The following is a 56146-nucleotide window of genomic DNA, read 5'->3' on the forward strand; positions in this document are numbered from 1 at the left end:
GATGCGACTCAGCTCGATCGCGAGCCGGTCGAGCTCGACGATCGTGCGCGGCCCCACTTTCGGCAGGGTTGTGCCGGGGACGAGATGGGGGCGGTCGGCGAGAAGCAGCTTCCCGATCGCGGACGCGTGCAGGTGCCGGGTCAACGACGACTCGCCCAGCAGCTCGTGGTCCGGGTCGCGATCCACCAGCCGGATCCGGTCCCGTTCGTAGGAGGCCAGATACACCCCGTGCCGCACCTGGGCGCGCAGATCCTCGAGCACCTCGGCCACCGGCCACGTCTCCACGTGCGGTGTTGCCGCCAGCTCCTGCGTCCGTCGGCCGAGCGCGAAACCCGACAGGTCGTGCACCCGCACCAGATAGCCGTCGGCGACGAGGAGGTTGAGCAGCCGGTACGCGGTCGCCGGCGGGATGCGGGTGAGCCGGGCCAGATCCTTGGCCGTCGCGCCCGAACCCAGCTGAGCTACCGCCTCGAGCAGGGCCAGCGCACGCTGCACGGCCGTCGGCTCCCGGCCGGTGACCTCGCGCGCCACCGTCAGAGATCCCGATGCGGGCCGCGGTCGGCACGCACCAGGGTCATCGCGCCGAGCCGGTCGGGTGCGAAGACCCCGGCGCCCGGCAGCACGTCCGCGGATTCCGCGCTGTCGAACACCCCGATCGCCGTCGCAGCGCGTGGCGTCCGCCGCCGGAGCAGGAGGTACCACAGGGGTCCCGCGGCGAGCAGCAGCAGGGGGACGGCCACCACGGCGGGATCGACCGCGACGATGCCGGAGCCGACGACGCAGCCGAGCAGCAGCGCGCCGCCCGCGGCCGCAGCACCACCGACGAGGGTCGAGCCGCGGGTCTGCTCGCCGATTCTGGTCAGGAAGCGCAGGGAGGCGACGGCCACCAGGACGTACGCGACGAGCACCGCGACGCGTACCGCGTGCTGAAGCCCCGCGACGAGATGCGGAGCCCCGGCCTTGGCGACGGCGATCGTGAGCGCCACCAGCCCGGCCGCGGCGACGGCACGGTACGGCGTGCGGTACATCCGGTGCACCGCGGCCAGGGGCCGGGGGAGCACCCGCTCGATCCCCATCGTGTACCCCAGTCGCGAAACCGCGTTGACCGATGCCATCGAGGACGCCAGCCACGAGCAGGTCAATCCGAGATGCAGCGCCACGACGACGGCGACCGGCACGCCGGAGTCGGTGCCGTGGCGATACGCGTCGATCACCGTCCCGCCGCGGCCACCCCAGACCGCCAGGGCCGCGAGGACGCAGAGCGCCCCGCAGATCACCGGTGTCCAGAGCACGGTGCGGGTGACCGTCACCAACGGTCGCCGGGCCTCGGGTGCCAGGAAGGTGGCGCTCTCGAATCCGGCGAGCGCGAACACGGCGGTGAGCGCCAGGACCACGAGTTCGCCGGCGCCGCCGCCGGGGGGTTCCGCGACCGGTGTGGGCACGGCCGGCACGAGGAACAGCGTGAGGATGAACGCGAGCGAGCACGCCTCCACCAGCAGGATCGCGTGGACCGCGAATCTGATCCCGCGGACCACGCACGCGCCGATCACGCAGGCCAGCACGAGATACAACGGCAGTGCGGGAACGGAGACGCCGGCCCCGTGGGCGACTGCCAGGATCGACTGCCCCCCGTGGTAGAGGGTGAGCCCGGCACTGCCGAGGTACTTCACCGCCAGCGCGGCACCACCGCCGAGCGCGGCGCGCGGGCCGAGTCCCTGCGCGACGAACGTGTACGGGCCGCCGGCGGCGGCGAGGCGGCGGGTGAAGGCCGCGAAGCATCCGGCCACCGCGCCCAGCAGGACCGTCGTCGCCGCCACGGTGAGCAGGCCTGCGAGCATCGACTGCCCGGCCACGATCGCGGTCGTCAGGACGACCATCGACGCGGCGGGCGCCGTGGTGGCGACCGACTGCGCGAGGACCTCGATGCCGGACAGCCGGCGCCGGCCGAGGGCTCGTAGCGGCGACAAGGCCGGTCGTTCCGGCTCACGCGCCGTGAAGGACTGCGTGATCGCGTCGGAGAGTGCGGACATGGCACGCGAAGCTATCGGCCCGGTGTTTCCGGTCTGTTTCCGGGGGAAGTCGAACGGGCGCACCGGGATCGAGAATTCGGGTCCGCGGCGGACCGTCGTTCTCGAGCGCCGGTCCGCAAGACGTTGCGCGTGCGAGACATCCCCGCATCCCGCTCTTCCCACCATAGGTGCCGAGCCGATCGGGACGGTCGGTGTTGCACGATGGGAGCAGTCACTGTGGCAGTTACACGTAGGTCTTTCATGAAAGGACTCGGCGTCACGGGCGGCGCCGGCCTGATGTACGGCGCGATGTCCACGATCGGCCTCGCGCCCGCAACGGCGTCGACGCCGGCTTTCCGGGCGCCGGCGCGCAGCGACCTGATCGGCCGGGTGGACGGGCATCATTCGGTCGTCGTCCTCGGCGGCGGCCCGGCCGGATTGTGCGCCGCCTACGAATTGGGGAAGGCCGGGTACGACGTCACGGTGCTGGAGGCTCGGCGTCGGCCCGGTGGCCGGGTCTGGTCCGTGCGCGCCGGAACGGAGGAGACGGACCTGAACGGCGAGAAGCAGGTCTGCACCTTCGCCGACGGGCACTACTTCAACCTCGGTGCCACCCGCATCCCGCAGAGCCACGTGACGATGGACTACTGCCGCGAACTGGGGGTGGAACTGCAGGCGTTCGGCAACCAGAACGCCAACACCTTCGTGCACTACTCGAGCGACACGGCGTTGTCCGACCGGTCCATCACGTATCGGGCGGCGAAGGCCGACACGTACGGGTACATGTCGGAGCTGTTGCAGAAGGCGGCCTCCCGCGGCGCACTCGACGACGTGCTCACCCAGGCCGACAAGGACGCGCTGTCCGAGTTCCTCAGCGACTTCGGCGACCTGTCCGGCGACGGACGATACGTCGGGTCGACCCGACGCGGGTACACCTCCGAGCCCGGCGCCGGTCTGGACTTCGGCACGCACGAGCCGCCCTTCGCGATGACGGACGTGATCCGCGGCGGCATCGGCCGCAACTTCAGCTTCGACTTCGGCTACGACCAGGCGATGATGATGTTCACCCCGGTCGGGGGCATGGACCGCATCTACTACGCGTTCGAGGACCGCATCGGTACCGACAGGATCGAATACGGGTCGGAGGTGACGGCCCTGCAGAACACGACCGAGGGGGTGCGGGTGGAATACACCCGCGACGGTGCGCCGCGGGTGGTGGACGCCGACTTCGCGATCTGCACCATCCCGCCGCACCTGGTGACGCGGCTGAACCACAACCTGCCCGCCGACGTCGTGCACGCACTCGGCGCGGCCGAGCCCAGCTCGTCGGGCAAGCTCGGCATCGAGTACACGCGCCGCTGGTGGGAACTCGAGGACCGGATCTACGGCGGTGCCAGCAACACCGACAAGGACATCTCCCAGATCATGTTCCCCTACGACCACTACAACTCGGACCGCGGCGTGGTCGTCGGCTACTACTCCTCGGGCAAGAGGCACCTCGGTTTCGAATCGCTCACGCACAAGCAGAGATTGGCCAAGGCGATCGCGGAGGGGGCAGAGATCCACGGCGACAAGTACACCCGCGACATTGCCTCGTCGTTCTCGGGCAGCTGGCGCCGCACCCGGTACTCGGAGTCGGCCTGGGCATCGTGGCAGGGTGCCGGGGGTTCCCACGGGGGAGAGGCAACCCCCGAATACACCCTGCTGCTCGACCCGGTGCAGAACGTCTACTTCGCCGGCGACCACCTGTCCAACGCGATCGCCTGGCAACACGGTGCGTTCACCTCCGCACGCGCCGTGGTCACGTCGCTGCACGAGCGTGTCGCCGCATCCTGACATCCCCATCCCGGACAAGGAGAGATCCATGAACAAGCGTGCCGCCCGAACCGTTCTCGCGGCCCTGGTCCTGCCCGTCGTCGGCGCCTCGACCGTGGCGTGCTCGTCCACGGACGCGGAGGCCGGCTCGGCACCGCCCGTGCTCGTGCAGTCGGTGCTGCCGGTCGGGGAGGCCAACCCGATGATCGCCGAGGGCGTGGGCATCGGCGCCGACGCCGCCGTGTACAAGACCAGCGGAATCGGGCCGTCGGCCGCGAACACCGCCGCGCCGCAGGGGTCCCCGGAGTCCTACATCGACACCGCGACCTTCGCGGGCGGTGTCCTCCCGGCCGGGGTGACGGTCACCGAGGCGCAGGGCATCAATGTGCTCCGCAAGATCCGCGACAATCTCGAGGCTCAGGGGCTCGGTCTGGCGGACGTGACCACGATGCGGGTCTTCCTCGACAACGCCCCGGGGACGGATCGCGCCGACTACGCCGGATGGAACCGGGCGTACCGCCAGTTCTTCGCGAACACCAACCTCGAGACCGGCGACACCGAGCTGGTGCCGATGGGGACCGCCGAGCCCGCCGCGCCGCTCGAACGCAACCCGGCTCGCCCGAGCCGATTCGCGCTGGAGGTGGCGAGTCTGCCGGTGGCCGGGTGGCTCGTCGAAGTGGAGGTCGACGCCGTCTTCCCCGAGGGGAAGGGACCCCGCTGATGGGAGCACTCAGTCCCGCCCACTGGGCGATCATTGCCCTCGTGGTGCTGGTGTTGTTCGGATCCAAGCGGCTGCCCGAGGCCGCACGGGGCCTCGGGCGGTCGATGCGAATCCTGAAGACGGAAGTGGGTGAGTTGCATACGGACACCGGCGACGCGCCACGGGAGCTGTGAACGCGTGGGCCTGCGCCGCGGCGCAGGCCCACGGGCCGCGTCCGCCGGGCGATGGGTCGAAGTTCCCATCCCGGGGCGGGCCGAATGGGCAATCCTTCCGATGCCGGTCACCGTCGGTGCTCCTAACGTCCTCTGCGACGGCAGATTCGGACTCGGTCAGGAGCGGTCATGAGCGCACACGTCGGCGTCGGACCCGGTACGCGGCTGGTTCGGGGACGTGCCGCCGCACTCGCCGGGATCGTCGCGCCCCTCCTCTTCACCGTGGTGGTGCTGGCGCAGCAGGCAGCCCGGCGGGACGAGTACAGCCCGACCGCGGAAACGATCAGTGCGCTCGAAGCCGGCCCGAACGGCTGGATCCAGCAGTTCAACTTCGTCGTGTTCGGACTCCTGCTGCTGATCTTCACCGTCGCCGTGCACCGGGGACCGGCGGCCGACCGGACGGGCGCCCTCGGCCCGGTGCTGATCGGTCTCGCCGGCGTCGGCGCACTGCTCGCGGCGGTGTTCCCGCTGCGGGAGGACGCAGCGGGGGTCACCTACGACCCGGGCTACCACTTCGTCTCGGGCTTCACGTTCTTCTCGTGCATCGCGCTCGGCCTGGTCGTGACGTCGCGCCGTCTCGCACGCGACGGGCGGTTCCCGGCGCTGTCGCGCTACGTGCTCGGTGCGGGACTCGTCGCCGCGGCCGGCGTGCCGCTCATGGTCGTGCTGGTGCTGCCCGACGACGCGCCCCTGCACGATGTCGCGGGTCTCGTGCAGCGGGGCATTCTCTGGTTGGTCGTCTTCCCCGCGCTCGTCGCGCTGGGCCTTCGCCTGCGCGCCGGGGGTGCGCCCACCGGGCAGGCCGGCGCCCGCTGAGCGAGGCGGGCGCCTCCGCGCTGTTAGAGGCGGGCGCCTCCGTGCCGATCGAGGCGGCGCCTCCGTGCTGATAGAGGCGGCGCCTCGGCGAGTCAGTTCCGGTATTCGGGGTTCGCGTCGAGGAACTGCGCGACGTACCAGCACGAGGCCGCGATCTTCAGGCCCTCCGAACGGGTGGCGTCGAGGGCGTGGCGGACCACCTCGGCGGCGAGCCCGTGACCGCGGAACCGGGGCTGGGTGACGGTGTGGTCGAAGTCGCGCACACCGTCCGAGTCGGTGTAGTCGGCGAACGCGGCGAGGGTGTCGCCGGTGTACAACGCGAATCGGGACTGCTCGGCGTGATGTTCGATGCGGTGCTCGTCGTTGGTCACGCCAACGACCCTACCGGCCGTCGCGCCGGCGGGGGGATCCGCCCGCGGCGGCGGTAATGCGCGCGGCGCGGGCCGCGATGTTCCTGTTGTGGACCTGTGTCGAGGGCGGGCCCCGCGTGACGTGAGCGGTGACGTGGTGGTGGTGACGCGATGCAGTCGACAGTGGCGACGGACTCAGGCGGGGACCGGGCCGGCCGGCGGGTGGGCGGCGCGGACGGCGTCGACGAACGCGGACTTGCGGGTCAGGTAGCGGTCCCGGAACTCGTCGAGGTCGTCGGTTCCGTCGCTCGAGACGGCGGTGAGGTATCCGAAGAGGGCGACGGCGGCGGCGAGCACCGGATCGGGAGCGGACAGCCGCATCTCGTTGACGATCGCGTCGAGGTCGACGATGCCGCGGGCGACCGAGCGCAGGTGCAGGTCGTCGGATTGCAGGGCCTCGGTGAGGTCGGCCTCGGCGAGGGCGGAGTGATCCGCCTCGAACAGGTGGTTGTAGACGCTGTCGGCGGCGTGCAGGAAGCGAACCTGCAGCGCGCGATCGGCCGCCCGCAGGGGAGCGGCCACGGCGGCGTTCCGTCGCGGGGGTCGCGCGCCGATCCGGGTGGCGAGGACGCCGAGGAGCACGCCGGCCGTGAGTCCCACCGGTACGGCCCACCAGGGTGCCGCACCGCTCGTGAGCAGGTCGGTCAGTGTCTCCACCGTACGGATCCTAACAGCGGAAGTCACATCAGTCTCACCAGTCACTCTGTTATCGAATCGTTCCGGCTGCGCGATCGGGTGGTTGTCGCAGGTCACTAACGTCAACGGTCGTTCGAAGGAGGTGCCGTATGACCGCATCCGCGCTGACGGACGCGAAACTCGTCCGCGCGTTGTCCGACGAATTCCTTTCGCGGCGAGTCGATTACAACGCGCTGGAGCGCCTTCATCACGGGGACGTGGCGGACTGGGCCGCCGCGGCGAGCAGGTTCGCGGCGCTGTCGGACGAGGAGGAACGGCACCTCGCCCTGCGCTGGCGGGACAATCCCCGGGAACTTCTCGACATCCTGCTCGCGCGGGCCGACGAGGTCACCGCCCGCCGGTGCCGCACGGCCTGGGTCTCCCTCGACCGGTTCGCGCCGTTCGTGCGCGCGAGCAGCGGGCCGTGACCACGGCACCGGCACGGGGCCTCAGGACTCGTCCACGACGATCACCTCGTCATCGCCGAGTGCCCGGAACGGCAGCCGCTCGCGAGTGAGGAAGTCCAGCGTCCGCGCGACGCCCGCGTCGGCGAGGGGCGAGTCCCCGGCGTGCGGGACGATCGCGTAGTCCACCCACCCGAGACCGTCCCAGCGGGCCGGGACCCCGCAGACCGCGTCGACCTCGCCGGGATCGTCGGAGAATTCGAGACCGCGCAGGGACGGCGTCACGAGGCACGCCCCTGCGCTGTATCCAGCGTAGGCCAGCGCACCGGAACGGACCAGGTCCGTGAGGATCTCGTCGCCCCCGCACAGGGCGAGCCGCGCGCGCAGCACGAACGTGTTGCCGCCGCGCACCCACAACGCTCCGAACGGGGACAGCGCCGCCCGCAGGCCGTCGGGGGCGCCGACATGGTCCCGCAGATCCACCTCGGTGGGTTCGTATCCGAGCGCACGCAGCGGCGCCAGCTCGCTCGCCACCGCCGAGTCCCGGGCCCGGGACGGCCATGCGTCGGCCGCGTTCGCGATCACCGCGATCGGGCACGGCCCCCGCGTGACTCCGAGGAGCAACCCGGGATCCGTGCCGAACCGGTACGACGACAGGAACAGCCGCACGAAGCCGCCGATCAGATCGTGAAGGCGAGGTGGTCGACGATCCGCCGGCCCACCGTCGTGTCGCCGCCGAGGGTGATCTCGTCGAGACGGTCGAACGCGTGCGTGCGGCCGCCGGCGAGCCGCACGAACAGCCGCGAATCCATAGCTACGGTGCTCGTCGCCGGACCGGACAGGGCCGGCACCACCGCGGCCCGGCCGTCCACCTCGACGTGGAGGGTGCGGGCCAGCGGGCCGCTCAGCTCGAACGTGATCCGCGCCCCGTCGGGAGCCTTGCCGCGCTTGCCGACGACGTACGCGAGCGCCCCGAAGATCTCCGCGGCTGCGAGCTCGGCCCGGGCGCCGCCCTCGTCGCCGGGCACGCCGAGCGCGTCGCGGAGGTCGAGTTCGTGCATCCAGCAGTCGAAGACGCGGATGCGCATGAAACGGCCGTAGGTGGCCTGCCCCACCGGGGTCATCGCCGGTTCGTCGAAGTCCTTCTGGGTCATGGCCCCGAGTTGCTCCCGCCGGCGCGCGACGATCTCCCGGTACCGCGCGAGCACCTCGTCGCCGGGCGTGCCGCGGAGGGACTCGATCCACCGTTCGTTGAAGGCGCCGATCTCGTTGCGGACGTGGCCGAGGGCGTGCACGTCGATCTCGACGTGCGGCGCCTCGATGCCGGCGAGCATCGACTCGGTCCCGATCAGGTGTGCCGTGATGTCCTTGACCGTCCACCCGGGCAGCGAGGTGGGCGTGTACCAGGTGTCCCCGTGTACGTCGGCGAGCAGTTCGTCGATGACCCCGAACTGCTCGAGCAGCAGCGCGCGGATCGGCTCGACCGGGAACTCCGGCGCGGCGTCCGTGTCCGGCCCGGTGGTGCCGCCGGTCGTGGTGTTTCCGTGTGTCTTTCCGTGTGTCACAGTGCGTCCTCCGCTTCGAGACGGGCCAGGCCGGCGCGGATCGCCGCGCCGGTGGCCTCCGGGTCGTGGGGCCGGCGCCGCAGCAGTCCCGCCGCGAGGCGCAGCTTGTCGCCGCGCCACCGCGGCAGCACGTGCAGATGCGCGTGGAAGACGGTCTGGAAGGCGGACCGGCCGTCGTTGAACACCAGGTTGGCGCCGTCCGCGGCGAAATCCGAGCGTTGCACGCCCCGGGCGATGCGCTGCCCGGCCCGGAACAGCGCGGCGCCGTGCTCGGGATCGAGGTCGTCGAGCCGGGGCGCGTGAACCCGCGGCACCACCAGCGTGTGCCCGCGGGCGATCGGCCGGATGTCGAGGAAGGCCACCACGTCGTCGTCCTCGTACACCCGCACGGCGGGAGCGTCGCCGCGGACTATGGCGCAGAACACACAGGAGCTCACCCGCTCACTGTAGGCGGGGCGTCTGCTCCGCGGCGACCGCTGCGACGAGTTGCGGCAGGCCCACCGCGGCGGTGGTGCGCCACACCTCGTCCACCCGGTCGGACAGGTCGGTCTGCTCGGGGTTGACCTCGACGACGGGGATACCGTGCCGGCGGGCCAGCGAGGGCAGGCCGGCGGCCGGATAGACGATCCCCGACGTGCCGACTACGAACACCACGTCTGCGGTCAGCACGGAGGCGGTGGCCGCCTCCCACGGTCCGGCCGGCAGCGGCTCGCCGAACCACACCACCCCGGGCCGCACGTCGCCGCCGCACGCGCCGCAGGCCGGTGGATCGAGACGGGCGACCGGCTCGGTGGGGGCCTCGGGCAGGTCGGCGGGGGTGCCGCACTCGGCGCACCGCGGCGAGAACAGGCTGCCGTGCAGATGCGAGAGCACGGGGCTGCCGGCCCGCTCGTGCAGGTCGTCGACGTTCTGCGTGACGATCGACAGGTCCACGGTGCGCCCCCAGCGGGCCAGCGCCCGATGCCCGGCGTTCGGCTGCACTCGTCGGACCAGGGCCACGCGCCACTGGTACCAGGCCCACACCGACGCGGGATCGCGGTCCCACGCCTCCGGTGTCGCCAGATCGGCCGGGTCGAAGTGCTCCCACAGGCCGGTCTGCGCGTCGCGGAACGTCGGCACGCCGCTTTCGGCGGACATTCCGGCGCCCGTGAGCACGGCGACCCGTCGTGCGGGCCGGGCCAGATCGAGGATCCGCGCGGGGGGAGTGGGCATCGGGTCAGGGTAGGGGGCCGGGGCCGGACTCGTCCGTACTCTCCTCGTCGTGCCGGAGGACGGCGCCGCACCGTGGGCACGGGGCCTCCGGTTCCTCGAGGAAGAAGCCGCAGTCGGGGCAGACCCGGTGCATCCAGCACACGGGGTCGCCGCCGGCGGCGGGCACGTCGTTCACCGCGCACCCCGCATCCGCTCCGCGAGGACGGCGGCGCCACTGTGCTCGAGGTCCCGGGTGGCGGTGAGCAGGACGACGGACCGGCCGTCGGCCAAGTCGTCGAGGCGCGCCAGGGCTGCACGCGCGTCCGGGCCGTCCAGTTCGGCGAGGTACCGGTCGCGGAACTCGGCGAACTGCGAGGCGTCGTGCGAGTACCACTTGCGCAGCCCGGTCGACGGCGCCAGGTCCTTGGCCCAGTCGTCGTGATGGAACGCGTCCTTGCGCAGCCCCCGCGGCCACAGCCGGTCGACGAACACCCGGAACGCCTCCTCGTCTCCCGGATGGTCGTACACGCGCTCGACGACGACGCTGCGACGTGCCATGGACTCGCCCCTCCTCCCTCACCGCGGATACGGCAGAATTGTGAAGTGAACTACCTCACATTCTGGCATCGTTCGACTGTTCGGACTCGATTCAGACGAAACCCAGCGGTTGCGCCCCTGTCCGGGGCGGGGTACGTCTGACTAGGCTCATCGCCCATCGTGCACGGCCCGAGTCGGCCGCTCGTCGCACATGACCCGCCGCTCATCGCGGTGAGGTGCCGATTCAACGCAGGAGTCGAAAACTTTGGAAACCGAGGATATGGGTACGGGACGTGCGGTGACAGCGCGACCCACCGTCGGCGTCGTTCGGGAAACCAACGACGGCGAGCGGCGGGTCGCGCTGGTGCCGATGATCGTCCCGTCGTTGATCAAGAAGGGGCTCGACGTGGTCGTCGAGTCCGGGGCCGGGCTCGGTGCGCTGATCCCGGACGAGGCCTACGTCGAGGCCGGGGCGCGGATCGGGGATGCGTGGTCGGCGGATGTGGTGCTCAAGGTGGCGCCGCCGTCGGATGCGGAGGTCGCCCGGATGCGGTCGGGGCAGGCGCTGATCGGGTTCCTCGCCCCGCGCAACGCCGAGAACCAGATCGGGGCGCTGGCCGCCGCCGGGGTGCAGGCGTTCGCCGTCGAGTCGATCCCGCGGATCTCCCGGGCGCAGGTGATGGACGCGCTGTCGTCGCAGGCGAACGTCGCCGGGTACAAGTCGGTGCTGGTCGCCGCGACGGAGTCGACGCGGTTCTTCCCGATGCTCACCACCGCCGCGGGCACGGTCAAGCCGGCGACGGTGCTGGTGCTCGGCGTGGGGGTGGCCGGGTTGCAGGCGCTGGCCACGGCCAAGCGCCTGGGCGGGCGCGCCACCGGCTACGACGTGCGTCCGGAGGTCGCCGACCAGGTGCGGTCGGTCGGTGCGCAGTGGCTCGATCTCGGCATCGACGCCGCCGGTGAGGGCGGCTACGCCCGCGAACTCACCGCCGACGAGCGTGCGCAGCAGCAGGCGGCGCTCGAGGAGGCCATCAAGGGCTTCGACGTGGTGATCACCACCGCGCTGGTGCCGGGCCGGCCCGCGCCGCGGCTGGTCACCGCCGCCGCCGTGGAGGGCATGAAGCCCGGCTCGGTGGTGGTGGATCTGGCCGGCGAGACCGGCGGCAACTGCGAGCTGACCGAACCCGGACGCACGGTGGTCAAGCACGGCGTGACCATCTGCTCGCCGCTGAATCTGCCCGCGACCATGCCCGAGCACGCCTCGCAGCTGTATTCGAAGAACGTCGTGGCCCTGCTCGAGCTGATGCTCGACGAGTCCGGTGCCCTGGCGCCGGACTTCTCGGACGAGATCCTCGACGGCGCGTGCGTGACCCGCTCGAAGGAGAACGTCTAGATGTATACCGAACTGTTGGCGAACATCGCGATCCTGGTCCTGGCCGGGTTCGTGGGCTTCGCCGTGATCTCGAAGGTGCCCAACACCTTGCACACCCCGCTGATGTCGGGCACCAACGCCATCCACGGCATCGTGGTGCTCGGTGCGCTGGTGGTCTTCGGCCACCTGCCCGCCGGCGCGCCGTGGAGCATCAAGGTCATCCTGTTCGTCGCGCTGGTGTTCGGCACGCTGAACGTCGTCGGTGGCTTCGTCGTCACCGACCGCATGCTCGCGATGTTCAAGCCCAAGAAGCGGGTGCCGGTGTCGGCCGCCCCGGCGGAGCAGAAGGGAGCCGACGCGAAATGAGCTACCTCGTCTCCGTCCTGTACATCGTCGCGTTCGCGATGTTCATCTACGGTCTGATGGGCCTGACCGGCCCGAAGACCGCGGTCCGCGGCAACTACATCGCCGCGGTCGGCATGGCCGTGGCGGTGCTCGCCGTGCTGATCGACATCCGCGACACCGACAACTGGAGCTGGATCGTCGCCGGCCTGGTCGTCGGCGTCGTCCTGGGCGTCCCGCCGGCGCTGCGCACGAAGATGACGGCGATGCCGCAGCTGGTGGCGCTGTTCAACGGCGTCGGTGGCGGCACCGTCGCGCTGATCGCGTGGGCGGAGTTCCTCGACTCGGACGGCTTCACCACCCTCGCCGAGGAACCGACGGTGCCCGTGGTGGTCGGCTCGCTGTTCGCCGCGATCATCGGATCGGTGTCGTTCTGGGGTTCGCTGGTGGCGTTCGCCAAGCTGCAGGAGCTGCTGAACAAGAACCTCGAGCGCCGCCTCGTCGGCGCGGCCAAGGCCTTCCAGCTGGCGAACATCGTGCTCGCGCTCGCGGCGATCGCGCTCGCCGTGTACATCGGACTCGCGGCCGACCCGGCGAACGATCCGACCTCGGCGGTGTGGATCGTCGCGCTGCTCGTCGTGGCCGGGCTGATGGGCCTGTTCGTGGTGCTGCCGATCGGCGGCGCCGACATGCCGGTGGTCATCTCGCTGCTCAACGCCCTGACCGGCCTGTCGGCCGCGGCGGCCGGCCTGGCGCTGAACAACCAGGCGATGATCGTCGCCGGCATGATCGTCGGTGCGTCGGGTTCGATCCTGACCAACCTGATGGCCAAGGCGATGAACCGGTCCATCCCGGCGATCGTGTTCGGCTCGTTCGGCGGCGACGGCGGTGCCGGTGCGGCCGCGGGCGGGGCCGGCGGCACCGTCAAGGCGACCTCCGCCTCCGATGCCGCGGTCCAGATGGCCTACGCCAACCAGGTCATCGTGGTGCCCGGGTACGGGCTGGCGGTGGCGCAGGCGCAGCACGCGGTCAAGGAGATGGCGGCGCTGCTCGAGGAGAAGGGCGTGGAGGTCAAGTACGCCATCCACCCGGTCGCCGGCCGGATGCCCGGGCACATGAACGTCCTGCTCGCCGAGGCCGAGGTGCCGTACGAGGCGCTCAAGGAGATGGACGACATCAACGGCGAGTTCTCCCGCACCGACGTCACCGTCGTCATCGGCGCCAACGACGTCACCAACCCCGCCGCCCGGCAGGATTCGTCCAGCCCGATCTACGGCATGCCCATCCTCAACGTCGACCAGTCCAAGTCGGTCATCGTGCTCAAGCGCTCGATGAGCTCCGGCTACGCCGGCATCGACAACCCGCTGTTCACCGCCGACCACACCTCCATGCTCTTCGGCGACGCGAAGAAGATGGTCTCCGAGGTCACCGAGGAACTCAAGGCGCTGTAGGGAGTTCGACGAACCGGGGCGTCCGCACGGAACACCGTGCGGGCGCCCCGCTCGTGTGCGACCGTCGGAGGTGGCAGGCGGGCTGTGCCCCGGCCCGTGGCACCGACGGAAAGGATGCGTCCCGTGACCGAGCACCCAGGGACCGAGCACTCAGGGACCGAGCACCCAGGGACCGAGAGGACGTACAGGGTCGGCTACTTCGTCGGCAGCCTGTCGTCCACCTCGATCAACCGTATCCTCGCGAAGGCGTTGATCCGGCTCGCCCCGCACGACCTCGAATTCGTCGAGATCGCCATCCGGGACCTGCCGCTCTACAGCCCCGACTACGACGCGAACTACCCGCCGGAGGGGGCCGCGCTCAAGGACGCGATCGCCGCTGTGGATGCGGTGCTGTTCGTCTCACCCGAGTACAACCGGTCGATTCCCGGGGCGCTGAAGAACGCCATCGACTGGGCGTCGCGCCCGTGGGGGCAGAACTCGTTCGATCACATCCCGGCCGCCGTGATCGGCGCCTCCATCGGCGCGATCGGCACCGCCGTGGGCCAGCAGAGCCTGCGCGCCGTGCTGAGCTTCTGCAACGCGCGGCAGATGACGTCGCCCGAGGCGTACATCCATTACACGCCCGAGGTCTTCGGGGACGACGGCACCGTCCACAACTCGGGCACCGAGGACTTCCTCCGCAACTACATGCGCGAGTTCCGCGACCACGTCGTGCGGGTCCTGACCGTCCTCCCGCGCTAGCGGCCGTCCACGCGCGCAAGCGTGCGACGGGTCCGCTCACCGACGGAGCCGGCGAGGGCTGCGGCGGCGAGCACACATGCCAACGGCACCGTCATCGCCGCGGTGAGCGACGTCGCCTCCGAGAGCCAGCCGATGGTGGCGGGCCCCGCCAGGAACCCGATGTATCCCATGCCGACGACACGGGACATGTTGCGGCCCGGGGCGCCGGCGTCGATGTTCCCGGCTGCGCTGAAGATCTGCGGCACGGCGCCGGACAGGCCCAGCCCGAACAGCGCCCATCCGGCGAGCGTCGTGGGCAGCCACGGGGAGGCGACGACCGTGCCCATCCCGGCCCCCGCCAGCAGCGTGCCGTACCGGACCACGGCCACGGCGCCGATGCGGGCGCTGACGCGGTCCGCCACGAAGCGGCCGAGCGTCATCGTCGTGGAGAACGCGCCGAAGGCCAGCGCCGCGACCGCATCCGGGCTGCCCAGGTGTTCCTTGACCTGCAGGGCGCTCCAGTCGTTGGCGACGCCCTCGCTGAGCATCAGCATGAACGCGAGCCCGCCGAGCAGCAGCACCCGGCGGGAGTATCCGCCGCGCGGGCCGGGCTCGCGCGGGTACTCGACCCGGGGCACCCGCACGAGGTGCGGCGCCGAGACCGCGACGACGAGCGCGCCGACGAGGCCGGCGCCGCCGAGGGCGACGGCCGGGGCGAGCCCCGTCGCCAGGGCGGCCGCCCCGACCAGCGACCCGGCGACCCCGCCGACCGAGAACAGGCCGTGGAACGCGGCCATGATCGGCCGCCGGTAGCGTTGCTCGACCGCCACGGCCTGCGAGTTCATCGACACGTCCAGGGCGCCGTTCGCGAACCCGAACACCGCGAGCGCCACGCCCAGCTGCCACGCCGCGCCGGCCAGGCCGGGGCCGAGGGTCGCCACCGCCAGCAGGACCGCCGCGGCGACGGTGGTGCGGTCGCTGCCGAACCGGTCGGCGAGCGGACCGGTGGCCTGCATTCCGGCGATCGCCCCGGCCGCGAGGACCAGCAGCAGAGAACCCAGCGTGGCGTGGTCGATGCCGACGCGCTCCTCGATCGCGGGGATGTGCACCACCCACATCGCGAGCAGGAACCCGTTGACGCCGAAGGTGGCGAACACGGCCGCGCGGGCGCGGCGAAGATCCTGAGCGGTCACGTGTCCCGACGCTACCGCCCGTCAGATACCGGCGAGCAGTTCCGGCACCGGGTCGGTGAGGATCGCCCCGATCTCGGCCAGCGCCCGCGCTGCCTGCTCGCCGTCGACGAGACGATGGTCGAACGACAGCGACAGCGTCGTCACCTGCCGGACGGCGAGTTCGCCGTCGACCACCCACGGTCGCGGGGTGACGGCACCGAGCGCGAGGATCGCCGTCTCCCCGGGATTGAGGATGGGGGTGCCGGTGTCGACGCCGAACACGCCGATGTTGGTGATCGAGACCGTGCCGCCGGTCAGGTCGGCCGGGGTGGCCCGGCCGGAGCGGGCGGTCTCCGCGGCGTGGGCGATGGCGCCGGCGAGGTCCGGCAGCGACATGCGGTCGGCGTCGCGGATCACCGGCACCATCAGGCCCGAGTCGGTGGCGGTCGCGATGCCCAGGTTGACGTAGTGGCGGGTGACGATCTCCTGGTGCTCCTCGTCCCAGGCCGCGTTGAGGACGGGCTGGTGCTCGAGCGTCCGCAGCAGCGCCTTGGCCACCACGGTGAGCAGCGTCGGGTGACGGCCCTCGAAGGCGGCCGCGCCGCGCAACCGGGCGACGAGGTCGACCGTGGCGGTGACGTCGCAGGTGAGGAACACGGTCACGTGCGGGGCGGTGAAGGCGCTGCGCGCCACCGCGGCGGCGGTACGTCTGCGGATCCCGTGGATCGGGGTCCGGGTCTCGCGATCCGATCCTGTTGCCGCCGTAGCGGATCCGCGTTCCTCCGCGGCGCGTCGGACGTCCGGGACGGTGATCGCCCCGCCCGTGCCGGTTCCCGTCACCTCGGTGAGATCCACGCCGAGGAGCCGGGCCTCGCGGCGCGCCGACGGTTTCGCGTCGGGGCGGTGCCGCTCCCCGGGCGGTGGGGGTGCCTGCGCCGGGGCCGGTGCCGCCGCTGCGGCGCGGGCCGCGCGCCGGCTCACCGGCGCGGCGCCCGGCCCGTAGCCGACGAGCACCTGCACGGGTGAGTCCCCGCCACCGGTCGGGGCCGGCGCGGTGCCCGCCGCGACCGGCACCGCGATGCGGATCAGTGGCGCCCCGACGGGCACGCCGGCGCCCGGCTCGGCGAGCAGTTCGGCGACCGTTCCCGCGTACGGGGAGGGCAGTTCCACCGTTGCCTTGGCGGTCTCGACCTCGGCGATCACCTGGTTGAGCTCGACCCGGTCGCCGACGGCGACGGACCACGACACCAGTTCCGCCTCGGTCAGGCCCTCCCCGAGGTCCGGCAGCCGGAAGACCTCGCTGTGTTCGGTCACCACGGTGCCGTGTTCGCTCATGCCCGGTTCCATGTCCGGCTCCTCACGCCGCGAGGCTGCGGTCGACGGCGTCGAGGATCCGGTCCGGGTCGGGCAGGTGGTAAGCCTCGAGTTTCGCCGGGGGATAGGGGATGTCGAAGCCGCCGACCCGCAGCACCGGCGCCTCGAGCTGGTAGAAGCAGCGCTCCGCGAGCTGGGCGGCGATCTCGGCGCCGATGCCGCAGAACAGCGGAGCCTCCTGCACCACGACGAGCCGTCCGGTGCGCCGGACCGACGCCTCGACAGTGTCGAAGTCGATGGGGGAGAGGGACCGGAGGTCGATCACCTCGACCGAGTGCCCCTCGGTGTCGGCGATCTGCGCGGCGTGCAGCGCGGTGGCCACCATCGACCCGAACGTCACGACGGTGACGTCCGTTCCGGGCCGGGCGACGCGGGCCTTGTCGAGCGGGAGGTCGGGCTCGGCGTCGAGGTCGACCTCGCCGCGGTCCCAGTACCGGCGTTTCGGCTCGAGGAAGATCACCGGGTCGTCGAGCGCGATGGCCTGCTGGATCATCGTGTAGGCGTCGGCCGGATGGCTCGGGCTGACGACCCGCAGTCCGGCGGTGTGCGTGAAGTACGCCTCGGGTGACTCCGAATGGTGCTCCACCGCACCGATCCCGCCGCCGTAGGGGATGCGGATGGTCAGGGGGGCGGTGACCCTCCCGGCGGTGCGGTAGTGGATCTTGGCGACCTGCGAGACGATCTGGTCGAACGCGGGGTAGACGAAGCCGTCGAACTGGATCTCGCACACCGGCCGGTAGCCGCGCAGGGCCATGCCGAAAGCCGTTCCCACGATCCCGGATTCGGCGAGGGGCGTGTCGATGACGCGGTTGTCGCCGAAGTCCTTCTGCAACGTGTCGGTGACCCGGAAGACCCCGCCGAGCCGGCCGACGTCCTCGCCCATGATCACCACCTTGCGGTCGTGTTCGAGGGCCCGGCGCAGCCCGGCGCCGAGGGCGGCCCCGAGGGCCAGCGTGGTGGTGGTCATGACAGCGCCTCCTCGTGGGTCGCGTTCTCGAAATCGGCGAGGTAGTCGCGGTAGCGGGTTCGTTCCTCGGCGATCATCGGATGGTCGGTGGCGTAGACGTGGTCGAACATGCTCAGCGGCTCGGGGTTCGGGGCACCGAGGGTGCCGGCGCGCAGCCGGGCCGCGGCCTCGTCGGCGGCGGCGCCGACCTCGTCGAAGAACTCGTCGCCGGCGTGTCCTTCCCGCCGGAGCAGCCGGTGGAGCCGGTCGATCGGGTCCCGGGCCTTCCACAGTTCGGTCTCGGCGGGGGTGCGGTAGCGGGTGGGGTCGTCGGAGGTGGTGTGCGGGCCCATCCGGTAGGTGATGGCCTCGACGAACGACGGGCCGCTGCCCTCCCGCGCATGCCGGGTGGCCCGGCGGGTGACGGCGAGTACCGCGAGCGCGTCGTTGCCGTCGACCTGCACGGCCGGCATCCCGTAGCCGGCGGCGCGCTGCGCGATCGGGACGGGACTCTGCGACCGGACCGGGTGGCTGATCGCCCAGTGGTTGTTCTGGCAGAAGAAGACCACGCCGACGCCCCACGCGACGGCGAAGCCGAGGGCCTCGGCGATGTCGCCCTGGCTGGTCGCCCCGTCGCCGAAGTAGACGACGGTGGCGATCTCGGCGCCGTCGAAGTGGGCGCCCATCGCGTATCCGGTGGCGTGCAGGCCCTGGGAGCCGACGACGATGGCGGGATTGGTCATATTGACCGTGGCCGGATCCCAGCCGGAGTGGGCGCACCCGCGCCACAGCCGGGTCATGTCGGCGGGGTCGACGCCGCGGCACCAGGCCACCCCGTGCTCGCGGTAGCTGGTGAACACGTAGTCGTCGCGGTGGAGGGCGTGCGCGGAGCCGACCTGGGCGGCCTCTTGGCCGAGCAGGGGCGCCCACAGTCCGAGTTCGCCCTGCCGCTGCAGCGCGGTGGCCTCGGCGTCGAGGCGGCGGACGACGACCATGTCGCGGTAGAGGGCGCGGAGTTCGTCGGGTCCGACGTCGGCGACGAGCGCGGAGTACTCGGGGTTGTAGACCCGTCGTCCGTCGGGCTGGATCAGCTGGACCGGATAGGCAATCTTGTCGACCACCGTGCACCACCTCGCTATGGCGGGACCGGTCGCCCTCGTGAGGCGGGCCGGCGGACCTGTGTTGTACCTCACATGATCCACGCGGGGTGCAGGTGCGCAATCGGCCGATGCGCAATTGTGCAGGAAGCACGGTTTCGGGGTGCCCGCCGCTGTCATACTGCGAAATATGACCAGTCTCGATGCCACCGACGCCCGGCTGCTGCTCGAGCTTGCGCGGACCCCGCGGGCGACCGGGGTGGAGCTGTCCCAGCGTCTGGGGTTGTCCCGGAACACGGTGCAGGCGCGGCTCGCGCGATGGGATGCGGAGGGGGTCCTCGGGTCGTTCGAGCGGCGGGTGGATCCGCGGGCTCTCGGCTATCCGCTGGCGGCGTTCGTCGCCACCCGGGTCGATCAGCACCGGCTCGATTCGGTCGTCGCGGCCCTGGCACAGATCCCGGAGGTGACCGAGGTGTACGGCATGACGGGGCAGACGGACCTGTCGGTGAAGGTGGTCGCGCGCGACGCCGAGGATCTCTACCGGCTGGCCGGGCAGATCCTCGAGATCCCCGGCGTCGAGCGCACCAACATGGCGCTGGTGATGCGCGAACTGGTGGGTCCGCGCACGACGCCGCTGCTCGAGCGGCTGGCGCAGCGATGAGGCGTGCCTTCCGGGACCGGATCCCGGAAGGCACCACCGCGGACTAGAGGATCTCGTAGATCGTGGCGTTGGCGGTGCCGCCGCCCTCGCACATCGTCTGCAGGCCGTAGCGGCCACCCGTGCGGCGCAGGTGGTGGATCAACGTCGCGGCCAGGCGACCGCCCGAGGCGCCGAGGGGGTGGCCGAGCGCGATGGCACCGCCGAGGGGGTTCAGCTTCTCGAGCGGCGCGCCCGTCTCGCGTTGCCACGACAGCGGTACCGAGGCGAAGGCCTCGTTGACCTCGAACGCGTCGATGTCGTCGAGCGACAGTCCCGACCGCTTCAGCGCCAGGGCGGTGGCCGGGATGGGGCCGGTGAGCATCTTGACCGGATCGTCGCCGGTGACCACGGCGGTGTGCACGCGCGCGAGCGGGGTCAGGCCCAGCGCCTTCGCCTTCTCCGAGGTGGTGATCAGCAGCCCGGAGGCGCCGTCGGAGATCTGGGACGCGTTGCCGGCGGTGACCACTCCGTTCTCCCGGAACGGGGCCTTGAGGCCCGCGAGCTTCTCGACGGTGGAGCCGCGCCGGATGCCCTCGTCCGCGGCGATCACGGTGCCGTCCGCCAGGGTGTACGGCGCGATCTCGTCCGTGAACAACCCCTCGTCCTGCGCGCGGGCGGCCCGCTCGTGCGACCGGACGGAGTACTCGTCGAGCTCGGTGCGGGAGATGCCCCACTGCTCGGCGATGATCTCGGCGCCCACGCCCTGGTTGAAGCGGCCGTGGAAGCCGGGCGCGGTGAGCTCGTCGGCGTACCGCTCGCGGGCCGGACCGCCCATCTGCCCGGTGCCCTCGGGGGCGGAGGAACCCAGCGGGATCGCCGACATGATCTCGACGCCGCCGGCGACGACGAGATCGGCCTGGCCGGAGATCACCGCCGCGGCCGCCGTCGAGACGGCCTGCTGCGACGAGCCGCACTGCCGGTCGATGGTGAAGCCGGGCACCGATTCCGGCCAGCCCGCGCCGAGCACGGCCATGCGGCCGATGTTGCCCGACTGCATGCCGACGGATTGCACGGTGCCCCAGTGCACGTCGTCGACGAGCGCCGGGTCGACGCCGGTGCGTTCGGCGATGGTGCGCAGGACGTGGGCGGACAGCTCGACGGCGTGGACGCCGGACAGGCCGCCGCCCCGCTTGCCGATGGGGGTACGAACGGCTTCGACGATGACAGCATCGCGCATCTTGGGATCGCTCTCTCTCGGGGACGTGCGGATGCCCCGGAGTGTAATCCGGTAGATGAATACAATGCCAAGCGGATGCTTGGTGGTCGGGAGCTATTCCGCTGGGGGCGTCACCAGCTGGGCGACCGCCTTCTTGATCTCCTTGGGGATCGCCACGGGACGTCGCGTGCGGGCGTCGACGTACACGTGCACGAAACGCCCGGTCGCCGCCGGCTGCAGCCCGCCTTCGCCGTCCTCCCGGAAGATGGCCAGCGAATAGGTGACACTGCGGGTTCCCAGCCGCTCCACCGCCAGGCCGACGCGCAGCCGGTCCGGGAACGACAGCTCCGCCAGATACCGGCACGACGTCTCTGCGACCACGCCGATCGCGTCCAGCTCCCGGATGTCGACCCCGGTCGTGGCCATCAGCCATCCGTTGACCGCGGAGTCGAAGTACGAGTAGTAGGTGACGTTGTTGACGTGGCCGTAGTGGTCGTTGTCCGCCCACCGGGTCTGCATCGGCCAGAGGACCGGGAACCGGGCGGGAACGGGTGGGTCGGCGGCGGGCGTCGTCGGCTGGCGGTTCGTCACCGTGCTGACGATAGTCCCACGCGGACGGCAAGTCCGACCATCAACGCCCAGAATGCCGATCCGATACCGAACAGGGTCGATCCGGACGCCGCGACCAGGAACGTCACGACCGCTGCTTCGCGCTCCGGCGCGTCGCGCAGAGCCGAGGCCAGGGCCCCGCCGAGCGTCGCGAGCAGGGCCAATCCGGCCACCGCCTCGACCACCCCGTCCGGTGCCATCGCCACGACCGTCGCGAGCCCGGTCGAGCACAGGGCCAGCGCGAGATACGACCAGCCCGCAGACCACGCCGCCACCCACCGGCGTGCCGGATCCGGGTCCGCCTCGGGCGCCGCCGCCAGCGCCGCACTGATCGCCGCGAGGTTGATCGCGTGCCCACCGGCCGGCGCGCCCACGACGGTGCCGAGGCCCGTGACCGTCATCGCCGCCCGCCACGGCGTGGCGTAACCGAACGAGTCGAGCACTACGGTGCCCGGGATGTTCTGCGACGCCATCGTCACGATGTACAGGGGCACGGCGATGCCGAGCAGCGCCTGCCACGTCCACGCCGGAGCCGTGAGATCGATCGAGGGCAGCAGATCCCGCGCCGCGGGCCGGGTTCCCGAGCGCGACAGGTGGATTGCCACGACCACCGCGGCCGTCGCGAACGCCCCCGGCACCGCCCAGCGCGGCCGCAGCCGCTGCAGCACGAGCCACGTCGCCACCACGGGCAGGATCGAGGCGGGCGAGGACATCACCCCCTCGACCGGGGCGAGGCAGAGCGGGACGAGCCCCCCGGCGAGCATGGCCTGGGCCAGTGGCGTCGGGATCGCCGCGATCAGGGCGCCGAGCCGCGGCCACAGCCCCGTCAGGACGATCGCGGCGCCCACGACGACGAACGCGCCCACCGCGGCCGGCCATCCGCCCGCCACCACGCCGGTGCCGGCGCGCAGCGCGGCGCCGGGCGTGGACCACGCGAGGGTGATCGGTGTGCGGTACCGCCGTGCCAGCCACAGGATGCCGAGCCCCTGCGTCACACAGAGCGCCAGCAGACCGGACGCCGCCTCCGACGGCGACGCCCCGACCGCCCGCAGTCCCGTCAGCACCACCGCGAACGAACTGGTGAATCCGACGAGGGCCGTGACGATGCCCGCCCCGATCGGCTGGGTGAGCGGGGCGGGACGGGTGGGCGCGGGAGCATCTGACACGGGCGGCATTCTGCCGCAGTGGACCCGGGCGGCATTCTGCCGCAGTGGACCCGGGCGGCATTCTGCCGCAGTGGACGCCGCCGCACCTCCCGTGTCGCGCGGCGCCCACCGCGCGGGCGTGCCAGGATCGGAGCCATGGTTGCGAATCCCGTGCTGATGACCGTGAGCGAACTGGCCGATCTCGTCGAGGTGGGCAGGCCGCCGGTTCTGCTGGACGTGCGCTGGTCGCTCGACGACCCGAACGGCGAGGACCGCTACCACGAGGGTCACATCCCCGGAGCGGTGTACGTCGACCTCGAGACCGAGCTCGCCGATCCGGGCTCGCCCGAGCGAGGCCGTCACCCCCTGCCGGACGTGGTGCGGCTGCAGGACCACGCGCGACGGTGGGGGATCGACGACGGCGACACCGTCGCCGTCTACGACGACACCGGGGGCCTCGCCGCCGCCCGGGCCTGGTGGCTGCTGCGCTGGGCGGGCCTTCGGGACGTGCGCCTGCTCGACGGCGGGCTGTCGCTGTGGACGGCGGCGGGACATGGCCTCGCGGCCGGGCCGGGGGAGGCCGTGAAGCCGGGATCGGTGACCCTGCGCGGCGGCCGGATGTCCACCGTCGGCATCGACGAGGCGGCCGAGTTCCCTTCGCGGGGAACCCTGCTCGATGCGCGGGCCGCGGCGCGGTACCGGGGCGACGAGGAGCCCGTCGATCCGCGCGCCGGCCACATCCCCGGCGCGGTCAGCGCCCCCGCCACGGACAACCTCCGCGAGGACGGCACGTTCCGGACCGCCGAGGAACTCGCCGACCGCTTCGCGACCGTGTGCGGGGACGGTCCCGTCGCCGTCTACTGCGGATCCGGGGTGACCGCGACCCATCAGATTGCGGCGCTCGCCCTCGCCGGGATCGACGCAGCCCTGTTCCCGGGGTCGTGGTCGCAGTGGTGCCGGGACCCGGCCCGGGAGATCGCCACCGGGGCGTGAATGCCGGGCTCAGGCCGCGGATCGGGAGAACTCCGACGCGCGGCGCACCTGCTCGGGCGTCGGAGTCACGCCGGTGTACAGCGCGAACTGCTGCGCCGCCTGCAGGGCGATGACCTCGGCGCCGGTGATCACGGGCAGTCCCCGCTCCTGGGCCGCGCGGATCAGCGGCGTCTGCGGGGGCATCGCCACCACGTCGAACACCGTCGTCGCCGCGCCCACCGCGGCTTCGGGGAACGGCAGCTGCCCGGATTCCGGCCCGCCCGCCATCCCGATCGGCGTGGCGTTGACGAGCAGGCCCGGAGCGAGCTCGCCGAGCTCGGGCCGCCAGTCGAACCCGTACTGCTGCGCGAGCGGGCGACCGGTCTTCTCGTTGCGGGCGATCACCGACACGTTCGCGAACCCGCTGTCGCGCAGGGCCGCCACCACCGCCTTTGCCATCCCGCCGCTGCCGGCGACGGCGGCCGGCAACGCGGGGTCGACCTCGTGCTCGCGCAGCAGATCCACCACCGCCTGGTAGTCGGTGTTGTAGGCGTGCAGCACCCCGTTCTCGTTGACGACGGTGTTCACCGACTCGATGGCCCGCGCCGAGTCGTGCAGCTCGTCGATCAGGGGAATGACCGCTTCCTTGAACGGCATCGACACCCCGCACCCGCGGATGCCGAGGCCGCGGATCCCGGCCACCGCCGCCGGCAGGTCGGTCGTCGTGAACGCCTTGTACACGAAGTCCAGGCCGAGTTCGTCGTAGAGGTAGTTGTGGAAGCGGGTGCCGATGTTGCTCGGGCGGCCCGACAGCGAGATGCACAGGCGGGTGTCCTTGGTGATGCGCGAAACCATGAGTGCCACGCTAGTTCCCTGCGCCCGGATGCGGGGCACGGCGCCGGAGGGCGGCAGCCGCGCGACCACCGGGCGTCCGCGCGGGCAATTCGTGGATGGGTCCGACCGACGAGCGGGCGATCGCCGCGACGACGGGCTCGGCACGCGGAGATCGTCGACGCCAGCGCCCGCCGGTCGGCCACCGTGATCGGCAGCCCGTAGCGCACCGCCACCGACAGGTACTTGCCCGCGAACCAGCAGCGATACGCCGCCGCCGGCGGCAGCCACTCGGCCGGGGTGTGATCGCGCTTGTCCTCGTTCGCCGGGCCGTCCACCGCGATCAGGTTGTAGGCGACGTCGTTGGCGAACTGCCGGCGCCGTTCGGCCGGCCAGGCCGCCGCCCCGAGGTCCCACGCCGCCGCCAGGGGGTAGATGTGGTCGATCTGGACGGCCCGGCCCTCGGCGCGACGGAATTCGAGCCGCGCCCCGGTGTACGGGTCGGTCAGCGTGCCCGACAGGACGACACAGTCGCCGGTGCCGGGCCGGAACGCCACGTCGCGCAGATCGCGGGCGAGCACGTTGTTGCGGGTGTCGCACCCGTCGCGGCCGCCTGGTCCCGGATGGTCGTCGGACCACGCCTCCCCGAACACGCACCCCTCGCCCGGTCCGCACCCCCGCTCGTACCCCGGCACCTGCGGCCGGTGCGGCACCACCGCCGCCCGCGCCAGCAACTGTTCGAGCTCGCCGCGGCCGGGGCTGCCCGGTGCCGGTGGTGCGTTCGACTCGATCCGGTCCCAACCCCACGACACGGCGATCGCGACCGCCACCACCAGCCCCCAGAACGCTGCGCCCCCTCGCACGCGGACATTCTCACCGACCGCACCGACAGCGGCGGCGCCGGTGCCCGCTCAGCCGTCGGTCGTCAGCGGAAACCGCGTCGCGTGGATGGACTCGATGGTGCGGCCGTCGTGCCCGACGATCCACGACCCCCCGTGCTGCCTGCACTCGGCGATCCGGTCGAACACGGTCAGCAGGAAGAACACCGCCTGCTCCGCGGTGGCGGTGGCGGCGAGCCGGTGGGACTCACCGTGTTTCGTCCCGTCGAGCCACACGCCGCACTGGCCGTCGAGCCGCATCGTGGTGATGTGCTCGGAGTCGACGAACGCGTACTTGACCTGCTCCCAAGGGGTGTGGGCGCTGTAGGCCTGTTCGAGGACCTGGATCATGATCGACATCGCAGTCTCCTGGTGGGTGCACCTGCAGCCCAGTGTCCTCCGGGGAGCGAGCCCGATCCAGGGCCGATCGTCACCGGCGCTCGGCGCACGCTCGGCACGACCGTCCCGCGCGGGCCCACCCGCCACGACGGCGGGCGTGCGCCCCAGCCCGTCACGACGGTGTCGGTCGCGGCTGGCACCATGGTGGGCATGCTGCACGGGCTGTGGTCACCGGGAGCGGGCCTGATGCTGTGGCGCGACGGCGACGACCCGCCCGACGACACACCCGCTGTACTGCGACGATGGATCGACCGGCCGTTCCGGCACCGCGTCGAGCTGCGTCTGCCCGGCGACGACGCTCCGCGGCGGATCCCCGCGGTGGCGGTCGCGCCGCCCGACGCCGCGGAGCTGCTGCTGGCGCTGCCGCGGCACGCCGAGGGGGTGGCCGGGGACCTGCGCTACCTCGCCCACGTCGCCCGCGGCATCGAGCGCTGGGCGCAGGCCGGGCGGGTGGCCCCGGAACTGCACCGCGCCGACGGGCAGTGGTGGGCCCGGTGGCGCCTGCTCGGCGGCGACCGGATCCGGGCCTGGACGGCCGAGCTGTCCGCCGCGATGCCGCCGGTGCAGCGGCAGGCCGGCCGGCCCGCGGCGCTCCTCGACGACCTCGCCACCGAGCTCACCGATCCGATCACCCGGGCGTTGATCGGCAACGTGGGTACCTCGCTGCATCCGCTGATCGCCGCCCTGGCCGAGGGGCAGCCGCACCACAGCGGCTCCCAGCGCATGGCCGAGGCGCTGGACGAATGGCGGGCCTCGCTCGCCGGAAACGAGCCCGACCTGGTGCTGCGGCTCGTCGAACCGGACGACGAGGAGGACGGCATCGGCGCCGACACGCTGTGGCGGCTCGAGGTGTGCCTGCGGTCGGAGGGGCAGGCGCCGGTGCCGGTGCCGGTGGACGGCTCCGACGCGCAGCTGCTGCAGATCGGGATCCGCAAGCTCGGCGCCGCCCTGAAGGCGTATCCGCGGCTGCAGGACGTGCCGCGCGACCCGGACAGCCTGGACCTGCTGCTGCCGACGGGGGTCGTGACCGACCTCGTGGAGCACGGTGGCCGTGCGCTGGGTGAGGCCGGCGTCGCGTTGCTGCTGCCGCGCGCGTGGGCGCGGCTCGAGCCGTCGCTGCGGCTGCAGGTGTCCTCGCCGGTCGCACCCGTCGCCGCCGAGGACGACACCGTCGGCATGAACGCGCTCGTCTCGTTCGAGTGGCAGCTTGCCGTGGGCGACATGCTGCTCACCCCCGCCGAGATGGAACGGCTGATCGCGGCCAACAGCGACCTGGTCAAGCTGCGCGGCAAGTGGGTGCAGGCCGATCCGATCGCGCTCGCGCGGGCCGCCCGCTACGTCGCCGGCCAGGGCGCGACGGACGCGACGCTGGCGACGTTGTTCGGCCGGTTCACCGGCGACGAGCCGCCCCCGGTGGAGGTCACCGACGTCGCCGCTACCGGCTGGGTGGCGACCCTGCTCGACGGGCAGGTCCGGCCCGAACCGGTGCCGCCCCCACCCGGCCTGCACGCGACCTTGCGTCCGTACCAGCAGCGCGGCCTGGAGTGGCTGGCGTTCATGAGCGGCCTCGGGCTGGGCGCGGTGCTGGCCGACGACATGGGCCTCGGCAAGACCGTGCAGGTGCTCGCGCTGCTCGCCCACGAACGGGCGGGCGGCGACGACGTGCCCCCGACGTTGCTGGTGTGCCCGATGTCGGTGGTGGGCAACTGGCAGCGCGAGGCCCAGCGGTTCGTCCCGGGCCTGCGCGTGCACGTCCACCACGGCCCGGCGCGGTTGCGCGACGCCGCGCTGGCCGCGGCGGTCGCCGACAGCGACCTGGTGATCACGACGTACGCGCTCGTCGCGCGTGACGTGGCGCCGTTGAGGTCGCTGCGCTGGGGCCGGGTGGTGCTCGACGAGGCCCAGCACGTGAAGAACGCCGCGACCGCGCAGTCCCGCGCGACGCGGGCGATCCCCGCGCGGCACCGCGTCGCGCTCACCGGCACCCCCGTGGAGAACCGGCTCGAGGAACTGCGATCGATCCTCGACTTCGCCAATCCCCGCCTGCTGGGTTCGCCGTCGACGTTCCGGGCCCGGTTCGCCGTCCCGATCGAGCGGGAGCGCGACGCGGCCGCCGCCGCGCGGCTGCGGGCGTTGACGTCGCCGTTCGTGCTTCGCCGCGTCAAGACCGATCCGTCGGTGATCTCGGACCTGCCGGAGAAGTTCGAGCAGACGGTGCGGGCCAACCTGACCGCCGAGCAGGCGGCGCTGTACCGGGCGGTGGTCGACGAGATGATGCGGCAGATCCGGGACAAGGAGGGCATGGCCCGCAAGGGCGCGGTGCTCGCCGCGCTGACCCGGCTCAAGCAGGTGTGCAATCACCCCGCGCACTACCTGGGCGACGGCTCCGGGGTGCTGCGGCGGGGCCGGCACCGTTCGGGCAAGCTCGGGCTGGTGGAGGACATCGTCGAGTCGATCCTCGCCGACGGCGAGAAGGCGCTGCTGTTCACCCAGTTCCGGGAATTCGGTGAGCTGATCGCCCCGTATCTCGCCGAGCGGTTCGACACCACGGTGCCGTTTCTGCACGGCGGGGTGTCCAAGGGCCGGCGCGACGCGATGGTCGCCGCGTTCCAGGGCGACGGCGGCCCGCCGATGATGCTGCTCTCGCTCAAGGCCGGCGGCACGGGCCTGAACCTGACGGCCGCGAATCACGTGGTGCACCTGGATCGTTGGTGGAATCCGGCGGTGGAGAACCAGGCCACCGACCGGGCGTTCCGCATCGGCCAGCGCCGCGACGTGCAGGTCCGCAAGCTCGTGTGCGTCGGCACGCTGGAGGAACGGATCGACGAAATGATCGCGGGGAAACAGGAATTGGCGGAGCTTGCGGTGGGAGCGGGCGAGAACTGGATCACCGAGCTGTCCACCGAGCAGCTGCACTCGCTGCTGTCCCTGGGCGACGAGGCGGTGGGCGAGTGAGCCCGGCCGGCGGGTTCGACCGTTACGGCAAGCGCCGGCGGGTCGTCGGCGGCATCGAGGCGCGGACGAAGCGCGGGTCGATCGGACGCACCTGGTGGTCGAAGGAGCTGGTCTCGGCGATGGAGCAGGTCGCCGACAAGGGCCGGCTGGCGCGGGGCCGGACCTACGCCCGGTCGGGACAGGTGGTCTCGATGCGGCTCGAGCCCGGCGTGGCGGTGGGGGAGGTGCAGGGCAGTCAGCTGCGCCCGTTCACCTCGACGGTCTCGATCCGCACGCTCGACGAGGAGGCGGTCACGGAGCTGATCGACCGGGTGCGGTCGGCTCCGGGCATGCTGGTCCGGCTCGCGGGCGGTGCGCTGCCGGAGGAACTGGGTCCGCTGCTGCTGCCGCGGCGCGCCGGTGAACTGGACTTCGACTGCACGTGCCCGGACGACGGGTGGCCGTGCAAACACGCGGCGGCGGTCGGGTACCTGCTGGCCGAGCACATCGACGAGCAGCCGCTGGCGGTGCTCACCCTGCGCGGGGTCGACCTGAACGCATTGATCGGCGGGGTGGACGCCGCCGAGACCGACGACGAGGACTTCTACGGGGACGCGATCCGGTTGCCGGATCTGCCGGCCGAGCCGTACCGGCCCGCGCTGGACGATCTCGATCCGATGCTGTTGCGGCGGGTCCTGCGGGCCGGCGGCACCGACGAGTCGGTGGTCATCCGCGGTGCCGCCGACCTGGAAGAGATGTACCGGCGGCTGCGATAGGCCGCTCCTCGGCCGGTGCGTCCTTTGGGCGGCTGGAGCGACCCAAAGGACGCACCGGCGGCGCAGCCACCTATGGACATACATGGACTTCCAACTATAGGATGAGCACACATTGCCGGGGGTGTCGTCCGCTGCCCCCGATCATCCCACCGAAACACGAGAATTCGACCAGTTAGGACGGATCCGGACATGAGCGTTCGAGAACTCACCCACTTCGTCGGGGGCAAGCACATCCCCGGTGCCTCCGACCGGTTCGCCGACGTCTTCGACCCCAACACCGGCGAGGTGCAGGCCCGGGTTCCGCTCGCCGACGTCGCCGAGGCAGAGGCCGCCATCGCGAACGCCGTCGAGGCTCAGAAGGAATGGGCCGCGTTCAACCCGCAGAAGCGCGCCCGCGTGCTGATGAAGTTCCTGCAGCTCGTGCAGGACGACATGGACAACCTCGCGCGGCTGCTGTCCTCCGAGCACGGCAAGACCGTCGCCGACGCCAAGGGCGACATCCAGCGCGGCCTCGAGGTGATCGAGTTCGCCACCGGCATCCCGCACCTGCTCAAGGGCGAGTTCACCGACTCCGCCGGCACCGGCATCGACGTCTACTCGATGCGCCAGCCGCTCGGCGTCGTCGCCGGCATCACCCCGTTCAACTTCCCCGCGATGATCCCGCTGTGGAAGGCCGGACCGGCCATCGCGTGCGGAAACGCGTTTGTGCTCAAGCCTTCCGAGCGCGACCCGTCGGTGCCGCTGCGCCTGGCGGAGCTGTTCATCGAGGCCGGGCTGCCCGCCGGCGTGTTCAACGTCGTCAACGGCGACAAGACCGTCGTCGACGTGCTGCTGACCGACGAGCGCGTCAAGGCCGTCGGCTTCGTCGGCTCCACGCCGATCGCCCAGTACATCTACGAGACCGCCGCCGCCCACGGCAAGCGCGCCCAGTGCTTCGGCGGCGCCAAGAACCACGCGATCGTCATGCCCGACGCCGACATGGACCAGGTGGCCGACGCCCTCGTCGGCGCCGGCTACGGCTCCGCCGGTGAGCGCTGCATGGCCATCTCCGTCGCGGTGCCCGTCGGCGAGGAGGCCGCCGAGGCTCTCGTCGCCAAGCTGAAGGAACGCGTCGCCGAGCTGAAGGTCGGCCGCAGCGACGACCCGAACGCCGACTTCGGCCCGCTCGTCACCGCCGAGGCTCGCCAGCGGGTGCACGACTACATCCAGTCCGGCATCGACGAGGGCGCCGAGCTCGTCGTCGACGGGCGCGACTTCGTGCTCGAGGGCCACGAGAACGGCTTCTTCTCCGGCGCCACCCTGTTCGACAACGTCACCGCGGAGATGAAGATCTACCGCGAGGAGATCTTCGGTCCCGTCGTGATCGTCGTCCGCGCGCACGACTACGAGGAGGCCCTGCGGCTGCCCTCGGAGCACGAGTACGGCAACGGCGTGGCCATCTTCACCCGCGACGGCGACACCGCCCGCGACTTCACCAACCGCGTCAACGTCGGCATGGTCGGCGTGAACGTGCCGATCCCGGTGCCGATCGCGTACCACACCTTCGGCGGCTGGAAGCGGTCCGGCTTCGGCGATCTCAACCAGCACGGCCCGGACTCGATCCGCTTCTACACCAAGACCAAGACCGTCACGCAGCGCTGGTTCTCCGGCCTGAAGGAGAACGCCGACCACTTCGTCATCCCGACGATGGACTAGGACGAGATACCGATGTTCACCCTCACCGACGACGACCGGGCGATCCGCGACACCGCCCGCGACTTCGCCGCCGAGTTCCTCGCCCCGAACGCGGTCGAATGGGACCAGACCAAGCACTTCCCGGTCGACGTCCTGCGCAAGGCCGCGGCCCTCGGGATGGGCGGCATCTACGTCCGCGAGGACGTCGGCGGGTCGGGCCTGCGTCGCCTCGACTCCGTCCGGATCTTCGAGGAACTCGCCAAGGGCTGCCCGTCCATCGCCGCCTACATCTCCATCCACAACATGGTCACGTGGATGATCGACCGGTTCGGCAACGACGAGCAGCGCCGCCGTTGGGTCCCCGGGCTCTGCTCGATGGACCAGCTCGCGAGTTACTGCCTGACCGAGCCCGGCGCCGGCTCCGACGCGGCGGCCCTGAGCACCAGGGCCGTCCGCGACGGCGACGAGTACGTCCTCACCGGCGCCAAGCAGTTCATCTCCGGCGCCGGCACGTCGGACGTGTACGTGGTGATGGCGCGCACCGGCGAGCCCGGCCCGCGCGGCATCTCCGCGATCATCGTCCCGAAGGACACCCCCGGGCTGTCCTTCGGCGCCAACGAGAAGAAGATGGGCTGGAACGCCCAGCCCACCCGGCAGGTGATCTTCGACGGTGCCCGGGTGCCCGCCGAGAACCTGCTCGGCGAGGAGGGCAGCGGTTTCCGCATCGCCATGCACGGGCTCAACGGAGGCCGGCTCAACATCGCCGCGTGCTCGGTCGGCGGCGCTCAGGCCGCGCTCGACAAGACCGTCGGCTACCTCGCCGAACGCAAGGCGTTCGGCGAGCGGCTGCTCGACTCGCAGGCCCTGCAGTTCCGGCTCGCCGACATGCGCACCGGCATCGAGGCCTCCCGCACCCTGCTGTGGCGCGCGGCCGACGCGCTGGACCGGAATGCCGACGACGTGGTCGAGCTGTGCGCCATGGCGAAGCGATTCGCCACCGATGCCTGCTTCGACGCCGCCAACGACGCGCTGCAACTGCACGGCGGCTACGGCTATCTTGCCGAGTACGGGCTCGAGAAGATCGTGCGGGATCTGCGGGTGCATCAGATCCTCGAAGGAACCAACGAGATCATGCGGGTGGTCGTCGCGCGCAGCGTGGTGGCCGCGGCGCAGAACGGAGCAAAATGACCGAGACGGAAGGCGTCCTCGTCCGGGTCTCCGGCGGCATCGGCCGGATCACCCTGAACCGGCCCAAGGCCATCAACGCCCTGAACTACGACATGGTGAAGGTGACGGCCGCCGCGCTCGGCGAGTGGGCCGGGGACGACTCGGTCCGTGCGGTCGTCGTGGACGGGGCGGGGGAGCGCGGCCTGTGCGCCGGCGGTGACATCGTCTCGATCTACCACGACGCCCGCGACGGGGGCACCGGCTCGCAGGACTTCTGGCGCGACGAGTACATCCTCAACGCCGCCATCGGCCGCTACCCGAAGCCGTACGTGGCGCTCATGGACGGCATCGTCATGGGCGGCGGCGTCGGGATCGCCGCCCACGGCAACGTCCGCGTCGTCACCGAACGCTCCACGATCGCGATGCCCGAGGTGGGCATCGGCTTCGTCCCCGACGTGGGCGGCACCTGGCTGCTCTCGCGCGCACCGGGCGAGCTCGGCACCCACCTCGCCCTGACCACCGGCCGGATGACGGCCGGCGACGCCATCGCCCTCGGTTTCGCCGACCACTTCGTGCCGTCCGAGGCGCTCGACAAGTTCGTCGCCGCCCTCGAATCCGGCACGGTCGACGAGGCGCTCGCCGAATTCGCCCAGCCGGCCCCGGAGTCGCCGCTGCTCGCGCAGCGCTCCTGGATCGACGCCGCCTACTCGGCGCCGACCGTCGAGGAGATCGTCGCCCGACTGCAGGACGCCGAGGAGCCCGAGGCCCGCGCAGCCGCCGAGCAGATCCTCGGCAAGTCGCCCGTCGCGCTGAAGGTGACCCTGCGATCGGTGCGCCACGCCCGCGAACTCGGCAGCCTCGAAGAGGTGCTGAACGAGGAGTACCGGGTGTCCCTGGCGTCGTTGCGCTCGCACGACCTCGTCGAGGGCATCCGCGCGCAGGTGGTCGACAAGGACCGCAACCCGGCGTGGTCGCCGGCGACCCTCGCCGACGTCACCGACGCGGACGTCGACGCGTACTTCCAGCCACTCGGCGAGCTCGAACTCGGGCTCGTCGCACCCGAGAAGGAAACCGCCTGACATGAGCACACTGCCGAACGTCGCCTTCCTCGGTCTCGGCCACATGGGCGGGCCGATGGCCGCGAACCTCGTCAAGGCCGGCTACCCGGTCACCGGTTTCGACCCGGTGCCGGCGGCCCAGGAACAGGGCCGCGCCGACGGCCTCACGATCTCCGAGTCCGCGACCGACGCGGTCCGCGACGCCGACGTCGTGATCACGATGCTGCCCAACGGCGCCCTCGTGCTGAAGCTGTACGACGAGGTCCTGCCGGCCGCCCGGCCGAACACGCTGTTCGTCGACAGCTCCACCATCGACGTCGCCGACGCGCGCGCCGCCCACGAGAAGGCCGTGCAGGCCGGGCACCGCGCCATCGACGCGCCCGTCTCCGGCGGCGTGGCCGGTGCGGCCGCCGGCACCCTCGCCTTCATGGTCGGCGGGTCGGAGGAGGACTTCGAAGCCGCAAAGCCGCTGCTCGAGGTGATGGGTCGCAAGGTCGTGCACTGCGGCGGGTCCGGCGTCGGCCAGGCCGCCAAGATCTGCAACAACATGATCCTCGGCGTGTCGATGATCGCCATCAGCGAGGCCTTCGTGCTCGGCGAGAAGCTCGGACTGACCAACCAGGCCCTCTTCGACGTCGCGTCCAACGCCTCCGGCCAGTGCTGGGCGCTGACCAGCAACTGCCCGGTGCCCGGGCCGGTGCCCACCACCCCCGCCAACAACGACTACCAGCCCGGGTTCGCCGCCGCGCTCATGGACAAGGACCTCGGTCTGGCCGCGAACGCGTTGCGCGCCAACGGCGTCGACGCCGAGCTGGGGCTGCGGGCCGCGGAGATCTACCACCGCTTCAACGAGTCGGGTGGCGGCGGACTGGACTTCTCGGCCATCATCACCGAGATCCGCAACCGCTCGACAGAACAGGAAACCCAGTGACGGACTTCGAGACGATCCTGCTCGACCGCAAGGACCGCGTCGGCATCATCACGCTGAACCGGCCCAAGGCGCTCAACGCCCTCAACAGCCAACTGATGCGTGAGGTGGTGGCGGCCGTCGAGGAGCTCGAGGCGGATGCCGGTATCGGCGCCATCCTGCTCACCGGCTCCGAGAAGGCGTTCGCCGCGGGCGCGGACATCAAGGAGATGGCGCCGAAGACGTTCTCCGAGGTGTACGCGGAAGACCTGTTCTCGCAGTGGGATCGGCTCTCCTCGGCCCGCAAGCCGATCATTGCCGCCGTCTCCGGGTACGCCCTCGGCGGCGGCTGCGAACTGGCCATGCTGTGCGACTTCATCATCGCCGCGGACACCGCCAAGTTCGGCCAGCCCGAGATCAAGCTCGGCGTCATCCCCGGCATCGGCGGCTCGCAGCGGCTCACCCGCGCCGTGGGCAAGGCCAAGGCGATGGACATGTGCCTGACCGGCCGGAACATGGACGCCGAGGAGGCCGAGCGCGCGGGCCTGGTGTCGCGCATCGTGCCGGCCGCGGACCTGTTCGACGTGGCGCTCGAGGCCGCGACCACGGTGGCGTCGATGTCGCTGCCCGTCGCGATGATGGCCAAGGAAGCGGTCAACCGGTCCTTCGAGACCACCCTCGCCGAGGGCGTGAAGTTCGAGCGGCGGGTATTCCACTCGACGTTCGCCACCGCCGACCAGAAGGAAGGCATGGCCGCGTTCGTCGAGAAGCGCGCGCCGGAGTTCAAGCACGCCTGATCGTCGTCCTCGACCGGGGCCGTTCCGCATCCTGCGGGACGGCCCCGATCCGTGTCACCACCTGGTGGGATCGCCTCCGGTGTCGAAGTCGCCGGCGTCGCGGCGCAGGCCGGCCAGGATCCGCAGCAGCGTCTCGAGCTGGTCGTCGGGCACGCCGGGCCGGGCGAACACCTCGGCGTTGAGCTTCTCGGTGGTCTCGACGGCCAGCGCCCGCCCCTCGTCGGTCAGTTCGACCAGTGTGGCGCGACGGTCGCTCGGGTGCGGGGTGCGGCGCACGAGCCCCGCGGTCTCGAGCCGGTCCACGGCATTGGTGACGCTGGTGGGGTGGACCTGCAGCCGGGCGCTGGCCTTCGCCATGGGCAGCGCCCCGGTCCTGGTGAAGTGCAGCAGGGTCAGCAGTTCGTACCGGGCGAACGTGAGCCCGAACGGTTTGAGAACCTCCTCGACCCGCGCCATCATGATCTGCTGCGCGCGCATCACGGAGGTCACCGCGGCCATGCCGTCCGCGACCTCACCCCAGCCGTGGGCCGTCCACTGGCGGTGGGCCTCGGCGATCGGATCGAGCGGTAGGGGTGCGGGCATACGTCGATCATCCCATGTCGCACGGTCTGGACGTGACGTGGACACGGCTTCCGGACCCCGCCGGGGCGGCCCGCGAACCGGCCGCCGTGAGTGAACGACACGCGGCGCGCGTGCGAACGGCACGTGAACATCGCACGGCGCCGAAAATCGCGTCCCCTCCGCCCGATTCGCGGCGGCTAGAGTGCGCGCGTGCACATCCTGTTCGTCTGCAGCGGCAACGTCTGCCGGTCCGTGATCGCGGAGCGGCTGACGCGGGCCTACGCGTGCGAATCGGGGTGGGCCGACCTGACCGCCGAGAGCGCGGGCACGCGGGCCCTCGTCGGGTATCCCGTCGAACCCCGCGCGGCCGCGGTCATCGCCGGTCTCGGCGCCGACGCGAGCGACTTCCGCGCCCGCCGGGTGACCGCGACGATGGTCGAGGGCGCCGACCTGGTCCTGACCATGAGCGAGGAGCAGCGCGACCGGGTCGCCGGCCTGACCGCCGGCGCCGCGGCGAAGTCGTTCACCCTGACCGAGGCGCACCGCATCGCGACCGTCACCGGTGCGGAGACGATCGCCCGGCTCGACGCCTGCCGGGATCCCAGCGGCGCGGCCCGCACCCCGAACATCCCCGACCCGATCGGCCTGTCCGAGCAGGCGTTCGTCGAGACCGGAGATCTCATCGCCGCCGCGCTGTTCCCGCTGCTCGACGTCCTCGCCGCCGCGGCGGTCGCCGCGGGTCAGCGACAGGCGTAGTCCGGGAACCGCTCGTCCACCTCGGCGTCGCTCAGACCGAAATCCTCGAGCCGGTAGCGGTGCGCCGGCCGGCGATCCCCGCTGCGGCTCTCGGCGTGCAGCGCGGCCATCGCCTGTTCGGCGCCGGCGGTGAGCGGGATGCCGAACCGGTCGTAGATCGCGCCGACCGTGCCGAGGGGATCGGCGACGAAGTCGCGGTAGTCCACGTCGACGAACCGATCCGGGTGGTGCCGGCTCCGTGCCGCGGTGAACGTGTCGAGCCCGCGCGCCCACAGGTCGAGCTGGCTGCGCCCGAGGCTCGCGCCCCGGAAGGTGTGCGACCAGCCGTCGGTGGCGTGCGCGGCCAGGCTGCACACCGACGGGATCACGGTGCGCGGGTCGCGGTGGGTGACGACGATCAGCGCGTCGGGGTAGACGGTGAGCAGTTCGTCGAGTGCGAACAGGTGGCTCGGGTTCTTCAGGACCCAGCGCTTGCCGGCGTCGGGCAGCCCGATCAGCTGCAGGTTCCGGCGGTGCCGGGCGTACGCTCCGGTCCAGTCCTGCCGCGCGAGCCAGCGCGAGTAGGTGGGCAGGTGCGCGAGGCATTCGTAGGACACCGATCGGAAGGACTGCCGCAGCAGCTGCCAGCACTCCTCGACCTCGCCGGCGGACATGTAGTGCACACCCATGAACTCCGGGTGCTCGACGTGGTGCTGCGCGAACCCGGCCTCGATGGCCGCGAACGCCGGGTTCCCGGCCCACGTCTCGCGCGGCGGCCGTGGCTGCGGCAGCTCGGTCAGCCACATCTCGAGTCCCTGGTGGCCGGGGTCGGCGGTGAGCAGGCGGTGCAGCGCGGTGGTGCCGGTGCGGGGGAGGCCGGTGACGAAGATCGGCCGTTCGATCGCGACGTCGGCGTGCTCGGGGTGCGCGCGCCAGGCCGATTCGCTCAGCAGCCGCGCGACGAGGGCGCCGCGCAGGAACACCCGCGACATCTTGCTGCCGAGCGGGGTGAGGTGTTCGTCGCGCGCATACGAGTCGAGGAGGACGCCGAGGGCCCCGGTGTAGTCGTCGTCGCCGAAGTCGGTCAGGCCGGTCAGCCGCGTCGCGGAGGCGTGCAGGTCCTCGACGGTGCCGACGCTGGTGCGTTCACTCATGTATCTCCCTTCCCTGTGCGCGATTCTGGTAGTGCCGGCTACCGAAAACGCGCACGGCTGGTCAGTGGTGGTATTCGCCGCAGTTCACGTCCAGGCACTGGCCGGTGACGGCCCGCGCCAGCGGGGAGGCGAGGAAGATCACGGCGTCGGCCACCTCCTCGGTGGTGGGCAGGCGTTTGAGGTCGGTGCCCGCCGCGGTGTGCTGGTAGATCTGTTCGACGGTGGTGCCGTACTTCTCTGCCTGGTGCTCGAAGTACGCCTTCAGGTTTTCTCCCCAGATATAGCCGGGAGCAACGGAATTGACTCGGATTCCGTGAGGGCCGAGCTCGGTGGCGAGGGACTGTGACAGCGCGAGCAGGGCCGACTTGGCCAGCTTGTAGCTGCCGTAGCGCTCCTGCGAGTGTCGCAGCACCATCGAATTGATGTTCACCACCGAGCCCTTCGTCTCGGTCAGGGCGTCGGTGAACAGTTGGGTCAGGCGCAGCGCGCCGAGGACTGTGAGTTCCACGCTGTCGCGGATGTGCTGGAAGTCGGTGCGTGCCAACGGTTTCATCGACGGAACCGAGAAAGCGTTGTTGACCAGGGTGTCGACCCGGCCGAACTCGCGGAGGGCCGTCTCGACCAGCCGGGACGCGGAGCCGGTGTCGGTGATGTCGGTCGGGACGGACAGGGCGCGCCGGCCCAGGGCGGTGATCTCGGCCGCGACGTCGTCGAGGCGGGCGGCGGTGCGGGCGGCGAGCACGACGTCGGCGCCGTGCTCGGCGCACCGCACCGCAAGGGTGCGGCCGAGTCCGGGCCCGACGCCGCTGACCACGACGGTCTGTCCGGCGAGCAGGGGGCTCGGGGTGGTGGTCACGGCGCTCACCCGAGCATCCGGTCGGCGATCGCGGTCTGGCGAGCGGCGATCCGCGCGGACCACTGCTGGGGCGTGACCCGGTTGTGGTCGAGGAACGGCAGTGCCGCGGCCAGGTCGTCGAACGGGACCACCCGGGCCGTCGGGCCGTCCGCGGTCGTGAGGTCGCGGGAGAGGCGCTGCCAGCGAAACTGCAGGAACCCGCGGCTGCGGCCCAGGGTCTCGACCCAGTTGGCGACGCCGGGATTGCGGGCGGAGACGACCATGCGGATCATCCCGTCCGGATCGACCTGGGCCTGTGTGTTGTTCAGCGACGTCTGGTGGTGGATGTAGTCGAGCGAGATATACCAGAGGCTGCCCAGCTGGAAGCCCTGGTAGGGCGCGTCGGAGGCGGGGACGGTGAGGATCATCGCCTCGTCGTCGCGCAGGTCGAAGTGCCCGACGGACGAGTACTGGGTGGCCAGGCCGCCGGGCGTCGGCCGCGGTTCGGTGACCGTGTTGACCGGAAGGTCGAGGTAGAACCACTGCGGGAACTGCAGCCACGTCCGCACCCGGGACACGAGCGCGCGCCCGGCCCGCCGGTAGCGAGCGGCGGCGTCGTCCTGCGTCGGCTCGGGTGGCGGTGTGCCGAGCGCGTCGACCCGGTCGATGCGCAGGGTGCCGCGCCGCTGGGACCAGTCGCTGTAGACCTCCCGGACGACGAGCTGGGACGAGCCGGGGGCGAGGGTGAAGTAGTTGTTCCCGGGGTCGGCAGGGCCGGGACCGAACCGGGCCTCGAAGGTGCCGTCGTCGGCGATGCGCAGCTCGCGGTCGTCGAACGCGGTGACGTTGCCGGGCACCTCGGCGTCGGTGTAGTTGCCGGCGAGCACCTGGAAGCTCAGGTCGCAGGTGGTGCCGCGGCGGCCGGTGACGACGTACTCGGCGTCGTCGCGGATGCGCGCCCCGAAGTAGAGGGTGTCGGGGTTGTCGAGACCCATCTTCGTGTAGGGCCCGGTGCCGGTGACGAACGTGGGGTGGGGGCTCTCGGCCGCCCACGCCGAGTGGACGCAGGCGGTGATCCCGCCGGCGAGGTAGCGGTACCCCTCGACCAGGTCCTGCTCGGTGCGGATGTGCGGCGCCGTCGCGACGAGCTTCTCGGCCTCGGCGATGGCGGATGTGAGCGGATCGGTGAGCACACGATCTCCTTGCGGTTCAAATATGTACCGGTGCGGTAGGCTCTCGGTGCAGCGACGATAGAACGTGTTCCAAGGAGGCGTCAATGACCGAGGCCGCCGCGACGTCGTCCGCTCGGCGTTCGCCGCCGACCGAGCGGGTCGTGCAGGTCCTGGACCACCTGGTCGCGCACCCGGAGACCCGGTTCGGGCTCTCCGAGCTGGCGCGCCGGCTGGGCATGAGCAAGCCGACGTGCCTGGGGATCCTGACCGCCCTGACCGAGGCCGGCTACCTGATGCGCCATCCCGCCGACAGGACGTACGGCCTCGGTCCCGCGCTGATCGTCGCGGGCCGCGCCGCGCAGCGCGGCTTCGCCGTCGGTCCCGTCACCCACCGGCACCTGGCCGCGCTCGGCGCCGAGTTCGGTGCCACCTGCGCCGCGTCGGCGGTGGTGGGCGACCGCATCGCGGTCCTCGACGTCGCCGGGGCCGATCCGGACGGTGCCGGGGCGCGGGTGGGAGAGGTCTATCCGTTCGCGCCGCCGGTGGGCCTGATGTACGTGCTGTGGGACTCCGACGAGCGGCTCGAGCAGTGGCTCGCGCGCGAGCCGACGCTTCCGGTGCGGCTGGACCGGGACCGCCTGCGGGACGTGGTCGACGAGTGCCGCACCGCGGGATATCTGGTCGAGTCGCTCACCGCGGGCGGGCGGCGGTTGCACGCGCTCATGGCGGGCGTCGCGGCGCACGACCTGCCGTCCGAGCTGCGCGAACTGCTGGGGGAGATGGTGTCCAGCCTGGGGGAGCGGGTGCTGCTGACCGGGGCGGAACCGGCCGACGCCGAGCATCCGGTGAACCTGCTCGCCGCCCCCGCTTACGACGCGGACGGGCGGCAGTCGGTGGTGCTCACGCTCCACGTGGGCGCGACCCTGGCCAACCGGGAGATCGCCCGGCGCGGGGCGGCCCTCGTGGCCACCGCCGAGGCCGTCACGCGCGAGCTCGGCGGGCGTCGCCCGGCCCGGTGACGGCCGGGTGTTGCGGCCCCTGGGGACCGAGCGAATGGATCATGCCGTCGGTCTGATCGAGTGGGCGATACATTCGCTCGCACCCCGCGAGGCGTTGACCCGGAACTGAAACTCGTTCTATTGTTCGGGGCGAAACCTTTCGACCGAGCCGGTACATATTTGGACCGGCGCTCGTGAGCTGGAGCCCCGATGACCCTCACGCCGTCGTACGAACTGTCCCTGCTGCGCGCGCTCGAGGCCGAGTCCGTGCACATCTTCCGGGAGGTGGCGGCCACCTTCGAACGTCCCGTGCTGCTCTTCTCCGGAGGCAAGGACTCCGCGGTGATGCTGCACGTGGCGGCCAAGGCGTTCTGGCCGGCGCCGATCCCGTTTCCGGTGCTGCACATCGACACCGGCCACAACTTCCCCGAGGTCCTCGCCTACCGCGACGCCGAGGCGGCCCGCCGGAGGGTGCGCCTGCTGGTCGCCTCGGTGCAGGACGACATCGACGCCGGCCGGGCCGTCGAGGACGTCGGCCCGCGCGCGAGCCGCAACCGGCTGCAGACCCGAACGCTGTTGCGCGCCATCCGCGAAGGCGGATTCGACGCGGTGTTCGGCGGCGCCCGCCGCGACGAGGAGAAGGCCCGCGCCAAGGAACGCGTGTTCTCCTTCCGCGACGAGTTCGGGCAGTGGGATCCCAAGGCGCAGCGTCCCGAACTGTGGCAGCTGTACAACGGCCGGCACCGCCGCGGTGAGCACATCCGCGTGTTCCCGCTGTCCAACTGGACCGAACTCGACGTCTGGAACTACATCCGCGACGAAGGCATCGAGCTGCCGTCGCTCTACTACGCCCATCGCCGCACCGTCGTCGAGCGCGACGGAATGCTGCTGGCGCTCAACGAGTTCCTCGCTCTGCTGCCGGACGACGAGCCGCGCGACGCGCTGGTGCGGTTCCGCACGGTGGGCGACGCCACCTGCACGGGGTGCGTCGAATCCGCCGCCGCCACCCCCGACGAGGTGGTCGCCGAGGTCGCCGTCAGCCGCGTCACCGAGCGCGGCGCCACCCGCGCCGACGACCGCATCTCCGAGGCCGGCATGGAAGACCGCAAGAAGGAGGGCTACTTCTGATGACCCGGTTGCTGCGCATCGCCACCGCCGGCAGCGTCGACGACGGCAAGTCCACGCTGATCGGCCGGTTGCTCCACGATTCCAAGGCCGTGCCCGAGGACCAGCTCGACGCCGTCACCCGCACCAGCCGCGAGCGCGGCATGGACACCCCCGATCTGGCGCTGCTCACCGACGGACTGCGGGCGGAGCGGGAACAGGGCATCACCATCGATGTCGCCCACCGCTACTTCTGTACCCCGCACCGCGCCTTCGTCGTCGCCGACACCCCCGGCCACGAGCAGTACACCCGGAACATGGTCACCGGCGCCTCGACCGCCGACCTCGCCCTCATTCTCGTCGACGCCCGCAAGGGCATCGTCGAGCAGACCCGCCGGCACGCCTTTCTCGCCAGCCTGCTCGGCGTCCCCCACCTCGTGCTGTGCGTCAACAAGATGGACCTGGTCGACTGGTCGCAACAGCGCTTCGACGAGATCTGCGCCGAATTCTCCTCGTTCGCAGCCAAACTCGACATCCACGACCTGACGTTCGTGCCGGTGTCGGCGCTGCTCGGCGACAACGTCGTCACGCGCACCACCACCATGACCTGGTACGAGGGCGCCTCGTTGCTGCACCGTCTCGAGCAGGTGCACATCGACTCCGATCGCAACCTCATCGACGCGCGATTCCCCGTCCAGTACGTGCTCCGCCCCGGTCACGGGGAGCACCGCGACTTCCGCGGCTACGCCGGCACCGTCGCGAGCGGGGCGTTCGCCCCCGGCGACGAGGTGGTGGTGCTGCCCTCGGGCTACGGCACGCGTGTGCGCGCCGTCCACGGACCGGGCGGCGACCCGGTGCCGAGCGCCTTCGCGGGCAGCGCCGTGTGCCTCGAACTCGAGGACGACCTCGACGTGGGCCGCGGTGACATGCTGTGCCGCCCGGGGAACCGCCCGCTCGTCGGGCACGAGCTCGACGCGATGGTGTGCTGGCTCGCCGAGGGCCCGGGTCTCGCACCCGACGCCACCTACACCCTGCTGCACACCACCAACGCCACCGCCGCGCACGTGGTGCGGCTCGACTACCGGCTCGACGTCACCACCCTCCACCGCGACGGGACGGCACGATCGCTGACCCTCAACGAGATCGGACGGGTGCAGCTGCGGACCCGCCGTCCCGTGCTGTTCGACCCCTACCGGCGCAACCGGACCACCGGCAGCTTCGTGCTCGTCGACGACGCGACCGGCAGCACCGTCGCCGCCGGGATGATCACCGGACCCACCCTCGCCGCCGCCCCCGTCGTGTGGCACGCGGCGGAGGCGACCCGCGCCGAACGCCTCTCGCGCGGCGCGACGGTGTGGCTGACCGGCCTGTCGGCGTCGGGCAAGTCCGCCGTCGCCGCGGCGCTCGAGCGGCGCCTGCTCGCGGCCGGTGTCCCGGCCTACCGGCTCGACGGCGACAACCTGCGCCACGGCCTCAACGCCGACCTCGGCTTCGGGCCGCGGGACCGCGCGGAGAACGTCCGGCGCGTCGGCGCGGTGGCGCAGCTGATGGCCGACGCGGGCCTGGTGACGATCTGCGCGCTCATCAGCCCGTACCGGTCCGACCGGGACCGGATCCGCGAGCAGCACCGGGAGGCCGGGCTGCCGTTCCTCGAGGTGTTCGTCGACACCCCGCTCGCCGACTGCGAGGCCCGCGATCCGAAGGGCATGTACGCCCGGGCCCGGGCCGGGGAGATCACCGGGTTCACCGGTATCGACGACCCCTACGAGGCGCCCACCCGGCCGGACCTGGTGCTGCGGCCGCAGGACGGCGATCCGGTCGCGCAGGCCGGGCTGGTCATGGAATTGTTGGCCCCATGACCGATGACGCCGCCCTCGCCGCCGAGATCGCCACCGCTGCAGGCGAACTGTTGCTGACCGTCCGCGCGGCCGAGGCCGACACGCTCACCGGTCGCGAACTCGGCCGCCGCGGCGACCGCGCCGCCGATACGTACATCCTCGAGCGGCTCGCCGCCGAGCGCCCCGGCGACGCGGTGCTCTCGGAGGAATCCGCCGACGATCCGGTGCGGGTGCACGCGAAGCGGGTGTGGATCGTCGACCCGTTGGACGGGTCCAAGGAGTACGGCATGCCGGACCACGAGGACTGGGCCGTGCACGTCGCGTTGTGGGAGGCCGGCAGGGGTATCACCGCCGCCGCCGTCGCTCAGCCGGCCGTCGGTGCCGTCTACGGCACCGACGACGTCCGTCCCGCCGAACTGCGGCCGCTGGCCGGCCGACGGCCCCGGATCGTCGTCAGCGGCAGCCGGCCGCCGGCCTTCGTCGCCGACGTCGCCCGGGCCGTCGGCGCCCACGTGGTGCGGATGGGTTCGGCCGGGGCCAAGGCCATGGCGGTGGTGCGTGGCGACGTCGATGCCTACGTGCACGCCGGCGGGCAGTGGGAGTGGGACTCCGCGGCGCCGGTGGGGGTCGCGCAGGCGGCGGGGCTGTACTGCGCCCGCATCGACGGCAGCGAGCTCGAGTACAACCGCCCCCACCCCTACATGCCGGACCTGGTGATCTGCCGGCCGGACTGGGCGCCGACCCTGATGGCCGCGATCGCCGAGCATGCCGGCGCGCCCACCGACAGCGCCCGCGTCGCCATGGCCCGCTCCTACATCCGCTCCCTCGTCGGACACGACGCATCACACGTGCGGCTCGCGGCCGACGCGTGGCGGGTCGAGAACGGCGTGCGCACCGGCGACAGCGGCGTCGAGATCCGCGACCGGCTCGAGCAGGGCCCCGAGTACCGCTCGATCCGTCGTGTGCGGGAGCTGACGTTTCGCGAGTGGGACGACAACGTCGTCGCGCGGTTCCTGCTCGACCTCGACGCCGGCGACGGCACCCTCACCGTGGCGGTCACCGAGCACTTCGCCATCCCAGCGGGGGAGATCCGGTCGATCATGGCGATCATCGAGCCGCACGAACCCAAATAGTTTACTGTTTGTGTTCATTGAATGGCTAACGATCGAGTAGCTCGGAGGACCCCATGGACCACGCCCGCGACATCGGCGACGGCATCTACCGCATCCCCGTACCGGTGAGCGACCTGCCGGTCGGCGACACCCAGGTGTATGCGATGGAGTCGCCGCGCGGGCTGGTCCTCGTCGACGTGGGCTGGAACGACGACACGTCCTGGGCCGCGCTGCAGGACGGCCTCGCCGCCGTCGGCGCCTCCGTCGCGGACGTCGAGGGGGTCGTCGTCACCCACTTCCATCCCGACCACGTCGGTCTGACCGGCCGGATCCGGGAGGCGTCGGGCTGCTGGGTCGGCATGCACGAGGACGACTTCGGCCAGCTCGAGCTCATGATCTCCGGCGACGGCAACGCCGAGTGGGAGGCCGAGCAGTGGCGCCGCGCCGGCGCCCCGGACGACGAGATCACCACCTACCTCGACCGGGTGAACGGGGAACGCGCAACCGGCAAGCCCGACGTCCATCCCGACCGCAAGCTCGCCACCGACGAACGGATCACGCTCGCCGGCCGCACCCTGCGCACAGTGTTCACCCCCGGGCACACCCCCGGCCACGCCTGCTTCTACATCGAGGAGCACGACATCCTCTTCAGCGGCGACCACGTCCTCGCCACCACGACCCCGCACGTGGGCGACTTCGATTTCCCCCTCCCCGAACGCGACGCCCTCGGCGAATTCATCGACTCCCTGCGCGCCGTCGGCACGCTCCCGGCCCGGCGCACCCTGCCCGCGCACCGGCAGCCGATCGACGACCTCGCGGCCCGCACCGACGCGCTCGTCGAGCACCACGAGCGACGCCTCGACGATCTGTACGCGGCGTTCGGCGACGAGGAGCTGACGCTGTGGCAGGCTGCCGAGCGGATGACGTGGTACCGCCCCTGGGACCAGACTCCGCCCACGGGCAAGCAGATGGCGCTGTCCGAGGCCTCGGCGCACGTGCGGCACCTCATCGAGAGAGGCCGGGCGCGCCGGGTCCCGGGCACCGATCCGGCGCGCTTCGCCCGGGCCTGACGGAAGGAACCGCATGACCCCCGACGAGCTCGTCACCGAATTCTGCCGCCGTTGGGCCGATCCCGACCCGGCCGTGCTCGCGTCCTACTTCACCGACGACGCCGTCTACCACAACATCCCGATGGAACCGGTGCGCGGGCGCGCGGCGATCGAGGAGTTCATCGCCGGGTTCGTCGCCTCGTTCGGCGGCATCGATTTCCGCATCCGGCACCAGGCTGTCCACGGCGGCGTGGTGCTCAACGAGCGGGTCGACGTGTTCACGCTCGGGGGACGGACCGTCGAACTGCCGGTGATGGGGACTTTCGAGGTCGTCGACGGCAGGATCGCCGGCTGGCGCGACTACTTCGACATGGCGCCGATCACCGAGGCCGCCCAGCAGGATCCGGCGGACTGACACCCGGTCTCGCGGTCGTCGGCCGCAGGTGACCGAGTTGATCCGGCCGTGGGAGAGTCGGTGCATGCACGCAGTGAGTGCCGATGCTCCCGGGAGTCGGGCCGAGGTCCGTGACGTAGCCGGGCCCACGGCATGAAGGGGAATTCATGACGCTCTCCCCAGGCGGGCGGATCGGCCTGGCCGGAGCTGCGGTGGTCGGAGTCGCTTCGGCATGGCCCGCTACGCCTACGGCCTGACACTGCCCGATATCCGGGAAGACCTGCGGCTCTCCGAGCTGGTGCTCGGCCTCGTCGCCAGCGCAACGTTTGCGGGCTACCTGGCCGGTCTGTTGCTCGCCGCGGCTCGCCGCTCGCCGCGGCTCGCCGCTCGCCGCGGCTCGCCGCTCGCCGCGGGTCGCGCGCGCCGACGACAGCGGGCGGGGCCTGCGGCGCTGCGGGGGCGGTGATCGTGACTTTCGCGCAGTCCCCGGGGCTGCTTGCCGTCGGTGTCGTTTTGGCCGGCAGCGCCGGTGGCTGGGTCTGGGCGCCTTACTCCGACATAGTGACGCGATCGGTGCCCTCGCGGCAGCAGCCCCGAGCGTTGGCGATCATCACCACCGGCACCAGCGGCGGACTGGTGCTGCTGGGCGCGCTGGCCGTCCTGGCTGCGGTGGGCTTGTGGCGCCTGGTGTGGGCCGGCATCGCCCTCGCTGCCGTGGCCGCCGCACTCGTGAACCTGCGCCTGGTGCCGCGGACCGGGTCGGCCCCACGTCCGGAGGGGCGAGCCGGTGCCTCCTCGCTGGTGGCAGCGCTTCGGGTCCCGGTAGCCTACTCCGTTGTCTACTTCGCGGTCGTGGTCGTCTACTTCACCTATGCCGCCGACGTCCTGGACAGCGGCACCCTCCCGGCGGCGGCCGTCCCGGCTCTCTACGCGGCCCTCGGTCTCACCGGCATGGTGGGGGTGGCGACCGGAACCCTCGGGCAGCGACTGGGCAGCGTCCGGGTCGCCGCGCTGTGCCTTGCAACGGTCGGTGCGGCGCTGGTGCTGCTCGGGCTGGCAGGTGGCTCCGTAGCCGCGACCGCACCCTCGGCGGGCATCTTCGGCATGGGGTACATGACAGGATCCGCGGTGCTCGCGGTCTGGACCGCCGAGCTGGTACCCGAGCGCGCCGGTGCGGCGTTCACAGCCTGCCTGGTCGTGGGAGCCCTCAGCTCGGTCGCAGCACGCCGGTGCCGCGATACCCGCCCTCGGTCTGGGGTCGCTGCTCGTCGTCACCGCGGCGGTGTCACTGCTCAGCGCGGTGGCGCTGATGCTGTACGGGTTCTCGCACGGGGTGGCAGTCGGTGACATCGGACGATGAACACAGAATCTCTGGGCGTGGACGATGCGCACATCCTGCTTCGTGACGAGTCCGCGTTTCACAACACCTGGTCTCGACGTCCTGCCGCTCTGCGCCAGGTCCGGGCCGCAGAACGGGAACGGCCCCGCGTCGCACTGCGACGCGGGGCCGTTCCCGTGGTGCCCTCGGCAGGATTCGAACCTGCGACTTCTTGCTCCGGAGGCAAGCGCTCTATCCCCTGAGCTACGAGGGCGTTCCGGACTCCACCGGTTGCTCGGTGGGGCGGGAGTTAGCGTAGCGCATTGTCGGCGATACGCCACATCGCCTGGTCGGAGGGGGTTTCTCCGGCGCTCGTCGGGTGTCCGGCAGGCACGGATGCGCCGTCCGGGAGGAACTCTTCGGCGAGTGTTTCCCGGAACGGCCGGCGTGGGCCACCCGCCCGGGGCAGGCTCGAACCCGAGACCGGACCACACCGCACCCGCAGGAGAGGACCGTACGTGGACGCAGGACCCGACACGGCAACTCGGACCGGACCGCTGAGCTCCGAGGAGCTCGCCGCGCTCGACACCTGGTGGCGAGCCGCGAACTACCTGTCGGTGGGGCAGATCTACCTCATGGGCAACCCCCTGCTGCGCGAGCCGTTGCGTCCCGAGCACATCAAGCCCCGGCTGCTCGGACACTGGGGCACCACCCCGGGGCTGAACTTCGTCTACGCCCACCTCAACCGGGCCATCGTCGCCCGCGAGCTGGACATGATGTACGTGATGGGCCCCGGCCACGGCGGGCCCGGGCCGGTCGCCGCAGCCTGGCTCGAGGGCACCTACAGCGAGATCTACCCCGACGTGTCCCAGGATGCGGACGGCATGGCCCGGCTGTTCACCCAGTTCTCGTTCCCCGGGGGGATTCCCAGCCACGTCGCCCCCGAGACGCCCGGATCCATCCACGAGGGCGGCGAGCTCGGGTACGCCCTGTCGCACGCCTACGGGGCCGCGTTCGACAATGCGGACCTGATCGTCGCTGCCGTGGTGGGTGACGGCGAGGCCGAGACCGGCCCGCTGGCCACCAGCTGGCACTCCACCAAGTTCGTCGACCCGCGCCGGGACGGCGCCGTGCTGCCGATCCTGCACCTGAACGGGTACAAGATCGCCAATCCGACCGTCCTCGCCCGCATCGAACACGAGGAACTCGAGCACCTGCTCCGCGGCTACGGCCACGATCCGGTATTCGTCGAGGGCTCCGATCCCGAGCGCATGCACCAGGCGTTCGCGGCGGCCCTGGACCACTGCGTCGATGCGATCCTCGAGATCCGGCGCCGCGCCCGCCGCGACGGGGTCACCGAGCGACCGCGCTGGCCGATGATCGTGCTGCGTTCCCCGAAGGGCTGGACCGGACCGAAGGAGGTCGACGGTCTCCCGGTCGAAGGGTACTGGCGCTCGCACCAGGTGCCCTTCGCCAATGCCCGCGACGACGAAAGCCACCGCAAGATTCTCGAGGAGTGGCTGCGCAGTTACCGGCCCGAGGAACTGTTCGACGACCACGGTGCCCCCGTGCCCGCGATCCGCGACCTGCACCCGGCGGGGGAGCGGCGGATGAGCGCCAACCCCCATGCCAACGGCGGGCCGCTCGTACGAGACCTGGCGTTGCCGGACTTCCGCGACTACGCCGTGCCGGTCGAGGCGCCCGGTACCGGCAGCGTCGAATCGACCCGCGTGCTCGGTACCTTCCTGCGCGACGTCATGCGCGAGAACGCGACCACCTTCCGTGTGTTCTCCCCGGACGAGAACAACTCCAACCGGCTCGGTCCCGTCCTCGAGGCCACCGCACGCACCTGGAACGCCCGCATCCTGCCCACCGACGACCGGCTCGCCCCCGACGGGCGGGTGATGGAGATCCTGTCCGAGCACACCTGCCAGGGCTGGCTCGAGGGCTATCTGCTGACCGGCCGGCACGGCTTCTTCTCCTGCTACGAGGCCTTCGTCCACATCGTCGACTCGATGTTCAACCAGCACGCCAAGTGGCTGCGCACCACCAACGGCATCGACTGGCGCCGGCCGATCCCGTCGCTGAACTACCTGCTCACCTCGCACGTGTGGCGGCAGGACCACAACGGCTTCTCGCACCAGGACCCGGGCTTCATCGACCACGTGGTCAACAAGAAGGCCGATGTCATCCGCGTGTACCTGCCGCCGGACGCGAACACCCTGCTGTCGGTGGCCGACCACTGCCTGCGCACCCGGCAGTACGTCAACGTGATCGTCGCCGGCAAGCAACCGCAGCTGCAGTACCTCGATATGGATGCGGCAATCGTGCACTGCACCAAGGGAATCGGGATCTGGGACTGGGCGGGTACCGACAAGGGGGTCGAACCCGACGTGGTGCTCGGCTGCGCCGGCGACGTGCCCACCATGGAAGCCCTCGCCGCCGTGGAGATCCTGCTCGAATGGTTCCCCGACCTGAAGATCCGCGTCGTGAACGTCGTGGATCTGATGCGGCTGCAGGACCACACGGAGCATCCGCACGGACTGTCGGACCGCGAATTCGACTCGCTGTTCACCACGGACAAGCCGGTGATCTTCGCCTACCACGGCTACCCGTGGCTGATCCACCGCCTGACGTACCGGCGTACCAACCACGACAACATCCATGTGCGCGGGTACAAGGAGGAGGGCACCACCACCACGCCGTTCGACATGTGCGTGCTCAACCAGATCGACCGGTTCGACCTCGCCATGGACGTCGTCGACCGGGTGCCCCGTCTGCATCCGATCTCCGCATACGCGCGCGAGCACCTGAAGAACCGGCTGGTCGAGCACCACCAGTTCATCCGCACCCACGGTGAGGACATGCCCGACATCCGCGACTGGGAGTGGGGCCGGGCCGGACGGTAGACACCGACGGGGGACCCGGCGGTAGACACCGACGGGGGACGGCCCGGTGGGCCGTCCCCCGTCCGCGGGTCCGGTCGGTCAGTTCATCGGCAGCGGCTGCGCGCCTCGCTCCGCCAGCATCGACGTCATGAGCTCCGACTCGCTGGTCTGGGTGTCGACCATCGTCTGCGCCAGGGTCCGTACCGCCGGCTGGCCCGCGTACTGCGCGCCGTACTCCATCATCGGCAGCCCGCCCTCGTGGTGGCGCAGCATCAGCTGCAGGAACAGCACGTCGAGTTCCGGGCCGGTGGCGCGGCGCAGGTTCGCCAGGTCCTCGGACGTCGCCATGCCGGGCATCCGGCCGGCGCCGCCGCCGTCGGAGTGGCTCGTGCTCCCGTGGTCGTGGCCGGACTCCTCGGTCATCCACGTCATGTAGTCACCGGTGGGCAGCAGCGGCTGCCCCCACAGCGACAGCCAGCCCTGCATCTGCCCGACCTGGTTCTGCTGGGTGGTGAGGATGTCGTACGCGAGGTTGCGCACCCGCTGGTCGCCCGACACCGTCAACGCGACGGTGGCCATCTCGATCGCCTGGCTGTGGTGGACGGTCATGTCCTGGGCGAATCCCACGTCGACGGAGCCGGCGGCCGGCGTCGCCGGCGGCGAGTCCTCGAGCGGGATGCGGGCGAGGAACCCGAGCAGGAAACCGATCGCGACGGCGGCGACGAGACCGAGGATCAGCAGCGCCCTGCGTCGGCCCACCTCCTGGGGGGTGGGAGTCCCCTGGGCGGTGGGAGCGGAATCGTGCGTCACGTCAGCTCCCCGCCGGGGCCTGCATGTCGGCCGGCACCTGCTCGGTGCCGTCCACCGTGCCGCCGTCCATCGGCACCGCGTCCGGACCGGGGGCGGAGGGATCGAACGGCGGCGGATTGCTCGGGTCGTACGAGCCGGGCAGCGTGGAGCAGCTCGCGCCGACCTCCGGGTAGGCGTAGCGGTTCAGCCGCAGCGACGCGATGAAGTGGTCGATCCGCTCGTCGTCGGCGGCGTCCACCTTCAGCTGATGCCCCCACGACTGCAGGGCGATCGGAGCGTCGAGGCCCGGGTACGGCGACATCATCAGGTAGGACTTGCCGTCCACCTTCGCCGCGAGCGCGTCGACGCCCGCCTGGTCGACCAGGTCGGGGTTGTACGTGATCCACACCGCGCCGTGCTCGAGCGAGTGCACGGCGTTCTCGGTGCGGATCGCCTCCGGGTACACGGTGCCGGTGCACGTGGCCCAGATCGCGTCGTGCGGCCCGCCGAACGGCGGGCTCTGGTCGTACGCGACGCGCTGCGTGGACCCGATGTGCTGACCGGCGGGGTAGTCGACCGTCACGACCCCCTCGATCGCAGTCGACGGGTCCTGATTCGACTCGGACGGCGTCCACTCCGCGAGCGCCTGGGAGTCCTGGTACTTCGGGATGATGCTGGCGGCGATGACCGCGACCAGCGCGACCACCGCGACCACGCCGCCGATCAGAAGCCACGGAATCTGCCGCTGCTTGGGCAGGCCGCGACCGCCGCTCTTCTTCTGGGCGGCCTTGATCGCCTTCGCAGACTTGGCACCGGACTTCTTGCCGGAACCGCCACTTACCGAACCGCTGGGCATCGTTGGGTGCTCTTTCGACGGATGGACAACAGAGGGCGCACGACGCTCGGTCCGCGCGTGCTCTGTCAACTCTACGGGCGGGCGGCGGGCAGGCATCCCCGCGGCGGGCGGGCCGTGACCGCGACAACAGGCCGGACCGGCGTCACGCCGGGTGGGACGGAGCCAATAGGATAGAGACCCGTGACTCCTGCCGACCTTGCCGAATTGCTCCACGGAACCGCTGCGAGGGTGCTCGCCGAGCGCGACCTCGACGTGTCCGTCCTGCCCGAGACCCTGACGGTCGAGCGGCCGCGCAACCCGGAGCACGGCGACTACGCGACCAACGTCGCGATGCAGGTCGCGAAGAGGGCCGGCGTCAACCCGCGGGAACTCGCGGGCTGGCTCGCCGAGGCCCTCACCGCCGCCGACGGCATCGAGTCCGCCGAGGTGGCCGGCCCGGGCTTCCTGAACATCCGCCTCGCCGCCGACGCCCAGGGCGCGATCGTCGCCCAGGTGCTCACCGAGGGCGCCGCGTACGGCAACTCGGACGCGCTGGCCGGAACCCGCATCAACCTCGAGTTCGTCTCCGCGAACCCCACGGGGCCCATCCACCTCGGCGGCACCCGCTGGGCCGCGGTCGGCGACGCCCTCGGCCGGATCCTCACCACGCAGGGCGGCGACGTCACCCGCGAGTACTACTTCAACGACCACGGCGCCCAGATCGACCGGTTCACGCGCTCGTTGATCGCCGCGGCACAGGGGCAGCCCGCGCCGGAGGACGGCTACGCCGGCGCGTACATCGCCGACATCGCGCAGGCCGTGCTGCAGCAGCGCCCGGATGCGCTCGCGCTGCCCGAAGAGGAGCGGCACGAGGTGTTCCGCTCGATCGGCGTCGAACTGATGTTCGCGCACATCAAGCGCACCCTGCACGAGTTCGGTGTCGACTTCGACGTGTACTTCCACGAGAACTCCCTGTTCGAGTCCGGCGCCGTGGAGAAGGCCGTCGAGACACTCAAGACCTCCGGGAGCCTGTACCACCAGGACGGCGCGTGGTGGCTCAAGAGCACCGACTTCGGCGACGACAAGGACCGCGTCGTCATCAAGAGCGACGGCAACGCCGCCTACATCGCCGGTGACATCGCCTACTTCCAGGACAAGCGGTCGCGCGGCTTCGACCTGTGCATCTACATGCTCGGCGCGGACCACCACGGCTACATCGGCCGGCTCAAGGCCGCGGCCGCCGCGTTCGGCGACGACCCGGACACCGTCGAGGTGATGATCGGGCAGATGGTCAACCTCGTGCGCGGCGGCGTCGCCGTGAAGATGAGCAAGCGCGCCGGCACGGTCATCACCCTCGACGACCTCGTCGAGGCGATCGGCGTGGACGCCGCCCGCTACGCGCTGGTGCGCTCGTCGGTGGACCAGAGCATCGACATCGACCTCGAGCTGTGGGCCAGCACCACCAACGAGAACCCGGTCTACTACGTCCAGTACGCGCACGCCCGGCTCTCGTCCATCGCCCGGGGCGCCGCCGAGCTCGGTCTCGGCGCCGAGAACACCGCCGAGCTCGGTCTCGGCGCCGAGAACACCGCCGAGCTCGGTCTCGGCGTCGAGAACACCGCCGAGCTCGGTCTCGGCGCCGAGAACACCGACCTGGCCCTGCTCACCCACGAGCGCGAGGGCGACCTGATCCGCACGATCGGCGAGTACCCGCGCGTCCTCGCCAAGGCCGCCGAACTGCGGGAACCGCACCGCGTCGCGCGGTACCTCGAGGAACTCGCCGGCACCTACCACCGCTTCTACGACTCCTGCCGCATCCTGCCGCAGGGCGACGAGGAGCCCGGCCCGCTGCACGCGGCGCGGCTCGCGCTGTGCGCGGCGACCCGTCAGGTGCTGGCCAACGGGCTCGGACTGCTCGGCGTGAGCGCCCCGGAGCGGATGTGAACGCGCACCCCGCCGGTCCCCGGCACGCCGAGATCCCGCACGCACCGGGCCTGACCGAGCGGCCCGCGAACGCCGGCGAGCTGAACCTGCTGCACCCGAACGTGTGGCCCCGCAACGCGCGGCGCGGCGACGACGGCGTCGTGACGATCGCCGGCGTGCCCGTCACCGAACTCGCGGAGAGATACGGCACCCCGCTCTTCGTCGTCGACGAGGACGACTTCCGCTCCCGGTGCCGGGACATCGCGGCCGCGTTCGGGCCGGGCGCGAAGGTGCACTACGCGTCGAAGGCGTTCCTGTGCACCGAGATCGCGCGCTGGGTCGAGCAGGAGGGCCTGTCCCTCGACGTCTCGACCGGCGGTGAGCTCGCCGTCGCGCTGCGCGCCGGCTTCCCGGCGGGGAAGATCGCCATGCACGGCAACAACAAGTCCGTGGCCGAGCTGCGGACCGCCGTCGCCGCAGGCGTCGGGCACATCGTCCTGGACTCCATGTCGGAGATCGACCTGCTCGACGCGGTCGCCGCCGAACTCGACGTCGTGCAGGACGTGCTGATCCGCGTCACGGTCGGCGTCGAGGCGCACACCCACGAGTTCATCTCCACCGCGCACGAGGACCAGAAGTTCGGGCTGTCCCTGGCCGGCGGGGTGGCCATGGCCGCGGTCCGCAAGGTGTTCGCGAGCGATCACCTGCGCCTGGTCGGCCTGCACAGCCACATCGGCTCGCAGATCTTCGACGTCGACGGGTTCGAGCTCGCCGCGCACCGGGTCATCGGCCTGCTGCGCGATGCCGTCCACGAATTCGGCGTCGACAAGACCGCGCAGATGAACATCGTCGACCTCGGCGGCGGCCTCGGCATCTCCTACGTGCCCAGCGACGACCCGCCGCCCGTGGAGGAACTCGCTGCCAAGCTGCGGCACATCGTGCAGACCGAGTCCGCACTCGCCGGCCTGCCCGAGCCGACGCTCGCGGTCGAGCCCGGACGCGCGATCGCCGGCCCCGGCACCGTGACCCTCTACGAGGTGGGCACCATCAAGGACGTCGCGGTGGGGGCTCACCAGGCACGCCGCTACATCAGCGTCGACGGCGGCATGAGCGACAACATCCGCACCTCCCTGTACCAGGCCGAGTACGAGGCCCGCCTGGTGTCGCGGTCCAGCGACGCGGAGCCCGTCGTGTCCCGCGTCGTCGGCAAGCACTGCGAGAGCGGCGACATCGTCATCCGCGACGCCTGGATGCCCGCCGACCTCGAAGCCGGCGACCTGTTGGCCGTCGCCGCGACCGGTGCATACTGCTACTCGATGTCCAGCAGGTACAACCTGCTGCCCCGGCCCGCCGTCGTGGCGGTCAAGGACGGCGCCGCCCGCGTCGTCCTGCGTCGGGAAACCGTGGAAGATCTGCTCAGCTTGGAGGTTACGGAGTGACGACCGAAGCGGTGACCAACGAACCGGGGCAGCGCCCGATCGGTGTGGCTGTGCTCGGGCACGGCACCGTCGGAGCCGAGGTCGTGCGCATCATCCGCGACGATGCCACAGATCTCGAGGCGCGCATCGGCGCGCCGCTCGAGCTGCGGGGCGTGGCCGTGCGCACCGTCCGCGACGACCGCGGCATCCCGCAGGACCTGCTCACCACGGACGCCGAGGGCCTGATCGCCCGCGACGACGTCGACATCGTGGTGGAGGTCATCGGCGGCATCGAACTGCCGCGCAAGCTCGTCCGCACGGCCCTGGACTCGGGCAAATCCGTGGTCACCGCCAACAAGGCCCTGCTCGCTGAGTACACGGGCGAGCTCGCCGAGGCCGCCGAGGCCAAGCGCGTGGACCTGTACTTCGAGGCGGCCGTCGCCGGCGCCATCCCGGTCATCCGGCCCCTCACCCAGTCCCTCGCCGGTGACAAGGTGAACCGGGTCCTCGGCATCGTCAACGGCACCACCAACTACATCCTCTCGGCCATGGACGAGACCGGCGCCGACTACGCCGAGACCCTCGCCGAGGCGGTCCGGCTCGGATACGCCGAGGCCGACCCGACGGCCGACGTCGAGGGCTTCGACGCCGCGTCCAAAGCTGCGATCCTGGCCTCGATCGCCTTCCACACCCGCGTCACCGCCGGCGACGTCTACCGCGAGGGCATCTCGAAGATCACCGCCGCCGACCTGACCACCGCGCGGGCGCTGAACTGCACCGTCAAGCTGCTGGCCATCTGCGAGCGGATCACCACCGACGGCAAGGACCGGGTCTCGGCGCGCGTCTATCCGGCCCTGGTGCCGCGCGAGCATCCCCTCGCCGCCGTCAACGGTGCGTTCAACGCGGTCGTCGTCGAGGCCGAGGCATCGGGCCGTCTGATGTTCTACGGCCAGGGTGCCGGCGGTTCGCCCACCGCCTCCGCGGTGATGGGCGACCTCGTGATGGCCGCCCGCAACCGGGTGCACGGGGGCCGGGGCCCGCGCGAATCACGGTACGCCGACCTCGAGATCGCCCCGATGAGCGACATCGTCACCCGCTACTACGTCAACCTGCAGGTCGCGGACCGGGCCGGCGTGCTCTCGGCGGTGGCCGCGGAGTTCGCCAAGCGGGACGTGAGCATCGCCGCCGTGC

The 56146-nt window shown here is 71.5% G+C and carries 55 protein-coding genes, 1 tRNA gene and 2 pseudogenes (2 of these 58 running past the window's edge); 31 read left to right on the plus strand and 27 right to left on the minus strand.

Going from position 1 to position 56146, the window contains the following annotated elements; all coding sequences use genetic code 11:
- Together KZJ41_RS11110 and KZJ41_RS11115 are read right to left on the minus strand one after the other, a co-directional pair.
- A protein-coding gene (locus tag KZJ41_RS11110) for an IclR family transcriptional regulator (protein ID WP_246872541.1) crosses the window boundary here: on the minus strand, positions 1–531 show its 5' portion. The gene continues 213 nt to the left of window position 1, outside the view; only the first 531 of its 744 coding nucleotides appear in the window; it begins with the start codon at positions 529–531; its stop codon lies beyond the left edge, outside the window.
- 2 nt (positions 532–533) lie between these two features.
- Positions 534–2030, minus strand: coding sequence for an APC family permease (locus tag KZJ41_RS11115; protein WP_043797237.1), 1497 nt, complete (start codon positions 2028–2030; stop codon positions 534–536).
- Positions 2031–2231: 201 nt separating this feature from the next.
- Here KZJ41_RS11115 and KZJ41_RS11120 point away from each other — a divergent pair, with 201 nt between their 5' ends.
- The 4 genes from KZJ41_RS11120 (at position 2232) to KZJ41_RS11135 (ending at position 5573) form a co-directional block, all read left to right on the plus strand.
- Positions 2232–3845 carry an FAD-dependent oxidoreductase gene (locus KZJ41_RS11120; RefSeq protein ID WP_146034301.1) on the plus strand — a complete coding sequence of 538 codons (1614 nt, stop codon included), beginning with the start codon at positions 2232–2234 and terminating at the stop codon, positions 3843–3845.
- A gap of 28 nt (positions 3846–3873) precedes the next feature.
- Entirely contained in the window at positions 3874–4545 is a 672-nt protein-coding gene (locus KZJ41_RS11125; protein WP_102799843.1) for a Rid family hydrolase, read from the plus strand.
- Positions 4545–4718, plus strand: a complete 174-nt coding sequence (tatA, locus tag KZJ41_RS11130) for a Sec-independent protein translocase subunit TatA (protein ID WP_006940119.1) — start codon at positions 4545–4547, stop codon at positions 4716–4718. The genes KZJ41_RS11125 and tatA overlap by 1 nt, the downstream gene beginning before the upstream one ends.
- Positions 4719–4886: 168 nt before the next feature.
- Positions 4887–5573 carry a DUF998 domain-containing protein gene (locus KZJ41_RS11135; protein WP_102799842.1) on the plus strand — a complete coding sequence of 229 codons (687 nt, stop codon included), beginning with the start codon at positions 4887–4889 and terminating at the stop codon, positions 5571–5573.
- 92 nt (positions 5574–5665) lie between these two features.
- On the opposite strand, the gene KZJ41_RS11140 is transcribed toward KZJ41_RS11135, so the two are convergent.
- Together KZJ41_RS11140 and KZJ41_RS11145 are read right to left on the minus strand one after the other, a co-directional pair.
- Positions 5666–5944 carry a GNAT family N-acetyltransferase gene (locus KZJ41_RS11140; RefSeq protein ID WP_006940123.1) on the minus strand — a complete coding sequence of 93 codons (279 nt, stop codon included), beginning with the start codon at positions 5942–5944 and terminating at the stop codon, positions 5666–5668.
- A gap of 174 nt (positions 5945–6118) precedes the next feature.
- A complete protein-coding gene (locus KZJ41_RS11145; protein WP_006940125.1) occupies positions 6119–6640 on the minus strand; it encodes a hypothetical protein in 522 nt (173 codons plus the stop codon).
- A gap of 128 nt (positions 6641–6768) precedes the next feature.
- On the opposite strand from KZJ41_RS11145, the gene KZJ41_RS11150 reads away from it, so the two are divergent.
- Positions 6769–7086, plus strand: coding sequence for a hypothetical protein (locus KZJ41_RS11150; protein ID WP_029542865.1), 318 nt, complete (start codon positions 6769–6771; stop codon positions 7084–7086).
- 21 nt (positions 7087–7107) lie between these two features.
- On the opposite strand, the gene KZJ41_RS11155 is transcribed toward KZJ41_RS11150, so the two are convergent.
- Genes KZJ41_RS11155 through KZJ41_RS11180 form a run of 6 tightly spaced genes read right to left on the minus strand, consistent with a single transcriptional unit; the run spans position 7108 to position 10376 of the window.
- On the minus strand, positions 7108–7731 hold the full coding sequence (locus KZJ41_RS11155; protein WP_102799841.1) for a Type 1 glutamine amidotransferase-like domain-containing protein: 624 nt from the start codon (positions 7729–7731) through the stop codon (positions 7108–7110).
- An 11-nt stretch (positions 7732–7742) separates the two neighbouring features.
- Positions 7743–8627 (minus strand): maleylpyruvate isomerase family mycothiol-dependent enzyme, encoded by an 885-nt coding sequence (locus KZJ41_RS11160; RefSeq protein WP_006940133.1) that lies wholly within the window; start codon positions 8625–8627, stop codon positions 7743–7745.
- On the minus strand, positions 8624–9064 hold the full coding sequence (locus tag KZJ41_RS11165; protein ID WP_029542872.1) for an HIT family protein: 441 nt from the start codon (positions 9062–9064) through the stop codon (positions 8624–8626). Before KZJ41_RS11165 ends, KZJ41_RS11160 begins: the two co-directional genes overlap by 4 nt.
- 4 nt (positions 9065–9068) lie before the next feature.
- Positions 9069–9839, minus strand: a complete 771-nt coding sequence (locus KZJ41_RS11170) for an NAD-dependent deacylase (protein WP_051445986.1) — start codon at positions 9837–9839, stop codon at positions 9069–9071.
- Between the two features lie 4 nt (positions 9840–9843).
- Positions 9844–10014: a hypothetical protein gene (locus tag KZJ41_RS11175; protein WP_164528083.1), complete on the minus strand. Its 171-nt coding sequence runs from the start codon at positions 10012–10014 to the stop codon at positions 9844–9846.
- Positions 10011–10376: a DUF488 domain-containing protein gene (locus KZJ41_RS11180; protein ID WP_006940140.1), complete on the minus strand. Its 366-nt coding sequence runs from the start codon at positions 10374–10376 to the stop codon at positions 10011–10013. Before KZJ41_RS11180 ends, KZJ41_RS11175 begins: the two co-directional genes overlap by 4 nt.
- Before the next feature lie 259 nt (positions 10377–10635).
- Here KZJ41_RS11180 and KZJ41_RS11185 point away from each other — a divergent pair, with 259 nt between their 5' ends.
- From KZJ41_RS11185 to KZJ41_RS11200, 4 genes are all read left to right on the plus strand, one after another.
- The gene (locus KZJ41_RS11185) at positions 10636–11748 is read left to right on the plus strand and encodes a Re/Si-specific NAD(P)(+) transhydrogenase subunit alpha (RefSeq protein WP_029542877.1); all 1113 of its coding nucleotides are present in this window, start codon (positions 10636–10638) and stop codon (positions 11746–11748) included.
- Positions 11749–12093: an NAD(P) transhydrogenase subunit alpha gene (locus tag KZJ41_RS11190; protein ID WP_006940142.1), complete on the plus strand. Its 345-nt coding sequence runs from the start codon at positions 11749–11751 to the stop codon at positions 12091–12093. It abuts the gene before it with no gap.
- Complete coding sequence (locus KZJ41_RS11195; protein WP_050035005.1) at positions 12090–13520, plus strand: NAD(P)(+) transhydrogenase (Re/Si-specific) subunit beta; 1431 nt, start codon at positions 12090–12092, stop codon at positions 13518–13520. Before KZJ41_RS11190 ends, KZJ41_RS11195 begins: the two co-directional genes overlap by 4 nt.
- Before the next feature lie 123 nt (positions 13521–13643).
- Complete coding sequence (locus KZJ41_RS11200; protein WP_029542881.1) at positions 13644–14261, plus strand: NADPH-dependent FMN reductase; 618 nt, start codon at positions 13644–13646, stop codon at positions 14259–14261.
- On the opposite strand, the gene KZJ41_RS11205 is transcribed toward KZJ41_RS11200, so the two are convergent.
- Genes KZJ41_RS11205 through pdhA form a run of 4 tightly spaced genes read right to left on the minus strand, consistent with a single transcriptional unit; the run spans position 14258 to position 18853 of the window.
- A complete protein-coding gene (locus KZJ41_RS11205) occupies positions 14258–15433 on the minus strand; it encodes an MFS transporter (protein WP_185713567.1) in 1176 nt (391 codons plus the stop codon). The genes KZJ41_RS11200 and KZJ41_RS11205 overlap by 4 nt on opposite strands.
- A gap of 21 nt (positions 15434–15454) precedes the next feature.
- Positions 15455–16759: a dihydrolipoamide acetyltransferase family protein gene (locus KZJ41_RS11210; RefSeq protein ID WP_029542885.1), complete on the minus strand. Its 1305-nt coding sequence runs from the start codon at positions 16757–16759 to the stop codon at positions 15455–15457.
- A gap of 10 nt (positions 16760–16769) precedes the next feature.
- Positions 16770–17753 carry an alpha-ketoacid dehydrogenase subunit beta gene (locus KZJ41_RS11215; RefSeq protein ID WP_006940154.1) on the minus strand — a complete coding sequence of 328 codons (984 nt, stop codon included), beginning with the start codon at positions 17751–17753 and terminating at the stop codon, positions 16770–16772.
- On the minus strand, positions 17750–18853 hold the full coding sequence (gene pdhA / locus KZJ41_RS11220) for a pyruvate dehydrogenase (acetyl-transferring) E1 component subunit alpha (protein WP_006940155.1): 1104 nt from the start codon (positions 18851–18853) through the stop codon (positions 17750–17752). Before pdhA ends, KZJ41_RS11215 begins: the two co-directional genes overlap by 4 nt.
- 166 nt (positions 18854–19019) lie before the next feature.
- Between pdhA and KZJ41_RS11225 the strand changes: the two genes are divergently transcribed.
- Entirely contained in the window at positions 19020–19490 is a 471-nt protein-coding gene (locus tag KZJ41_RS11225) for an Lrp/AsnC family transcriptional regulator (protein ID WP_006940156.1), read from the plus strand.
- 43 nt (positions 19491–19533) lie between these two features.
- Here KZJ41_RS11225 and KZJ41_RS11230 read toward each other — a convergent pair whose 3' ends face one another.
- From KZJ41_RS11230 to KZJ41_RS11240, 3 genes are all read right to left on the minus strand, one after another.
- On the minus strand, positions 19534–20706 hold the full coding sequence (locus KZJ41_RS11230; protein ID WP_050035010.1) for a thiolase family protein: 1173 nt from the start codon (positions 20704–20706) through the stop codon (positions 19534–19536).
- 93 nt (positions 20707–20799) lie between these two features.
- Positions 20800–21276, minus strand: coding sequence for a thioesterase family protein (locus tag KZJ41_RS11235; protein ID WP_006940160.1), 477 nt, complete (start codon positions 21274–21276; stop codon positions 20800–20802).
- Entirely contained in the window at positions 21273–22469 is a 1197-nt protein-coding gene (locus KZJ41_RS11240; protein ID WP_251550781.1) for a benzoate/H(+) symporter BenE family transporter, read from the minus strand. The genes KZJ41_RS11235 and KZJ41_RS11240 overlap by 4 nt, the downstream gene beginning before the upstream one ends.
- 126 nt (positions 22470–22595) lie before the next feature.
- On the opposite strand from KZJ41_RS11240, the gene KZJ41_RS11245 reads away from it, so the two are divergent.
- Complete coding sequence (locus KZJ41_RS11245) at positions 22596–23432, plus strand: sulfurtransferase (RefSeq protein ID WP_072634954.1); 837 nt, start codon at positions 22596–22598, stop codon at positions 23430–23432.
- Between the two features lie 9 nt (positions 23433–23441).
- On the opposite strand, the gene KZJ41_RS11250 is transcribed toward KZJ41_RS11245, so the two are convergent.
- The 3 genes and pseudogenes from KZJ41_RS11250 to KZJ41_RS11260 all read right to left on the minus strand — a co-directional run bounded on the left by KZJ41_RS11250 (position 23442) and on the right by KZJ41_RS11260 (position 25480).
- The gene (locus tag KZJ41_RS11250; protein WP_044476147.1) at positions 23442–24266 is read right to left on the minus strand and encodes a shikimate 5-dehydrogenase; all 825 of its coding nucleotides are present in this window, start codon (positions 24264–24266) and stop codon (positions 23442–23444) included.
- A 140-nt stretch (positions 24267–24406) separates the two neighbouring features.
- Positions 24407–25072, minus strand: a pseudogene (locus tag KZJ41_RS11255) (HNH endonuclease family protein); the annotation flags it as partial.
- Positions 25073–25153: 81 nt separating this feature from the next.
- A complete protein-coding gene (locus KZJ41_RS11260) occupies positions 25154–25480 on the minus strand; it encodes a hypothetical protein (protein ID WP_006940172.1) in 327 nt (108 codons plus the stop codon).
- A 189-nt stretch (positions 25481–25669) separates the two neighbouring features.
- Here KZJ41_RS11260 and KZJ41_RS11265 point away from each other — a divergent pair, with 189 nt between their 5' ends.
- From KZJ41_RS11265 to KZJ41_RS11295, 7 genes are all read left to right on the plus strand, one after another.
- Complete coding sequence (locus tag KZJ41_RS11265; protein WP_198163299.1) at positions 25670–28474, plus strand: DEAD/DEAH box helicase; 2805 nt, start codon at positions 25670–25672, stop codon at positions 28472–28474.
- Positions 28471–29229: an SWIM zinc finger family protein gene (locus tag KZJ41_RS11270; RefSeq protein WP_251550783.1), complete on the plus strand. Its 759-nt coding sequence runs from the start codon at positions 28471–28473 to the stop codon at positions 29227–29229. Before KZJ41_RS11265 ends, KZJ41_RS11270 begins: the two co-directional genes overlap by 4 nt.
- Before the next feature lie 189 nt (positions 29230–29418).
- Positions 29419–30924, plus strand: a complete 1506-nt coding sequence (locus tag KZJ41_RS11275) for a CoA-acylating methylmalonate-semialdehyde dehydrogenase (protein ID WP_006940176.1) — start codon at positions 29419–29421, stop codon at positions 30922–30924.
- A 12-nt stretch (positions 30925–30936) separates the two neighbouring features.
- Positions 30937–32091 carry an isobutyryl-CoA dehydrogenase gene (locus KZJ41_RS11280; RefSeq protein ID WP_029542900.1) on the plus strand — a complete coding sequence of 385 codons (1155 nt, stop codon included), beginning with the start codon at positions 30937–30939 and terminating at the stop codon, positions 32089–32091.
- Positions 32088–33149: an enoyl-CoA hydratase/isomerase family protein gene (locus KZJ41_RS11285; RefSeq protein ID WP_006940178.1), complete on the plus strand. Its 1062-nt coding sequence runs from the start codon at positions 32088–32090 to the stop codon at positions 33147–33149. The genes KZJ41_RS11280 and KZJ41_RS11285 overlap by 4 nt, the downstream gene beginning before the upstream one ends.
- 1 nt (position 33150) lies before the next feature.
- Positions 33151–34059, plus strand: a complete 909-nt coding sequence (gene mmsB, locus KZJ41_RS11290; protein ID WP_006940179.1) for a 3-hydroxyisobutyrate dehydrogenase — start codon at positions 33151–33153, stop codon at positions 34057–34059.
- The gene (locus KZJ41_RS11295) at positions 34056–34832 is read left to right on the plus strand and encodes an enoyl-CoA hydratase (RefSeq protein ID WP_006940180.1); all 777 of its coding nucleotides are present in this window, start codon (positions 34056–34058) and stop codon (positions 34830–34832) included. The genes mmsB and KZJ41_RS11295 overlap by 4 nt, the downstream gene beginning before the upstream one ends.
- Positions 34833–34886: 54 nt before the next feature.
- On the opposite strand, the gene KZJ41_RS11300 is transcribed toward KZJ41_RS11295, so the two are convergent.
- Positions 34887–35414: a MarR family winged helix-turn-helix transcriptional regulator gene (locus KZJ41_RS11300; RefSeq protein WP_006940181.1), complete on the minus strand. Its 528-nt coding sequence runs from the start codon at positions 35412–35414 to the stop codon at positions 34887–34889.
- A gap of 189 nt (positions 35415–35603) precedes the next feature.
- On the opposite strand from KZJ41_RS11300, the gene KZJ41_RS11305 reads away from it, so the two are divergent.
- A complete protein-coding gene (locus tag KZJ41_RS11305; RefSeq protein WP_006940182.1) occupies positions 35604–36149 on the plus strand; it encodes a protein-tyrosine-phosphatase in 546 nt (181 codons plus the stop codon).
- Here KZJ41_RS11305 and KZJ41_RS11310 read toward each other — a convergent pair.
- The 3 genes from KZJ41_RS11310 to KZJ41_RS11320 all read right to left on the minus strand — a co-directional run bounded on the left by KZJ41_RS11310 (position 36134) and on the right by KZJ41_RS11320 (position 39310).
- A complete protein-coding gene (locus tag KZJ41_RS11310) occupies positions 36134–37282 on the minus strand; it encodes a sulfotransferase (protein ID WP_006940183.1) in 1149 nt (382 codons plus the stop codon). The genes KZJ41_RS11305 and KZJ41_RS11310 overlap by 16 nt on opposite strands.
- 61 nt (positions 37283–37343) lie before the next feature.
- A complete protein-coding gene (locus KZJ41_RS11315) occupies positions 37344–38147 on the minus strand; it encodes an SDR family oxidoreductase (protein WP_006940184.1) in 804 nt (267 codons plus the stop codon).
- Positions 38144–39310, minus strand: a complete 1167-nt coding sequence (locus KZJ41_RS11320; protein ID WP_065922709.1) for a hypothetical protein — start codon at positions 39308–39310, stop codon at positions 38144–38146. The genes KZJ41_RS11315 and KZJ41_RS11320 overlap by 4 nt, the downstream gene beginning before the upstream one ends.
- An 83-nt stretch (positions 39311–39393) precedes the next feature.
- Between KZJ41_RS11320 and KZJ41_RS11325 the strand changes: the two genes are divergently transcribed.
- The 8 genes and pseudogenes from KZJ41_RS11325 to KZJ41_RS11360 all read left to right on the plus strand — a co-directional run.
- The gene (locus KZJ41_RS11325) at positions 39394–40308 is read left to right on the plus strand and encodes an IclR family transcriptional regulator (RefSeq protein ID WP_029542911.1); all 915 of its coding nucleotides are present in this window, start codon (positions 39394–39396) and stop codon (positions 40306–40308) included.
- Between the two features lie 189 nt (positions 40309–40497).
- Positions 40498–41415: a sulfate adenylyltransferase subunit CysD gene (gene cysD / locus KZJ41_RS11330; protein WP_029542913.1), complete on the plus strand. Its 918-nt coding sequence runs from the start codon at positions 40498–40500 to the stop codon at positions 41413–41415.
- A complete protein-coding gene (cysC, locus tag KZJ41_RS11335; RefSeq protein ID WP_251550785.1) occupies positions 41415–43250 on the plus strand; it encodes an adenylyl-sulfate kinase in 1836 nt (611 codons plus the stop codon). The genes cysD and cysC overlap by 1 nt, the downstream gene beginning before the upstream one ends.
- Positions 43247–44362 (plus strand): 3'(2'),5'-bisphosphate nucleotidase CysQ, encoded by a 1116-nt coding sequence (locus tag KZJ41_RS11340; protein WP_006940198.1) that lies wholly within the window; start codon positions 43247–43249, stop codon positions 44360–44362. The genes cysC and KZJ41_RS11340 overlap by 4 nt, the downstream gene beginning before the upstream one ends.
- A 53-nt stretch (positions 44363–44415) precedes the next feature.
- Positions 44416–45411: an MBL fold metallo-hydrolase gene (locus KZJ41_RS11345; RefSeq protein WP_043797217.1), complete on the plus strand. Its 996-nt coding sequence runs from the start codon at positions 44416–44418 to the stop codon at positions 45409–45411.
- A 13-nt stretch (positions 45412–45424) separates the two neighbouring features.
- Positions 45425–45805, plus strand: a complete 381-nt coding sequence (locus tag KZJ41_RS11350; RefSeq protein ID WP_006940201.1) for a limonene-1,2-epoxide hydrolase family protein — start codon at positions 45425–45427, stop codon at positions 45803–45805.
- Between the two features lie 211 nt (positions 45806–46016).
- On the plus strand, positions 46017–46250 hold the full coding sequence (locus tag KZJ41_RS11355) for a YbfB/YjiJ family MFS transporter (protein WP_251550788.1): 234 nt from the start codon (positions 46017–46019) through the stop codon (positions 46248–46250).
- Positions 46238–47131: pseudogene (locus tag KZJ41_RS11360) on the plus strand (MFS transporter); the annotation flags it as partial. The gene KZJ41_RS11355 and the pseudogene KZJ41_RS11360, both read left to right, overlap by 13 nt.
- A gap of 169 nt (positions 47132–47300) precedes the next feature.
- On the opposite strand, the gene KZJ41_RS11365 reads toward KZJ41_RS11360, so the two are convergent.
- Positions 47301–47376 (minus strand) — tRNA-Arg (locus tag KZJ41_RS11365).
- A 244-nt stretch (positions 47377–47620) separates the two neighbouring features.
- On the opposite strand from KZJ41_RS11365, the gene KZJ41_RS11370 reads away from it, so the two are divergent.
- Complete coding sequence (locus tag KZJ41_RS11370; RefSeq protein WP_251550790.1) at positions 47621–50011, plus strand: phosphoketolase; 2391 nt, start codon at positions 47621–47623, stop codon at positions 50009–50011.
- A 78-nt stretch (positions 50012–50089) separates the two neighbouring features.
- On the opposite strand, the gene KZJ41_RS11375 is transcribed toward KZJ41_RS11370, so the two are convergent.
- Complete coding sequence (locus KZJ41_RS11375; RefSeq protein WP_251550792.1) at positions 50090–50800, minus strand: DUF305 domain-containing protein; 711 nt, start codon at positions 50798–50800, stop codon at positions 50090–50092.
- Between the two features lies 1 nt (position 50801).
- Positions 50802–51635, minus strand: a complete 834-nt coding sequence (locus KZJ41_RS11380) for a DUF3105 domain-containing protein (RefSeq protein WP_006944388.1) — start codon at positions 51633–51635, stop codon at positions 50802–50804.
- A 180-nt stretch (positions 51636–51815) separates the two neighbouring features.
- Between KZJ41_RS11380 and argS the strand changes: the two genes are divergently transcribed.
- The 3 genes in view from argS to KZJ41_RS11395 are tightly spaced (each overlapping or abutting the next) and all read left to right on the plus strand, a layout consistent with a single transcriptional unit that may run on beyond the window.
- On the plus strand, positions 51816–53558 hold the full coding sequence (gene argS, locus KZJ41_RS11385) for an arginine--tRNA ligase (protein WP_251550794.1): 1743 nt from the start codon (positions 51816–51818) through the stop codon (positions 53556–53558).
- A complete protein-coding gene (gene lysA, locus KZJ41_RS11390) occupies positions 53555–54976 on the plus strand; it encodes a diaminopimelate decarboxylase (protein ID WP_006944385.1) in 1422 nt (473 codons plus the stop codon). The genes argS and lysA overlap by 4 nt, the downstream gene beginning before the upstream one ends.
- Positions 54973–56146 carry the 5' portion of a homoserine dehydrogenase gene (locus tag KZJ41_RS11395; protein ID WP_006944383.1) on the plus strand. The gene runs 152 nt beyond the window's last position, so the window shows 1174 of its 1326 coding nt (coding positions 1–1174); its start codon is at positions 54973–54975; the stop codon falls past the right edge of the window. Before lysA ends, KZJ41_RS11395 begins: the two co-directional genes overlap by 4 nt.

The organism is Rhodococcus sp. 11-3, assembly GCF_023704055.1.
Taxonomy (GTDB): domain Bacteria; phylum Actinomycetota; class Actinomycetes; order Mycobacteriales; family Mycobacteriaceae; genus Rhodococcus; species Rhodococcus aetherivorans.

Bases quoted from the DNA above. Each gene is read 5' to 3' on its own strand.
- KZJ41_RS11115 (WP_043797237.1), bottom strand. From the start codon at position 2,030: ATGTCCGCACTCTCCGACGCGATCACGCAGTCCTTCACGGCGCGTGAG.
- KZJ41_RS11120 (WP_146034301.1), top strand. From the start codon at position 2,232: ATGGGAGCAGTCACTGTGGCAGTTACACGTAGGTCTTTCATGAAAGGA.
- KZJ41_RS11125 (WP_102799843.1), top strand. From the start codon at position 3,874: ATGAACAAGCGTGCCGCCCGAACCGTTCTCGCGGCCCTGGTCCTGCCC.
- tatA (WP_006940119.1), top strand. From the start codon at position 4,545: ATGGGAGCACTCAGTCCCGCCCACTGGGCGATCATTGCCCTCGTGGTG.
- KZJ41_RS11135 (WP_102799842.1), top strand. From the start codon at position 4,887: ATGAGCGCACACGTCGGCGTCGGACCCGGTACGCGGCTGGTTCGGGGA.
- KZJ41_RS11150 (WP_029542865.1), top strand. From the start codon at position 6,769: ATGACCGCATCCGCGCTGACGGACGCGAAACTCGTCCGCGCGTTGTCC.
- KZJ41_RS11170 (WP_051445986.1), bottom strand. From the start codon at position 9,839: ATGCCCACTCCCCCCGCGCGGATCCTCGATCTGGCCCGGCCCGCACGA.
- KZJ41_RS11180 (WP_006940140.1), bottom strand. From the start codon at position 10,376: ATGGCACGTCGCAGCGTCGTCGTCGAGCGCGTGTACGACCATCCGGGA.
- KZJ41_RS11185 (WP_029542877.1), top strand. From the start codon at position 10,636: ATGGGTACGGGACGTGCGGTGACAGCGCGACCCACCGTCGGCGTCGTT.
- KZJ41_RS11190 (WP_006940142.1), top strand. From the start codon at position 11,749: ATGTATACCGAACTGTTGGCGAACATCGCGATCCTGGTCCTGGCCGGG.
- KZJ41_RS11195 (WP_050035005.1), top strand. From the start codon at position 12,090: ATGAGCTACCTCGTCTCCGTCCTGTACATCGTCGCGTTCGCGATGTTC.
- KZJ41_RS11210 (WP_029542885.1), bottom strand. From the start codon at position 16,759: ATGGAACCGGGCATGAGCGAACACGGCACCGTGGTGACCGAACACAGC.
- KZJ41_RS11215 (WP_006940154.1), bottom strand. From the start codon at position 17,753: ATGACCACCACCACGCTGGCCCTCGGGGCCGCCCTCGGCGCCGGGCTG.
- KZJ41_RS11225 (WP_006940156.1), top strand. From the start codon at position 19,020: ATGACCAGTCTCGATGCCACCGACGCCCGGCTGCTGCTCGAGCTTGCG.
- KZJ41_RS11230 (WP_050035010.1), bottom strand. From the start codon at position 20,706: ATGCGCGATGCTGTCATCGTCGAAGCCGTTCGTACCCCCATCGGCAAG.
- KZJ41_RS11240 (WP_251550781.1), bottom strand. From the start codon at position 22,469: ATGCCGCCCGTGTCAGATGCTCCCGCGCCCACCCGTCCCGCCCCGCTC.
- KZJ41_RS11245 (WP_072634954.1), top strand. From the start codon at position 22,596: ATGGTTGCGAATCCCGTGCTGATGACCGTGAGCGAACTGGCCGATCTC.
- KZJ41_RS11250 (WP_044476147.1), bottom strand. From the start codon at position 24,266: ATGGTTTCGCGCATCACCAAGGACACCCGCCTGTGCATCTCGCTGTCG.
- KZJ41_RS11260 (WP_006940172.1), bottom strand. From the start codon at position 25,480: ATGTCGATCATGATCCAGGTCCTCGAACAGGCCTACAGCGCCCACACC.
- KZJ41_RS11265 (WP_198163299.1), top strand. From the start codon at position 25,670: ATGCTGCACGGGCTGTGGTCACCGGGAGCGGGCCTGATGCTGTGGCGC.
- KZJ41_RS11275 (WP_006940176.1), top strand. From the start codon at position 29,419: ATGAGCGTTCGAGAACTCACCCACTTCGTCGGGGGCAAGCACATCCCC.
- KZJ41_RS11280 (WP_029542900.1), top strand. From the start codon at position 30,937: ATGTTCACCCTCACCGACGACGACCGGGCGATCCGCGACACCGCCCGC.
- KZJ41_RS11285 (WP_006940178.1), top strand. From the start codon at position 32,088: ATGACCGAGACGGAAGGCGTCCTCGTCCGGGTCTCCGGCGGCATCGGC.
- mmsB (WP_006940179.1), top strand. From the start codon at position 33,151: ATGAGCACACTGCCGAACGTCGCCTTCCTCGGTCTCGGCCACATGGGC.
- KZJ41_RS11300 (WP_006940181.1), bottom strand. From the start codon at position 35,414: ATGCCCGCACCCCTACCGCTCGATCCGATCGCCGAGGCCCACCGCCAG.
- KZJ41_RS11310 (WP_006940183.1), bottom strand. From the start codon at position 37,282: ATGAGTGAACGCACCAGCGTCGGCACCGTCGAGGACCTGCACGCCTCC.
- KZJ41_RS11325 (WP_029542911.1), top strand. From the start codon at position 39,394: ATGACCGAGGCCGCCGCGACGTCGTCCGCTCGGCGTTCGCCGCCGACC.
- cysD (WP_029542913.1), top strand. From the start codon at position 40,498: ATGACCCTCACGCCGTCGTACGAACTGTCCCTGCTGCGCGCGCTCGAG.
- cysC (WP_251550785.1), top strand. From the start codon at position 41,415: ATGACCCGGTTGCTGCGCATCGCCACCGCCGGCAGCGTCGACGACGGC.
- KZJ41_RS11340 (WP_006940198.1), top strand. From the start codon at position 43,247: ATGACCGATGACGCCGCCCTCGCCGCCGAGATCGCCACCGCTGCAGGC.
- KZJ41_RS11345 (WP_043797217.1), top strand. From the start codon at position 44,416: ATGGACCACGCCCGCGACATCGGCGACGGCATCTACCGCATCCCCGTA.
- KZJ41_RS11350 (WP_006940201.1), top strand. From the start codon at position 45,425: ATGACCCCCGACGAGCTCGTCACCGAATTCTGCCGCCGTTGGGCCGAT.
- KZJ41_RS11355 (WP_251550788.1), top strand. From the start codon at position 46,017: ATGGCCCGCTACGCCTACGGCCTGACACTGCCCGATATCCGGGAAGAC.
- KZJ41_RS11380 (WP_006944388.1), bottom strand. From the start codon at position 51,635: ATGCCCAGCGGTTCGGTAAGTGGCGGTTCCGGCAAGAAGTCCGGTGCC.